Raw genomic sequence first — 53674 nt, forward strand, 5'->3', positions numbered from 1 at the left:
CGGCGGTGCGGCGCACCTGCCGGGCATGGTGGCGTCCATGACGCATCTGCCGGTGCTGGGCGTTCCGGTGCAATCGCGCGCCCTGTCGGGCCTGGATTCGCTTCTGTCCATCGTCCAGATGCCCGGCGGCGTGCCGGTGGGCACGTTGGCCATTGGCGAAGCGGGCGCCAAGAACGCCGCCATCATGGCCGCGTCCATTGTGGGATTGTCGGATGACGCGCTGATGGAGCGCCTGAAAGCCTATCGGGCGTCACTGACAGAGTCGGTGGCTGAAACGGTCGAGGACTGATCCATGACACATGCTCTGGCGCCGACCTCCCGGATCGGCATTCTGGGCGGTGGCCAGCTGGGCCGCATGCTGGCGCTGTCGGCGGCCCGGATGGGGCTCGACGTGGTGATCTTCGATCCCGAGCCTGATTGCCCGGCCAGCCGTGTCGCCGCCGAGACCGTGACCGCCGCCTATGAGGATCTCGACGCGGTGGCGAAGTTCGCCGCCAGCGTGGATGCGGTCACCTATGAGTTTGAAAACGTTCCGGCTGAAACCGCCGCCGCCGCGGCCAAACACGCCCCTTTGCGCCCGGGCGCGATGGCGCTGGACGTGGCGCAGGACCGCTTGACCGAGAAAACCTTCCTCAACGATCACGGCGCGACGACCGTGGCCTTCCGGCCTGTGAGCACCCTTCAAGAGCTCCATACGGCGATTTCCGAGCTGGGCCTGCCGGCCATCCTGAAGACCCGCCGTTTCGGCTATGACGGCAAGGGGCAGGCGGTGATCCGCGAGATGGCGGACGCCGAAGACGCGCTCGCCGCCATGAACGGTCAGCCTGCAATCCTCGAGGCCTTTGCAGACTTCACCCATGAGCTGTCCATTGTGGCCGCGCGCGGGCTGGACGGTGCGGTCAGGGCTTATCCCCTGTCGGAGAACCGGCATTCGGACGGCATTCTGCGTGAAAGCCTCGCTCCGGCCAAAGTGAGCGACGACACCGCGGAGACCGCGCTCGGCATGGCCACGCGGGTGCTCGATGCGCTCGACTATGTGGGCGTGATGGGGATGGAGCTGTTCGCGCTGAAGGATGGCTCACTGCTCGTGAACGAGATCGCGCCGCGGGTGCACAACACCGGTCACTGGACGCAGGACGCCTGCACCGTGTGCCAGTTCGAGCAGCATATTCGCGCTGTCGCCGGATGGCCGCTGGGCGATCCCGCCCCGCATGCCTCGGCCCGCATGGTCAATCTGATCGGTTCTGATGCAGACGCTTGGGAAGACTGGCTGAAGACCCCGAATGCGGTGCTGCATCTTTATGGCAAACGCGAGACCCGCGATGGCCGCAAGATGGGCCATGTCAATGTGCTGGGGCCGCTCTTGAGGCGCTAGCGCGCCCGGCGGAAGCCATAGCGCAGATCGCCCATCATGCCGGGCAGATCCGGCAGGGCCTTGGTGATTTTCTGGACCTGGCCCTTCACCTTCTCGAACTGCATCACATTGTCGATGCGGCGGTCGAGGAATTCGGTGGTCTTGGTGCGGCCTTCAGAGTCATCTTCCAGCCAGATCGCGAAGGTCGAAGCGTAAACGCCCGACAGAATCGCCCGCTTGGAATAGAAGTTCGCATCGGTGCTTGTGTCCCCGATCGCGCTCCAGATCATGTGCGAGGTCGCCCAGACCAGACGCGCGCCGCGATCCAGCCCGTCGGGCAATAACAGTCGGGCGCGGGCGCGGGCGGCGGCTTCCTCATCCCCGTCATACTGGGCGAGGCGAAGGAGTACGCCCTGACTGACCTTGTCGCGAATCCGGTTGGCGGGATTGGCTTCGATCTCGGTGCGCGCCTGGGCGTCACAACGGCGCGTCCAAGTCTCGATGACGTCCAAAATCCCTGCAGGGCAATACAGTTGCACCTCGCCCTCGCTCAGACCGGCCTCCTCGGCGGCGCGGGAGAGGGTGGTCTCGCTCCAGCCGTCAAAGGCGGCGTTGGGCAGGGCCGCGTCCACCAGCGCTTCACGGGCGGACTGGGCGCGGGACGGGGCGGTGTTTTGTGCTTTTGCGGTCATGAGGGTATATCTAGTGTGCTCCCGGCCTGACGTCACGGGGCGTTTCGCCGCGCTCTACGCTGGACACGGGCTTTCAGACCCGGTATATCGCCCGCCTCTGTTGGAAGCGATCCGGCGCGGACGTGGAGCCACGCGGCTCTTGGGTTCGCGTGTGCTATACGGTCAGGGTCCGGAGCGGGCTTTGACCACCTACTCGAAGGGAGAGATTACCATCGTCCAGATCGTCGTGCGCGATAACAACGTTGAGCAAGCGCTCAAGGCGTTGAAAAAGAAGATGCAGCGGGAAGGCACTTTCCGCGAGATGAAGCGCCGCAACCATTACGAAAAGCCGTCTGAGAAAAAAGCGCGCCAGAAGGCCGAGGCGATCCGCCGGGCCCGTAAACTGGCTCGCAAGCGCGCTCAGCGCGAGGGCCTGCTGCCGAAGCGCGGCGGTGGCCGCCGCTAGAACGCTGCGCCGGGCTTAACCGCTCCAAAGCAGACACGAAAAACCCCGTACGCTCAGCGTACGGGGTTTTGCTGTATCCGCGTTCCTCTGAACCGGAAGGCTCAAGGCCTGAGGCGAGCGCCTCAGGCCTTTTTCTTGCCGCCCATCTTCAAAAGCTTGCGCACGGAGTCCGCATTGGCCTGGCGCAGGGCGCCCTGACGGAACACGGCGGCTGCGCCCCACAATACGATCAGGGTGGTCACCACCATCAGCGCACAGGCGCCCAGCAGCTCCCAGAGCGGCGGATCGGTGGGCAGGCGCGCCATCATCACGAACGGGGTCCATAACGGCACCCAGGAGCCGATCTGGATGACCATGGAGTCGAGCGCATCGATCGAGAACACGATGATCAGCATGGGCAGCATCAGGATCCAGATCACCGGCCCCATCAGCGTCTGGGCGTCCTGCAGGGTGTCGCACAGCGAACCCATGGCGAGGAAGATCGCGCCATACATCAGATAGCCGCAGGTGAAGAAGAACAGACCCGCCAGCAACAGCCCCGGATCGAAGACGGAGGTCAGAAGGTCCAGTAGGTCCGGGTCGATGGAAGCGATGGCGGAGCCGCCAATGGTGCTGAGCGCCACGCCGACGCCGCCCCAGATCGCAAACAGGGTCACCGAGACGCCGGCGACGCCGATCAGCTTGCCCAGAAGGATGTCTTCAAGCCGGGCCGTGGAGAGCAGGAGCTCGATGATCTTGCCGCCCTTTTCCTCGATCATGGAGGTGAGGAGCATGTTGGCGACCGAGAACACCGCCATCCACAGGATGAAGGCGAGGCCCAGCGCCACGAAGAAGGGGGCGCGATCGGCGAAGGTCACTTCCTCCTCCACGCCGGCCTCGGCTTCCGCATCCAGGCTGGTGACCACGGGCCGGATGTCGAGAATGGCGTCGATCTCGCTCGGCTCCAGCCCTTCGCTGACAAGAGCCTCTTCGCGCATGTGCGCGCGGATGATGTCACGCACATCCCGACGCAAGTCGGCATTGGTGAGGTTGGTTGAGAGGTAGACGATCTCCAGACCGTTCTCGGCGTGCTCGCGGATGAAGAAGGCGGCGAAAAGCGGTTTCTCGCCTTCAGGCGTGTTGATGGTCTGGTCGCCCGACAGATAAGGCCGCAGGGCGTCTGCGGACTGCGCCGGCGGCTCGACCTGGACAGCCTTGGTGCGGCCCGCTTCCAAAGCGCTGGCGGCGTCCGACAGGCCTACGGACTGCAAGGCCGCCTCGGCCTGGCTGACCCCGTCCGGGTCTTCATCAAAAATGGCGAGAGCGCGCTCGGCGGCGTCATCCCCGCCCACGCCCTCGGCCATCATCTCGATGGCCCGTCGGACCTGGGCGCGGCGATCTTCCAGGCGCGCCTGTTCGACCAGGCGATCAAGCCTCTGCCCGGTCTCGTCGATGACGGTGAAATAGCGCACCGGCTGGGAGGATTCGATCAGGGCCGGTGTGACCCCGCCAATGGTGGCGAAGATCGGTACGGCCAGAAGCGAAAGCCAGAAGCCCCAGGTGGCGACATAGGAGAGATATTCGCGGCGAGCGATCAGATAGGCGGCGCGCATGATCAGGCCTCTTGGCTGATTGTTTCGACCGCATCCTCGCCCACAAGGGCGACAAAGGCGTCGTGAAGATGGGGGCGGCGGGGTTCGAACCGGGTCAGGGGCACGCCGGCCTGCACGCAGGCGCGCAGCACGTCCTGAGCATCCACGCCCGGGGTGAGCGTCAGAAGCAGGTTGATGGAGCCGTCTTCGTCCGGGGCCAGGGTTTCAATCTCACCCATGGGCGAGATCACCTCGGCGAGGTTGGAGCCTGCCGAGGCGCCCAGCGTGACTTGCCGCGGAACCCGGGCGAGAGCTTCGTCCACGCGCCCGTCAAACACCTTCTGGCCGCGCGCCATCAGCACGATGCGATCGCACAGGCGCTCGGCATGCTCCATCACATGGGTGGAGAACAGGACGGTGCGCCCGGCCTGGGCCTGTTCGCGGATCACCTGCTCGAGCATGGCCTGGTTGACCGGGTCGAGGCCGGAGAAGGGCTCGTCGAGAATGATGAAATCGGGCTCGTGGATGATGGCGGAGATGATCTGGATCTTCTGGGCCATCCCCTTGGAGAGTTCCTTGATCTTCTTGCTCGCCGCATCCTTGAGGCCGAACCGTTCGAGATAGACCAGCGCCCGCTTGCGCGCTTCGCCGGCGGACAGGCCCTTCAGACGCGCAAAGAACACGATGACGGCCTCGGCAGTCATCTTGCGATAGACGCCGCGTTCTTCGGGCAGGAAGCCGACCCGATCCATGCTTCTGGTGTTCGGCTCCTTGCCAAACAGTTTCACGCTGCCGGCGTCGGGAACGATCACGCCCAGTGACATGCGCAGGGTGGTGGTCTTGCCCGCGCCGTTAGGGCCGAGAAAGCCCGTCAGCTCGCCCTTGCGGGCCTTGAAGGAGACGTCGCTGACGGCCGGTTTGCCGCCGAACGTCTTGCTCAGGCCTTCGACCTCAAGCGCGTATTCAGTCATCGGAATGGATGCTCCCCGAACTCTTTTGTTCATCTTTAGGGTGATGCGAGCGCGTAATCCAGTTACGAATGGGAGAAGGTGAATCGCGCGCGATGGGATCGCGCAGGATGGAGGCGAGCTTGGCTGACAGACCCTTTCCGCTGGATTTTGCAACCCTGAACCCGGACACGCGCCCGCGTCGCTGGCTGGTGCTGCCTGAGGGGTTCGAGGCTGTCGCTGATCCCGACCAGGCCAGTCCGGTCTTCGCCCTGGCGCCGGAGGCCTTGCTGGACGCCTTCAAGACAATGGCGCTTGAACAGCCGCGGGTGGCGCTGGTGCAGGAGGGGGACGGACAGGTCGAGCTTGTCGAGCGCTCGAAACTGTTTCGCTTTCCCGATTACATCACCGCTCAGGCGTTTGCGGTGGAAGGCGGGTCCGCGCTGGCGATCTATTCACGCGCCGTGATCGGGTATTCCGATATCGGGGTGAACCGCAAACGCATCATGGCCTGGCTCGACGCGCTGAAGACGCGCCTGTCCTAGGCCGTCGGCAGGGCGAAATACAGCAGGTCGAGCGAGGGCGGCTCGGCCACGCCCAGCTGACGCAGGATGTGGGTCGCCTGGCCGCGATGATGGGTCTGGTGATTGAACAGATGGGTCAGCACCACGCCCAGCGGCAGGGCTTTTTCCTCGCCGCGCGTATTCACGTATTCAAGGATCGTCTCAAGCTGGTCGGGCTGTACCGTCGCAGCATAGTCCATCAGCCGCTTGTCCTCGACCTCGCGTGCTTCACGCAGTTCGGAAAACTGCTCGAACAGGACGGTCCCCAGCTTGTCCGGGGCGTCGCCTTCCCCGGTCAGGCGCTTGAGCCAGATCCGGTCCGCCGTGAGCAGATGATTGAGCGTGCCGTGCAGGCTGGTGAAATAGGCTTTCACATCCCGCTTGCGCTCGAAATCGGTCAAGGCCGTCGCGGCGTCATACAGGCGTGCATTCGCCCAGGTGTTGTAAGCCGCCATGCGGGAAGGGTGGCTGTACAGCATCGCCATGTGTCATCACTCTTTCAGACGCCAGACCAATAGGGCGCATAATCTCTTTATATAGTCAGCCCGGCGCAGAACCAGCCCGACTGAGACGCCGTCAGGCGTATCTCTCTGTTATTGACCGAAGATACAGCTGTAAAGGCGGCTTTCGGCGCGATCAGGCGACGCCATAGCCTGCCTGATGCAGAACCGCTGTCAGCGCAGCGTCGGACGGAGACGCCAGCTTGAGCAGTTCTGCGAAGGGATCGTCGCCCAATCCCAGCGCTTTTGCGAAAGCCGGTTCGGTCTTGAGCCCCTGGGCCTTCAAACGGCGAATATCCTCCCGGAAACGCGGCTCGGCGAGTTGGATCAGGCGATGTTCGGCCAGCCAGTGCACATAGCTTTCATGCGTCTCCACAGGGCGGGCGCGTCCGTAAACCTCCACGGGCAAGGCGTCGATCCGGAACCGGGCGATCATGGAGCGTTCCCCGCAATGACGCGTCTCTGAAAGGCTGAAATCGGGACGGGTCTGGAACGCTGTGAGCGCTTGGGCGAATGCTTCAAATCCCAATCCGCCACAGGCGATGTCCGCGTCTGCGGCCGGGCCATGAACATCCAGCGGGATTGATCCCACGAAACGCGGGTCAAACGGCGTCAGGGCGGTGAAGACGCCGGCCGCATCCAGAAGGGCGCGCGCCTGGTCCGGGGTGAGGGCGTGGTCTGACATGGCGCTATCGTGTCCTCAGAACGCGCTGCCGGACAAGGCCGGGGGTCAGGCGATCCGCGCCGACCCGGCATAGTTGAAGCTGGCGAATTTCGGACTTTTGGGCAGATAGTCCGCGGTCATGTCATCAATCGCAAAACCAGCCGCCTTGATCAGGGCGTCCGGTTGACGCGTCAGGTGACAGCCCCCGCCAATGGGTTTCCACACCGGTTCTATGATCTTCTGCCATCGCTGCACGCCTGCATCCGGAGCCAGTCCATGCTCTGAAAACAACAGTCTGCCGCCCGGCTTCAGAACACGTCGCATCTGGGCCAGGGCGGCGTTCACATCGGGAATGGTGCAGGCGGTGTAGGTGAGCACCACCGTATCCACGCTGTCCGCCTCAAGCGGGATTTCCTCGCCGGGCAGGTCGATCAGCTCAACGTCCACCGGACAGTCGGCGATGGCGGCCGCCGCCTTGCGCCGCATGCCTTCGGAGGGCTCGAGCGCAAATACGCGGCTGACTTTGTCAGGATCGTAGAAGCCCAGATTGGGACCGGCGCCAAAGCCCACTTCCAGGACCCGCCCTTCCGCTCTGGGAACGAGCAGGGAGCGTTGCTTCATGATCTGGGGCGCACCGCAGGCGCAACCGATCAGATGGGGCAGGATGTGGGTTTCGTAAAAGGACATGACGGAACGCTAGCGCTGTTTCAGGTCCACGGGAACGCGGCGCTTTGACAATTCCGGTTTCGCGTCTTCCCGCGGCAGGACCGGATCTATCACGCTGACATTCCGGGTGGGGCGCTCCCGGGCATTCAGGCTGGCGCAGGCTTCAGCGAAAAAGCGGATATGCTGGTTGAAGACGGCTTGTGTGTAGATGCCGAAATGGTTCGCGCCCTTCACGAGCGCGGCGAATTTTGTCGACAGGGCGGCGTCATATAATCGGCGTCCCCGGCCCTGGGGGATCAGCCGGTCCTTGTCGCCGTGAATCCATAACAGGGGCGCTTTGACCTGACCGATCTGGCGGATGGAGTCATAGCGCTCGCGGAACAGCGCCCGAGGCAGGAGCCAGGCTGTGCGCGAGCGGACAATGTCGCGAAAACTGTCATAGGGCGCATGCAGGATCAGTCCGCCCACCGGGCGCGCGGCGGCCAGTTGCACGGCAGTGCCCGACCCCAGGCTCTCGCCATAGACCACGATGCGGCCTGGCCGGACCCCGTCGGCGACCAGTGCGTCAAACACATTGATAGCGTCCGCCACATTGGCGGTTTCGCTGGGCCGTCCCGTAGAGCCGTTAAACCCGCGATGAGCCAGCGCGCTCAACCCCCAGTCCGAAGCGATGAACAGGCGGAAAAAGCGCGCTCGCCGCCAGAGCGCGCGTCGATTGCCATGCAGGTACAGAATATGGGGCAGATCCGGATCCAGCGCCTCCGCGCGCCAGATCACCAGTGTCTGCCCGTCCGGCGTCGCAAGCTCGGTTTCCTGCGTGCGCTCAACGCCGCAGTCGGACGGGTGGATGCGGGTCGGGTCGGTGAAATACAGGATCCGGCGCTGGGTGAAGAACAGCACCAGCCAGAGCGCATAGATCGCCAACAGGATCAGCGCGCCATAGCGCACCGCGTCCGGCGCGCTTTGCCAGGCGCGCCAGGCGGCTTCGCACCCGCGCGCGAAGCGATCCATCCCCGTTTCCATCCCCATCACGCCTTGTCCCCCTTGGCGTTTGAGACAGGAAGGCGGACAGGGGCTGTGAAGTCCAGCCCGAAGCCCGATGCCGGAGCGGAAAAGCAGTCAGAGTGCGGCGCGGAAGCCTCACCCGTTGCTGTCGGGGTTTTCAAAGCGGGCCAGCCAGGCGCGCAAGGCGTCCTCAAAGGCGGGGCGCAGCGCAGCAGGCAACTGAGAGATCAGCCGATGCTGATTGGCGACATGCTCCTCTATCACTCTGTCGATCAGGGCGAAGCCTTCATCGGTTAGCGCGACCACCGTGCTGCGCCGGTCTTCGGGATTGGGCCGGCGTTCGATCAGGCTCTGTCTTTCCAGCCGGTCGATCCGGTTGGTCATGGTGCCTGATGTGACCATCGTCCAGTTGATGAGGTCTGACGGGCTGAGCGCGTAGGGCGGACCCGAGCGGCGCAGGGTCGCCAGAACATCGAAGGCGGCGAAGCTGAGCCCGTGCTTGCGATAGACCGCATCAATCTCGGCCTGCACATGGTCGCTCAAACGCTTGAGCCGCCCGAACAGCCCCATCGGACCCACATCCAGGTCCGGGCGCTCTGAGGCCCATTGGGCGAGAATTCGATCCACATGATCCATAGGTTAAAAGCTAGCGTCAGTTATCTTGACGTCAAGAGATTGTCTCACTATCTCGACGTCAAGATAAATAGGAGGCGGCCATGTCCCGCACGCTTGATATCGCCCTGACCGCCAGCGCGCCGGTCATCTGGGGTACGACCTATCTGGTCACCACCAATCTGTTGCCCGACGGGTATCCGCTGACAGCAGCCGTGTTGCGCGCCCTGCCGGCCGGTCTGGTCCTGATGCTGGTCACACGCACCTTGCCGCCTGTGGCGTGGCTGGCGCGTCTTCTGGTGCTGGGCGGGTTGAATTTCTCGGTATTCTGGTCGGCCCTGTTCATCGCGGCCTATCGCCTGCCGGGCGGCGTTGCGGCGACGCTGGGCGCGGTTCAGCCCCTGATCGTGCTGTTCCTGTCGAGCCTGCTCCTGGGCACGGCGCTCACCCCGCGCAAGCTCACGGCCGCCTTTGCCGGGATTGGCGGGGTCGCGCTTCTGGTGCTGGGGCCCCAAGCTCAGCTTGATGGCGTGGGGATCATCGCCGCGCTCACCGGCGCTGGCGCCATGGGGCTGGGCAGCGTGCTGACGCGGCGCTGGCAGCCGCCGGTTTCACCGCTCGTTTTCACGGGCTGGCAGCTGACGGCCGGCGGTCTGCTGCTCCTGCCGGTCGCCCTCTATCTGGAACCGGCCCTGCCGCCGCTCAGCCTGGCGAACACGGCGGGCTTTGTCTGGCTGGGCCTGTTCGGGGCCGCCTACACCTATTTCGTCTGGTTTCGCGGCATAGCCCGACTGGGGCCGGCCTCGGTGACGGCCTTCGGCTTTTTGAGCCCGCTGACCGCCGTGCTCTTGGGCTGGCTCGTGCTGGGCCAGGCGCTCAGCCCGCTGCAGATGCTGGGGGCCGCCATCGTCATGACCTGTGTCTGGCTGGGCGGCGCCTCGGGCAAGCCGGCCCAGGCGCCCGCCCCGGTGAAGGTCTGATGCAAAACGCCCCGCCGCGGAAATCCGGGCGGGGCGTGAGGCCTAGTCGAGCGCCTTGACGATGCTTTCGCTCATCTTCTTGGCGTCGCCGAGCAACATCATGGTGTTGTCCCGGAAGAAGAGCGGGTTCTCGATCCCGGCATAGCCCGAACCCAGCGAGCGTTTGACGAAGAAGACGGTCTTCGACTTCCACACCTGCAGAACCGGCATGCCGTAGATCGGGCTGGCCGGATCTTCCTCCGCCGCCGGGTTGGTGACGTCATTGGCCCCGATCACGAAGACCACGTCGGCGGTCGAGAATTCGGAGTTGATGTCCTCAAGCTCGAACACTTCGTCATAAGGGACTTGGGCTTCGGCCAGCAGCACGTTCATGTGCCCCGGCATCCGGCCCGCCACCGGGTGAATGGCGTAGGAGACGTCCACGCCCTCTTCCTTGAGGATATCGGCCATTTCCTTGAGCGCGTGCTGGGCCTGGGCCACCGCCATGCCGTAACCGGGCACGATGATGACCTTGCCGGCGTTCTTCATGATGAAGGCGGCGTCATCGGCCGAGCCCTGCTTGACGCTGCGATCCACATCCGCAGCGGCGGCCGCCGCCGTGGTGTCTGCGCCAAAGCCGCCGAGGATCACCGAGATGAAGGAGCGGTTCATGCCCTTGCACATGATGTAGGACAGGATCGCACCCGAGCTGCCCACCAGTGCGCCGGTGATCAGCAGCGCCGTGTTCTCCAGCGTGAAGCCGAGCGCCGCGGCGGCCCATCCCGAATAGGAGTTGAGCATGGAGACGACCACCGGCATGTCCGCGCCGCCGATCGGGATGATCAGCAGCACGCCCAGCACCAGCGCCAGCAGCGTGATGATCCAGAAGGCGATCTTGGCATCCCCGCCCGAGGCGGTCAGGAAGGTGATGAAGACGAAGATCGCAACGCCGATGGCGAGGTTCAGCCAGTGCTGGCCCTTGAACACGATCGGCGCGCCGCTCATCAGCCCCTGAAGCTTCATGAAGGCGATGACCGAGCCCGAGAAGGTGATCGCGCCAATGGCGACGCCCAGCGCCAGCTCGACCAGGGACAGGCCCTTGAGCTTGCCGGTGGCGGTGGCGATGCCGAAGGCGTGCGGTTCATAAAGCGCGGCGGCTGCGACCAGCACGGCGCACAGGCCCACAAGCGAGTGAAAGCCCGCGACCAGCTGGGGCATGTCCGTCATGGGAATGCGCCGGGCGATCACCGCCCCGATGCCGCCGCCAATGGCGACGGCGCCCAGGATCAGGAACAGGCCCAGCCCGTCGAGCTCGACATAGAACAGGGTCGTGCCCACGGCGATGGCCATGCCGGCCATGCCCAGATAATTGCCCTGACGCGAGGTTTCCGGGCTCGACAGGCCCCGAAGGGCCATGATGAACAAGATGCCCGAGACCATGTACAGGATTGCGGCGAGATTGGCTGACATGGTTTAGCCCTCCGCCTTCGGCTTGGCCGCCGGCTTTTCTTTTTTCTTGTACATCGCCAGCATGCGCTGGGTGACCATGAAGCCGCCGAAGATGTTGATGCTGGCCAGGATCACCGCCAGCACGCCGACCCCCTTGGAGAACTGACCGGCCTGGTCGAGCGCGGTCGCGCCCGCGGCGATCAGCGCGCCGACAATGATCACCGAGGAAATGGCGTTGGTCACGCTCATCAGCGGCGTGTGAAGGGCAGGGGTCACCGACCAGACGACGTAATAGCCCACGAAACAGGCGAGCACGAAAATCGCCAGGCGAAAGATAATCGGATCAACGGCTTCCATTAGAGGCTCCGTATGCGGGGGCGGTCAGAAAGAGGTGAGTGCAGCGAGCGAGGCGAGCCATTACGCGTCGCCTGTCAGGCTGGGATGGATGATCGCGCCATCCTTGGTCAGGGCCATGCCCTTGATGACCTCGTCATCCCAGTGCGGGGCGAACGCCGCATCCTCGCCCACCAGAAGCGGGAAGAGATTGACGAGGTTCTTGGCCAGCAGCTGGCTTGAATCCGCAGCGAGGCGGGCGGGCAGGTTGGTGAAGCCGGCGATCTTCACGCCATTATGGTCCACGACCTTGTCCGGTTCGGTCAGCTCGCAATTGCCGCCATTGGCCGCCGCGATGTCGATGATCACCGAGCCCGGACGCATGCTTTCAACCATGGTCTTGTCGATCAGGCGCGGCGCCGGGCGACCGGGAATGAGGGCCGTGGTGACCACGATGTCCTGCTTGGCGATATGGCTGGCGACCAGTTCGGCCTGCTTGGCCTTGTACGCATCGCTCATTTCCCTGGCGTAGCCGCCGGCGGTCTCGGCTTCCTTGAACTCGTCATCCTCGACGGCGACGAATTTCGCGCCCAGCGATCCCACCTGTTCCTTGGCGGCGGGGCGCACATCGGTGGCGGAGACCACCGCGCCGAGACGGCGTGCGGTGGCGATGGCCTGAAGGCCCGCCACGCCCGCGCCCATGACGAACGCCTTCGCCGGGGCGATCGTGCCCGCAGCGGTCATCATCATGGGAAAGGCGCGGCCATAAAGCTCGGCCGCCTCGATCACGGCGCGATAGCCAGAGAGGTTGGACTGGCTGGACAGGGCGTCCATGGCCTGGGCGCGGGTGATGCGTGGCGTGTATTCCATCGCCAGCGCATCGACCTTGGCGTCCGCGCAGGCCTGGGCGAAGTCAGTCGCGCCATGCGGTTCGAGAAGACCGATGACCATCGCGCCGTTTTTCAGGCGTTTCAGGGTCTCATCATCGGGTCGACGCACGCAGAACAGGGCGTCTGCGCCTTTGACGGCGGCGGCGCGGGTGGCGAGTTTCGCCCCGGCGGCCTCATAGGCGGCGTCGGGATAGGCGGCGCGCTCGCCGGCGCCTTTCTGGACCGTGATCTCCGCTCCGGCCTTGATCAGCGCCTTGACGCTGTCCGGCGTGGCGGCGACCCGGGATTCTCCATCCCGGGTTTCGGCGAGTACGGCGATATGCATTCAGAAACCCCGTCTTCCGGTCGTTAACGTTGTGCGCAGTCTGCGACAAACGTCTAAGCCCGGAAAGGGGTAATCTGACTTGTACGGACACATTCGGGCTCAACAGGCAGTGAGTGCGCCGTGAGCCCGCTGTTTTAAGGGGTTAGGCCAGCAGCGAGACGAGGCCGCCAATGATGAAGCCGATGATGGCCAGCACCACCAGGGTGGCCCAGTAGCCCGCGCCCTGCTTCAGGAAATAGCCGCCCAGACCGCCGACGATGGCAGAGACGAACATGGCGGTCAGCCAGTGAAAATGGGCGCCGAAAACCAGGATCACGCACAGCAGCGTGACGGTCACGACCAGGGTGGAATACACGGACACGCCGATAAAGCCGTCGAACGTGGCTTTATGCTCAGAGATGTTCATGTCTCCGCGGGTGTATTCTTCAGCCATGATCGTCCTCATCTGAAAAAGAAGTCTTCTGAACGCGGCACATATCACGCTCCTTGCGATCCGCCAAGATGGTGTGCTGGCCTAGACTCGCGGCCGCGCCCACCCCTCGATCAGGGCGTCCAGCGCCGCCGTCACCGCCATGGGATCATCCAGGATCAAATGGTGCTGGGTGTTCGGTATGCTGACAAAGGGCGACTGGCGAAACACCGATTTCATGAAATCCCAGGTTTCCGCGCCCATCAGCACCGAGTTTTCGCCGCGGATAAACGCCAGCGGGCATTTGAGATTGGCCGCGGCCGCTTCGGGATCACGGCGCTGATAGGTCAGCTTCGCCCACAGATCCGGATCAAACAGCCAAGTGTAGCCGTCCTCGACCTGTTTCAGGCTGCCGCGCGCAATGTGATCGATGATCCACAGATTGTCGCACGCCTGCTCGGGCAGGAGACGGAAGCGCTCCAGCGCTGCGGCGAGGTCCTTGTAGGTGCGGCCGCCACGGCGCGGCGGGCTGCCTTCGCGTTGCTTTTCGGGTTTGCGAATCGGGCTGTCCAGAATGATCGCCGCCTGCAGCTGATCGCCCAGCACGGTGCTGGCCTGCAGGGTGACGAAGCCGCCAAAGGAATGGCCGATCATGATCGGCTTGCCCGTGTCGCACGCGCCGCCCGCCTCGGCGGCGACCAGCATGTCCCGGGCATGGTCGTCCATCGTATAGACGTCGCGCCAGCCGCTCTCGCCCATGCCGGACAGATCGGCGGCGACGACCCGGCGTCCCCCGCCTTCACGCGCCAGATACGGACCCAGCGCGTCCCACCAGCCTTTATGCGCGGTGCCGCCATGGACCAGCAGCAGGCCCGGCTGGCCGCGCTCGCCCCAGGCCTTCCATGCGAGCTGTGTCCCGTCCCGATCGGCGATGCCGGTATCGACGGTTTCAGACTGGGCCTTGAGGAACCAGTCCGGAGCGGAAACACGTTCGCCCTTGTAGGGCGCGAGCGGGGGCGGCATGCGGTCGGCTTTGGTCATGGTCGGACCTTGGGACTCTTTTAGTTAGGGGCTTCAGGGGTAGACCGGGCAGGGCTGACCCGTCAAACGCGGGAGTCTCACCAGACCTTTAAGGACAGGCTAACTCTCTATTTACCCTAACACTTTCTGAGTCGCTTCTACACCTCATCTTTACGCCGGGTGTCCCATAAAGGGTCACACAACAGGTGGGAGGGCGGTTCGGACCGGCACGGAGAAAACTCCGGCCGGCCCGCAAAAGGATCGCCCCGAAAAGATAAAGCGACCGAAAAGGCGTGGGTGTGATGGCCAAGACCGTATTGATCGTCGATGACGACCCGACTCAGCGTCGCCTGATGCAGGCGGTTCTGGAAAAACAAGGACATCTGGCGGAGACCGCCGAAGATGGGGAGGCTGGCCTCGAGCGCGTCAAGCGCGGCGGGGTGGACGTGGTCATGCTCGACATGGTCATGCCCGGCATGGATGGCATTGAGACGCTGGAAGCGATCAAGGCCCGCAATCCCGATCTGCCGGTGATCGTGCTGACCGCTCATGGCGGTATTGAAACCGTCGTGAAAGCGATGCGCGCCGGCGCTGTGGACTTCTTCGTGAAGCCCGCCAGCCCCGAACGCATCGCGGTGTCGATCCGCAATGCCCTGAAGGTGAAAGACCTTTCTGGCGAAGTGACGCGCCTGAAGAAGAAAACTACGGGTGCTCTGGGCTTTTCCGACATGATCGCCGGGGCTCCGGCCATGCGTCAGGTGGTTCGCCTTGGCGAGCGGGCGGCCAAATCCAACATTCCGATCCTCATCACCGGGGAAAGCGGCGTGGGCAAGGAGCTGGTCGCGCGCGCCATTGCGGCGGGCTCTGACCGGGCGGGCCGTCCCTTCGTGGCGGTGAACTGCGGCGCGATCCCTGAGAACCTGGTGGAATCCACCCTGTTCGGTCACGAAAAGGGCTCGTTCACGGGCGCTGTGGCCAAGCATCTGGGTAAATTCCAGGAGGCCGATGGCGGCACCCTGTTCCTTGATGAGATTGGCGAACTGCCGCTCGACATGCAGGTGAAACTGCTGCGCGCCTTGCAGGAGGGTGAAGTCGATCCGGTCGGGTCCAAGCGCCCGGTGAAGGTGGATGTGCGCATTGTCTCCGCGACCAACCGCGATCTCGCCGAACAGGTGAAGACCGGCGCGTTCCGCGAAGACCTGTTCTATCGCCTGAATGTGTTCCCGATCGAGGTGCCGTCCTTGCGCGAACGCACCGAAGACATTCCGGCGCTGGTGCGCCACTTCATTGCGCGTTTCAACGCCCAGGAGGGCAAGTCGGTCCTCGACGCCACGGCCGAGACCATGCACATGCTCTCCAGCCATGACTGGAAGGGCAATGTGCGTCAGCTTGAAAACTCGGTCTTCCGGGCGGTGGTGCTGTCAGACAGCGACTATCTGACCGAAGAGGATTTCCCGCAGATTTCCGGGCTCGCCCCGACCTTGCGGGATGCGCCGATCCAGCCGGTCGCCCCGGCGGCGCCGGCCGCGAATGCCGTGTCGGCCCTGCCGCCCGAGCAGTTCGAGGGCGCAGCGCCGAACGGCGCCGAGGAAGAGCATTTTCCGGTGGATATCCTGGACGAGGGCGGTCATCTGCGGTCGCTGGAGAATATCGAGCGCGACCTGATTGCGTTCGCCATCGAGACCTATTCGGGTCGCATGGCCGAGGTGGCCCGGCGTCTGGGCGTGGGTCGCTCCACGCTTTACCGCAAGGTGCGCGAATACGATCTCGACGTGGACAATTTCCGCGAAGCGGGCTGATCCCCGCATACGGTCTTGAACTCAAACCCCGGCGAGCCTCCAGCTCGTCGGGGTTTTCTTATGGCGCCCAGACGAGCTTGAAGCGCTCGCAGACCACATCAAGATGGTCGGAGTAGTCAAAGCCTTCACGCGCGGCTTCCCGGCCCCAGAATTTGCGATGCTCGGTGATCCAGTAGTCGTAAGACCGGTCGCCTTCGCCTTCGTCCCACGCAAATTGCGCATCCACCTCACGCACCGGCATGACATCGACCCGGGTGGTCCGTGTGACGCAAGCTGGCGCACCGCGCCCATCCGTGATCAGCCACAGATCGCCGGGTTTGGGTAGCCCCAGCGGATCGTCTTGGAACCAGAGCGCAAGGCTGGCCGTCGCCTGCTTGGTCCCGCTCAGCACCAGAGCCAAAAGCTCATCCATCATCTCCGGGCTGTCACCGAACGCGTCCACGCCACGCGGCTGGGCCGTCTCGCCAGTGGCGTCCTGAAAGCGGGCCCAGAAGGCGCGATGCGGGTCAGACAAGGGTTGGGGCACGCGGTTAGTCCTTGCCGCCCTCGATGACCCGAAAGCCACGCCGGGGGGCGGTCTCTTGCGGCGACTCATCCGCCTCGTTCGTCTCATCCGACGAAGGCGCTTCATCAGATTCGTCCGGCGTCTCTATCACTTCCGGCGTGAAGCCCTTGCGCACCAGCCCCGCCTTGTGCAGCTCGGACACCGGGTCGGGTGCGGTCTCTTCAACCGGGGCGATGACATCCTCGTTGATGTCGCGATCATTGGAGCGGCGTGCGGGCCCCTTGCGCTTGAAGCCCGAGCTCTTGTTCTTGAAGCTCGATCCGCCGCCGCGCGAGAAGCCCTTGGGCGCTTTGCCCTTGGCCTTCTTCTCGATTTCCTTGAGCTTGGCGAGCTGGAGCGTGGAGAGCGCTTCGCCGTCCGCGCCGAGGGACGGGTCGGCATAGGCGGAGCCAAATGTGTTCAAGCGCTCCTCGATGGAGCTCATGAACTCGTCCTCCCAGTCGGTCAGCTCGATCCGGGCCGCCTCGGCGGCGTCAGGATTGTCATCTTCGGCCTTGGCGATGGCGCGCTCGACGGCGGCCTTGGCCCGACGAATGCGGGCCAGAGCCTTGCGGGTCGACTTGTCATCAACCTCACGCGCCATAATCGGTCCTAGTTCTCGCCGACCGCGCCCAGATACAGCTCCAGCAGCGCTTCCATTTCCTGGCGCTCATGGGCGTCCTGTTTGCGCAGGGAGATCACCTTGCGCAGCACCTTGGTGTCATAGCCCATGGATTTGGCTTCGGCGTAGACTTCCTTGATGTCGGCGGCGACACCAGCCTTGTCTTCTTCCAGGCGCTCGATGCGGGCCACCAGGGCGCGCAGCTGATCACGGGCGGCGGCGCCGATGGCGTCGGATTCGTCTTTCTCGGGGGTCGAGGCGGCAAAGTCGGCCATGAGGGTCTCCTGGCGAGGATTTACGATCTTGCCCTCATCGATAGGCGAGGGGGGCGGGGCGGGGCAAGCCGGTCGTGACGCCCGAACGCGTTCTGATGCAGACGCGTTGCATGCTTTCTTTCCGTCTGAAGAGTCTTTAGAGCCCTTCCAGGACTGTACAGGAGACGAGCATGACCACCCTCTGGCGTCTTGAAGCGCGCGGCCCGATGGACCTCATTCGCGCGGCGAACGACCATCTGGACGCGGCGCTGGAACCGCTTCCGGTCAGTTGGTCCCTGTTCGAGGACGGCTCGCCGGAGGCCGGTCGCGTCGATGTCCTGTTTGATCACCAGCCGGACGCGGAAGCCTTTTGCCGTGACGTCGGACTCGAGCACGAGGCGGTGGAAGTCCTTTTCGCCCCTCTGCCCGATGAAGACTGGATCGCCCTGTCGCTGGAAGGCCTGCCCAGTGTCGAGGCCGGGCGATTCCTGGTGTATGGCGAGCACACCTCATCGGATTTGACCGAAGGACAGATCGGTCTGTGGATCGAGGCCGGTCCGGCTTTCGGCACGGGCCATCACGGCACCACCAAGGGCTGTCTGGAAGCGCTCGACAAGATCGACCAGTCCGGCTTTCGCCCCGAGACTGTGCTGGATCTGGGCACAGGGACGGGCCTGCTGGCCATCGCGGCGGCGAAGATCTGGTCAGACTGCGAGATCCTCGCCACCGATATTGATGAGGAATCCGTCATTGAAACCGTGGAGAATGCGGCCAAGAACGGGGTGAAAACCCGGATCGAGGCGGTGACCGCAGATGGCTTCCATCACCCGGTTTTTGATGACGCCTCTTACGATCTGATCTTCGCGAACATTCTGGCTGGTCCGCTGATCACGCTCGCGCCGCAGATCGCGGCGCGGCTTCAGCCGGGCGGTCGGATCATCCTGTCAGGCTTGCTGGAAGAGCAATCGGACAAGGTGGAGGCGGCCTATGACGCTGAAGGCCTCGCGCGCATTGACAAGGCCGTTCTCGGCGAATGGGTCACGCTGGTTTACGCCAGTCGGTCCTGAGCCTCGCAAAGAAAAAGCGCGCCAGCTGTGAGGCCTGGCGCGCTTTTAAATAAGCCGGAGAGAGAACGGCTTAGAGTTTGCGGACGCGATCGGCGAGGCCGATTTTCTCGAACAGCGAGTTGGCGTCGGTGTTGCGCGGACGGGCGCGCACGCCCGCCGTTTCCGCGCGGCGCACAGAGCGCAGGCCGTCGCAGGCGTTCAGGCGAAGATGAGCGTCGTGATGGAACATGGCGGGGCTCCCAAAGGGCGTGAATTTCGTAAGACCGGATATGAGCTTGTAAGGTTTGTTTAGCCATATCCAATTGCGCAGGTCCGTCTTGCGTTTCTGCAAGGCGGATCGGCTCGCTGCGAACTGTCGCACAGTTGAGATTGATAAGGTCGGGGCGCGGGCCTAGCTTGTGCGCATGACCCATCAGATCCAGCAATTTTACGTGAAGGGCGGGCCTCAGTACGGGCGCGAAAACCTTCCCAAGCTCCGCGCCAGCCTGGCTCAAGCCGGCCTGGACGGGTTCCTGATCCCGCACGAGGACGAGTACAATAACGAGTACTTGCCCGCGAACGCCGAGCGCCTGGCCTGGGCGACCGGCTTCACCGGCTCCGCCGGCGCGGCCGCCGTGCTGGGCGACACCGCAGCAGTCTTTGTCGACGGGCGTTACACCGAACAGGTCAAATCCCAGGTCGACAATGACCTGTTTGACTATGAGGACCTGGTGAAGACCGGCATGGCGGGCTGGATTCGCAAGACCGCCAAGCCGGGCCAGACCATCGGTTATGATCCGCGCCTGCATTCGCCGGACGCCTTGGTCAAGCTTCAGGACGCCGCCGACAAAACCGGCGCCAAGCTCGTTGCGGTCGACATCAACCCCATCGATACGGCCTGGGACGACCGTCCCGCCGCCCCGATGGCGAGTGTGCATCCCCAGCCGCTCGACGTCGCCGGTGAAGCGCATGGCGACAAGCGCAAGCGCATCGGCGCGGATGTGTCTGAAGACGGCGCGGACGCGGCGGTGATTACCGATCCGGCCTCCATCGCCTGGCTGTTCAATATCCGCGGCGGGGATGTGGCGTGCACGCCGCTGCCACTGTCTTCGGCCATCATCGAACCGTCCGGTCAGGCGACGCTGTTCATCAATGAAGCCAAGCTGACGGATGCGACCCGCAGCCATCTGGGCAATGAAGTCGCGATCCGACCCGAAACCGAATTCGCCGACGGGCTGAAAGCCCTGACAGGCAAGACGGTGCGCGTGGACCCGGCGACGGCTTCCGTCTGGGTGGTCCAGCAGCTTGAAGGCGCGGACGCCAAGGTGCAGCGCAAGCCCGACCCGGTCGCCTTGCCCAAGGCGTGCAAGAACCCGGTCGAGGTGGAAGGCAGCCGTCAGGCGCATATCCGCGACGGCGCGGCCATTGTGCGCTTCCTGCACTGGCTCGACACCGAAGCGCAGTCGGGCGAGATGGACGAGATCCGCGCGGCGATGAAGCTGGAAGAGTTCCGGCACATGTCGCCCCAGCTCAAGGACATCTCCTTCGAGACGATTTCGGCGGCCGGCCCCAACGGCGCCTTCCCGCATTATCGCGTGAATACGGATTCCAATCGGACGCTGGAGCTGGGCTCGCTCTTCCTGGTGGATTCGGGCGGCCAGTATCCCGATGGCACCACGGACATTACGCGCACCGTGCCGATCGGTCAGCCAAGCGCCCAGATGCGCCGCCATTTCACGCTGGTGCTGAAAGGGCATATCGCCCTTTCGCGCATCCGCTTCCCCGAGGGCACCTCCGGTCATGCGCTGGATGCGCTGGCGCGGCAGCCGCTCTGGATGGCGGGTCTGGATTATGACCATGGCACCGGCCATGGCGTGGGCAGTTATCTGGGCGTTCACGAAGGCCCGCAGCGTATTTCCAAGGCGCCGAACGCCATCGCGCTTGAAACCGGCATGATCGTGTCCAACGAGCCGGGCTATTACCAAGTCGGTGATTACGGCATCCGGATCGAGAACCTGCAGGTGGTCACCGAGGCCGAGCCGGTTCCGGGCGGCAATCGCTCCATGCACGGGTTTGAAACCCTGACCATGGCGCCGATGCACCGCGCGCTTGTGGACACCACGCTTCTGACCAATGACGAGCTGGTCTGGCTCGACGCCTATCACGCCCAGGTGCGTGAGAAGGTGCTGCCCCTGCTCGATGGCGAGGCCGCCACCTGGCTGACCAAGGCGTGCGAACCCTTCATCGGCGCCAAACCCTGATGAGAGCTGCGGCTCTGAATGTTTTGAAAGCGAGCCTGCGCCTTGGCGCCGGGCTCGCTCTTGCATTGGGGTTGACAGCCTGCTTCGCCAGCGAAGAGGAGCTGGTGGGCTATTGGGGCGCGGATCGGCCCATGGCGGCTGGGGTCTACGCCCATACGCCCACCCATCCTGATGGTGTGGAATGGGACCGGCCGACCTGGACCGGGGCGATCACCCTGTCTCAGCGGCGCTATGTTTCTGACATTGCCAACTTCCCGCACCAGAACGCCCGGTTTCACGAACTGTTCGAGGATGTCTTCATCGTTCAGTCCCCGCGCGAGGATGGCGTGGGATACGGGCTGGCCTTTGTCTATGAAGACGGTCGCGTGCTGAGCTATCACCAGCCGTCCTGCAGTGATGTGGCGGATGCCGTGCTGGAGACGGCGGGCGTGGAGCGCGATGCTGAGGGCTATTGCCCGATCCATGATCTCGATCAGCTGGAAACGGTGATGCGGGGGCTGTACGAGGCCGCCGAGGGCCAGCTCCGGGTCGATGGCGTCTATCGCCGGGTTGAAGGCTAGCGCTTGCGCGCCAGGACGTCCTCGACCGCTTTCGTCACTTCATGAGAATAGCCGTGGTGCAGATTGTGCCCGGCCTTGGCGAACAGCCTGAGCTCGCCATGGGGCAGGGTTTTCGCGACCGGTTCGGCGTGCCGGCTGGTGCGGACCACCGTATCCTTGGGGCCGGCCAGCAGGATCACCGGCTGGGTGATCTCGCCATAGCGGGTCTCCTGAGCGGCGAGGTGCGTGTTGACCTGCGCCATGTCCGCAGCGTTGGCTTTCCAAACGGAGGGCGTGAACAGGCGGTCAAGCCGAGCGGTCTCGACATAGCCGGTCGGCGCCTTTTCAGGATGGAAGGCGCTCGTGACGCCCGTCTTGAGCTGGCCCGGCCCCAGGACAGGCGCAATGACATGACTGATCAGGGGGCCGATGACCGGCCAATGGGTCAGCTTGTTATAGGCGGCGGCCTCCCCGACCCAGGCCCGCGCCGCCGGGCTGATCAGCACCCCGCCGCGGGCATGGCCCGGGCGATCCATCAACAGGCGAAGGGCGATGGCGGCGCCCCAGGAATGGCCCAGCACCACGACTTGCGGGATGCCGAGCGCGGTGAGGAAATGGGCGATCAGATCCGCTTCCCGCTCCGGCGACCAGGGGCCTTCAGGACGTTCGCTCCAGCCCAGCCCCGGACGGTCCAGCCAGATGACGCGATACGCCTCCAGCGCGTTTGAGAGCGCCATATAGGGTTCGTACAGCGATGTGGATGCGCCATGCAGCATCAACAGGGCGGGCGCATTGTCGGGGCCGGTGATGAGATAGTGAAGTCTGACACCGCCCAGCTCGATGAAATCGCCTGTCATGCGTCAGCCCTCGCGCCCACCCTAAAGCGCACGGCCTGCAAGCTCGCGCTCGAGCCGGGCCAGGGCGGGGCCGGCCGCCGGATGCAGCGGGTAGAGCAGAACCGCCTCACGATAGGCTTCCATGGCGGCTTCGCGAGCCTGCGCCTGCTCCAGGGCGCGGCCCAGCAGGGCCCAGGCGTCATAGCGACGCTCATCGAGTGTTACGGCCTGGTTCAGCGCCTGAAGCGCGAACTCCCAGTCAGACGCCTGTACAGCCAGTTCGGCGGAGACGATCCAGCCTTCCGCATAATCGGGTTCAAGCGCCCGCAAATGATCATAGGCGCGCCAGGCCGTGGCTTCGTCGCCGCGCTCACGCGCCTCTGCGCCGCGCTGAAGCAGCAGGTCTGCGGTGGCGCCGGCTTGCTGACGCCATAAGGAGCGCACTTCGTCGGCCAGACTGGCGGCGTGCTCTTCATCGGTGGCTGAAGCCAGGGCCTGAAGCTTCTCATCCAGGCGCTCTGAAATGGATTGGTGGACGCGCGCTTGCTCATCCTGCTGCGGCGCAAGATCAAGCGGCGTCGCCTGAAGGGCGGCCAATAGGCAGATCACCATCATGGGCGGAGAGGATAAGCGTCCTGACCCATGCGGCAAGCGGGCTATGCGGTTTTCCGAAGAAACAATCCGGAGTTCACGACGATGACGCCAATCGGCGCGCCAACCACGGCTCCGGCGATGAGGGCGCGAAGCGCGCCCGGCATGTCGGGAAAAGCGACCATCGCCAGCCATTGCGTGATGACAGCGAAGGCGATGAGCCCGATCGCGACCAATGTGACTGCCAGTGGGTTTCGCATACTCAAACTCGCTTCAGCGTCTGCTACATGCGTGTGCAACAGGCTAGCGTTTTGAGGTGAAAGTTTCAACCAGAGGCTTAAATCGACAGGCCGTGTTGGCGCAAGGCGGACGCAGCGCCCTCAGCGCCCCGAAAGACATGCCCCTTGAAACCGGCTTCAATCCCGGCGCGGACATTGTTTTCGCGATCGTCGATGAACAGCACGTCTTCCGGCGCGTGATCAATGCGCTCAATGGTCAGCTGGTAAAGCCGGGGATCGGGTTTGACCATCTTCTCCGCGCCCGAAACCACCACGGCGTCAAACGCGGCGATCTTGGGATAGGTCTCTTCGATATGAGACCATTTCTCGGCTGGAAGATTGGTCAGGGCGTATTGCGCCACGCCCATATCGGTCAGGCGATCGACGAGCGCTTCCATCCCGGTGATCCAGCCATCGAACATGTCATGCCAGCGCGCGTCCCACGCTTCGATCAGTTCGGCCTTGTCCGGATGGGCGTCGATCAGCGGCTTGCGGTTCTCCGCCATGGGCACGCCGCGGTCATGCTCGGTGTGCCAAGCCATCGTACAAACACCGCCGAGGAATTGCTCCACGGCGGCGTCGTCAGATAACAGAGATCTGTAGACCCGGCGCGGGTCCCAGTCGACCAGGGTATGACCCAGGTCCCAGAGAACCGCGCGCGACACGGCTGACTAGCCGGCGCGGGCTTTGAAGCGCGGGTCGGTTTTGTTGATCACGTAGACCTTGCCGCGACGGCGCACGACTTGGCAGTCGCGGTGGCGGTTTTTCAAGGACTTCAGGGAGCTGCGCACTTTCATGGTCGTCGCCCTAGCTAAATGCGGGTGGAGGACATAACGGCCCCCGGAAAATTCAAGAGGGCGCGATGTACTCAACCCTCAGCGCAGAGTCAACGCTTCTGGCGCCTCGCAAGTGCGTGCAAGCAGCGTTATCATCCGCTCAGGCGAGGGGCGAAACCGCGAATTCAGGATCATCATGATGATACGTACACTGTTCAAGGCCGCGGTTCTGGGCGCGGTGCTGCTGGCTTCAGGCGCAGCGGCCGCCCAGACCATGAGTTTTGAGGACTGGGCCAACAGCTTCCGGGAGCGACTGAGCGCGCACGGCGCGCAGCCCCAGACGATCGCGCTGATGATGGACGGTCTGGAGCCCGATCAGCGGATCATCGAGCGGGACCGGTCCCAACCTGAATTCGTGCGCCCGGTCTGGCAGTATCTCGACAGCGCGGCCTCCGATACCCGCACAAGCAACGGCCTCAGTGCAGCGGCGACCCATCGCGAGGCGCTTGATTCGGTGGAGGCCGAGTTCGGCGTGGACGCCAATATCCTGACCGCCATCTGGGGGCTCGAAAGCGCCTATGGCGTCATCCAGGGCGATAATGACGTCATCCGGTCGCTGGCGACCCTGGCCTGGGAAGGCCGCCGTCGCGAGTTCGCCGAACGCCAGCTTCTGGCGGTCGCAGACATGATCGAACGCGGCTATGCCGACCGCGACCAGCTCAAGGGTAGCTGGGCGGGCGCCATGGGGCAGACCCAATTCATCCCCACCACCTATCTCGAGCGCGCTGTGGACATGCATGGCGATGGCCATCGCGATATCTGGACGACCGAGGCCGACGCCCTGGGCTCGGCGGCGAACCTGCTGGCGCGCGCGGGCTGGCAGACCGACGCGCCTGTGGTGACCGAAGTCAGCCTGCCCGACGGGTTTGATTACGCAGGCTGGGAAGAGCGCGACCGCCGCGCCGTTTCGGCCTGGGCGATGGACGGGGTGCGTCCGGTCCACGGAGAGTGGAGCCCGGATGACCTGTATCGTCCGGCCCGGATCGTGCTGCCGGCCGGCGCTGACGGTCCGGCCTTCATGGCCTTCACCAATTTCGACGTCATCATGCGCTACAACAATTCCACCGCCTATGCGCTGGGGGTCAGCTATCTGGCCAAGCGCCTTGCAGGGCAGGAGGTCATGCCGGACGGCTGGCCGGAGGATAATCCGCCGATCAACCGCACCCAGTCGCGCGAGCTGCAGCAGACCCTGACCGATCTCGGGCATGACACGCGCGGGGTGGACGGGATTTTCGGGGCCAATAGTCGTGCGGCCCTGAAATCCTTCCAGGCCGCCAATGGCATGACGCCGGACGGTTATGCCGGGCTCCGGACCTATGAAGCGGTGATGGCGCGGGCCCAGTAGCGGCTCAGGCGGGCGGCGTGTCCTCGACCGTCGGGGTCAGCGCCGCCGTCGTCGCGCGCACGCGCGGATGCATCAGCGCCAGCGCGCAGCCGACCACGGCCAGCCCGGCATTGAGCTCGAACGGGGCGGCCGGCGCGACGCTTTGATACAGCCACAGCCCGGTGATGGGCGCGATCATGAACCCCACGCCCGCCGTGGCGGTGGTCAGCCCCGCCGCCCGGCCCTGTTCCTCCGGATCCACCGCCAAGGATGCGCCCGCCGTAAAGCCCGAACGCGCCAGGCCGAAGCCAAAGCTGTTGAACACATAGCCCAGCACGATGACCACGTAATTGGGCGCGAAGATCATCGTCACATTACCCAGAACCACCATCACCGCGCCGATCACCATCAAGACGCGCGGCGTGGTGTTGAGCACCGGGATCACCACCAGCTGGGCGAAGATCAGACCCGCCGCGCCCGCCGTCAGCGCGATGGAGCCCAGTTGCAATCCGCCCGCCGCATCCATGCCCAACCGGTCCATGATGTAAAAGCTCAGCGATTGCAGGCTCGCCGCCTGGGCCATCCACATGGCGCAGCCATAAATCATGAAGGCAGTGAGACGCGGATCTCCGGCGAAGCGGAACTGGACCAGCGGATTGATCGGGCGACCCTTTTTCTGCGGCGGGGTCTGTTCGGGCAGGAACAGGCGCACGCACACGGCGGCGATCCCCACCATGATCGCCACCAGCACCATGAAGGTGGAAATGCCGATCCGGTGGGAGAAAAAGCCCGCCAGCGCCGGCCCGATCACAGTCCCCAGGCCGAAAGCCGCCGTCAGCGCCGACAGGGCGCGGGTGCGCTGGGACGGCTCGGTGCGGTCGGCCACATAGGCCTGCGCCGCCGGATTGGTGGCCGAGCCCAGTCCTCCGAAGATCGAGCGCGCCATCGCCATGGCGATGATCGCCGCCATGGGGGGCAACAGCCCCACCTGGCCTGCCCAGGCGCCCGCCGCAAAGACGAGGCAGGAGCCTGCAAAGGCGGACAATCCGAAGACGATCAATGGGCGGCGTCCATGCCGGTCTGACAGGGCGCCCCAGACCGGGCTCATGACCAAGAACAGAAGTGCCGAAACCGTGTAGATCGCCCCGACGAAGACCTCGTCCACCTGAAGGTCCCGCGCCAGCGGCGGCAGGATCGCGAACAGCATGGAATTGCCGATGGACGTTGCGATCAGGCACAGGAACAGAAGCCGAAAGGCGCGCCGGCGCACTTCGGGACTGGATGGATTGGCGGGATCATAGGGCGGGTTCATAGGGTTACAGACATAGGCCCGCCCGTGAGCGGCGTCCATGCCCATGCGAGCAGGGCCGCTATGCGTGGGGCTCGTGCAGCTGGCCCGCACATTAAGGGGCAAGACGAAGGGGTAACTAACTCAGCAGCGTCACGGGCTGCCTATCTGCGACGCAAAGCCAATTGGAAGTTTCTCGACTTCCGGTTCGGCTTCCGGTTTCAAGAACAGAGATGGCCGAGCTTGGTCTGCGGGGGCATATGGCACATCGTAAGCCGTGGAAAAGATTTATAGGAAGATATGTATATCGGTGGGAAATTTAAGTAACCCATGCTCCAACAACACCTGAAAATACATGCGTGACACTGGCGGATATTCAATGATGGCATCCATGAAATCTTGCGCAGCGACTGTCGCAATGAGCTTGCATATCGTTGGGTGTGTCGAAGTGCCTGCAACATACCCAGCGCAAGGCCTGATCGTTGTAAGCGATGAGGGTGCTAGTCCGTGTGCTGCAATTCTTGATTTGCGACCCTTGAGAAATGAAGAGCGCGTGATTGCATTTGAAACGGCAAGTGAAGCGGTCGGAGCGCGGATTTACCGAAGTGACTTTCCTGCTCTCTTCGAAGTGGGTGTGTTCCGCGCGCATCCCTGTTCACAGGTAGAGCTGGAAGTCGATATCGATGTGTTTGCGCGTAACTTACTTGATATCGAGGACCCCATAATTACTGCTTCCCCCGATGGTCATGTTATATTTGTGGATAACTACGAGAATCTAACTTCTGAACAAAAATTATTGGCGCTTGTTGAGCAGGGAAACACGGGTGGCTACTGCGAAGTTCGAAAGGAATACGACCTTTCTGCCAATTACCTGTATCTAGGGCTTGGAGCTACCGCAGTTATGCATGATCAGGCATTCCCATTGATAGACTTTTATCAGTCAAACAACATAATTGATTATACATTCTACATTCCCTGCGGATCGCAGGTCGATTCATATGTGTCTTATGCAGAGTCTAAGACGTTCGGATCCGATTCAAAATAAGGTGAGTGCTTTATAGCTGTAGAGATGCGGCTGCCTTGGGGCGAAGAGGGCATTGAGGTTTAGCGTAGGTGCGGAGTCTGTGCTTTGGGCTTCTTGCGCAGTACTTCTAATCTGTACGGATGCGCTAAAGCGGCTCGGTGTGGTCGGCCACATAGGGTTACAGATATAGGCCCGCCCGTGAGCGGCGTCCTTGCCTATGCGAGTAGGGCGGCTATGCGTGGGACTCGTGCGGCTGGCCTGAGATTATTCATTTCAGTCCGAAACTGCGTCGCTAAATGGGCTGGTGTTCCCTATGGTGTGTTCAACGCTGCTAGTTCCGGCCCAGAAGGTGCAGAATGCAGGTAGATGAGACATGAAAAAATATTCGATCGCACACAAAGTTTTTGGTGTTTCTGTTGCTGCAATAATGGTGGCTAGCGCTATAAACGCATACTTCAATTACTTCTCGTTCGGCGGCTATGCGAAGCATGTGGCCGTCTTTGTGTTTATTGCAGGTTTTTCTTTGTCGATGTGGATTGTGGGTATCCCATTGCGCGATTGGTTCAATGTTGAAAGACATTAAGCGGTGGTGCGTCGCGAACGGCCATGCTGGCCAGAGGATGACAGGGGCTATCTCGTTCATGTTGTTGCGATGGGCCCTGTAAAGGTTGGTTGGCCCTCATTTGGTGTGGAGCGTTGATGTGAATAAATACCTTAAAGAGTTTACCTTATTGAGTGCTCTTTTCGCGGTTGGTTGGGTTTCGTTTGCGATACTTTACATACTGGGCACCAACCATGTGCTGCTTGGGGTCAGCTCTTTATTTTCTCACTTCGTTGCTATGATTTTATTTACGATAATTATTGGGCTGATGCGCCCTGTTGATATTAAAGATTGATGTTTTTCGTGTTGTCTCGTTGTGACTAACTAGATGCACACGGAGGCGCACCCCGCTCTCAGCGATAGCGTAGGCCATCGATGCCGCTGCCGCTGCACCATACGAATATCGGCCGAGATTTTATTGCTCACCCAATGCCGCGAGAACTTGGGTCGCTTTCGCCTTTGTACTGCTTCGATGGGCCATAAATTGATCCCGATATTGCGATATGGAGTTGCATGGCTGCGCATCGTATCGTGAGCCTCGAGAGACGCGGCGGAAAATGGCATTATGGTTGGCCCTTGCAGATTATCGCCAACAGCAAGTTCCTCATAAAATGAAGTGGTGGGATTTAATTGTGATTAGGTCAGTTGATTTCATACCTATATTTTGGGCTGTTGTTACAATAATTCTAAACATTTTGGGGGTTAGTCTTGTAATATGGGTGCCTTACCTAATAGCAGTTTTGATGCCATTTTTATATTTCAGAGATACTGGTTCTAAAAATTTTAGAGCTGTGATGATGTTAGTGATTTGTGTAATGTACTCTTTTGCGTGTAGTATGTTTATGCCAATTAATTTTTAAGATCGTGGTTCATATATTTATAGCTTGCTAGTTGATCGCAGCCTTTTTCTGTAGTGATCTTGCATGCTTGATAATCTCCATATTTGCGGGTCGTCTGAGTCTATCCTGCGCGGCAATGCCGTGCAGACCGATTTAATTAGGACGCCGCCTCACGCCTTGATGAACTCGAGACCGAAATGGTGAGAGCAGAGGAGTGCCAGCATCATGAAAATAAATGGATCGCGATTGGTTGGCGCCACTCGGTTTGGCATCTTTTCGGCGGTTGGATTCTTTTTCGTCGGTTTCATTTATTCTTATCTTCGGGAAAGTTATGCTTCATTTTCGTCCATGCTGCTGATGGCCGCAGTGTTCGGGCTTGTGCTTGGTGCTGGGGCTTATGTTCGAGCATCAAACACGGACGGGCGAAATGAGTAGCGCCCGAGCCAAATCCAGAGTCTTTCCCACCTCCTAACGCGTCGAAAACCGGGCCTTAAGCATCAGCGCGTATAACCGTCCCGAAATCGGACGCTGAAGGGCAGACAGAGCGGCAGGAGCCGCCGGGCCTTCGGACGTCGCCTAGAACGGGTGGTGGGAATGTTTCAGATTATCGGGATTGTGGTCCTGTTTGCGATGGTGTTCGGCGGCTTCACGCTCGCCGGCGGCAAGTTCGACATTATCATCGCGGCATTGCCGTTCGAGCTGATGATGATCATGGGCGCGGCGATCGGCGCCTTCCTGATCAGTAACTCGCTGGGGACGATCACCAAGACGGCGGGCGACTTCGCCAAGCTGGTGGCCGGGCCCAAATGGGGCAAGCAGGACTACATGGACCTGCTCACGCTGCTGTTCCAGCTGACCAAGACCATGAAGACCAAGGGCGTGATCGCGCTGGAATCCCATATCGAGAACCCGCACGACAGCTCGATCTTCTCGGCCTATCCGAAAATCATGAAGGACCATTTCGCCATCGACTTCATCTGCGACACGCTGCGGATGATGACGATGAACCTGGAAGACCCCCACCAGGTTGAAGACGCGATGGAAAAGCAGATCGAAAAGCACCACCACGAGGCCGCCACCCCGGCCCACGCCCTGCAAAGCATGGCGGACGCCCTGCCGGCGCTGGGGATCGTGGCCGCGGTGCTGGGGATCATCAAGACCATGGGCGCGATCGACTCTCCCCCGACCGTGCTCGGCGCCAAGATCGGTTCGGCCCTGGTGGGCACCTTCCTCGGGGTGTTCCTGGCCTATGGCCTGGTCGGTCCGTTCGCGGCGCGCCTGAACGAGATCTATGAAGAAGAGGGCGCCTTCTACAAGATCATCCAGTCCGTCCTTGTGGCGCATCTGCACGGCAACGCCGCCCAGATCTCCGTCGAGATCGGCCGCGGCAATGTGCCAAGCAGCTTCCAGCCGAGCTTTGCAGAGCTTGAGGAAGCCAGCTCCAACGCGCCGACGATCTGACGCCCCGCCGTAATTAGGACTTGCGCCCGCCCGGCTCTTTGGCCAAGGCGGGCGCTGTCATGTCTGAACGCCTTGATCCTCACGCCCTCAAGCGCCCCCATGCCCGCATTGACTGGACCGAGACCGGCCCGGTCGCCGTGGATGCGGGCGATGTCTATTTCTCGGCCGAGGATGGTTTGGCCGAAACCCGCTCGGTGTTTCTGAAGGCTGCAAACTTTCCGGAACGCTTCGCCAGGGGCCGCCCGACCGTGGTCGCCGAGCTGGGCTTCGGCACCGGGCTGAATTTCCTGGCGCTGTGGGATCTGTTTGTGAAGACGGCTCCGTCCGACGCCCGGCTCCATTTTGTCAGCGTCGAGGGCTTCCCGTTGCACCGTGACGACGCGAAGCGCGCGCTATCGGCGTTCCCGGAGCTGGCGGAATTGAGCGCCCAACTGACCGAGGTCTGGCCCAGCCCCCATAAAGGCCCGCACCGGCGCGTCTTTGAGAACGGTCGGGTCATGCTGACGGTGTTCCATGATCTGGCCGAAACCGCCTTGCCCGAGATGGCCTTCAAGGCGGACGCCTGGTTCCTGGACGGGTTCGCCCCGGCCAAGAACCCGGACATGTGGGACACTGATGTGTTTGCCGAACTGGCGCGTTTGAGCGCGCCGGGCGCGCCGGCGGTCACCTTCACGGTGGCCGGCGCGGTGCGACGGGGCCTCGCCGCCGCCGGGTTCAGTGTTGAGAAAAAGCCGGGGTTTGGACGCAAGCGGGAGCGCCTGGAGGCGATCTTTGCGGGCGAGAGCCCTGATGAGGCGCCAACGCCCTTTCCCGCCGCGCAAGCGGTCGACGGACCCATCGCTGTCATCGGCGGCGGCATCGCCGCGGCGAGCCTGGTGCACGCCTTTGCCTTGAGGGGGCGAGGCGTGGAAGTGTTTGCGCAAGGCGGCTGGGCGTCCGGGGCGTCCAGCGCGCCGCGCGGCCTGCTGACCCCCAGGCTGGAAGTGGCCGATCGCCCCCATAACCGGGCTTTGCTGGCGGCGTTTGATTATGCCCGCATCGCTTATCAAGACTGTCAGGGCTTTGAGCCGACGGGCGTGGCCCGGCTGGCCTCTGACGCCAGGGCGGCGGAGCGGCTGGCCCAGCTGGCCGATGCGCTGGATGAGGGTTTTGGCTTTCTTGATCCGGAACAGGCGCAAGCGCGATGCGGGCTAGGCGCAGAGGCGGGGGCGCTCTGGATGGCGTCTGCGGCGCAGATCCGGCCGGCCATGCTGGTCTCAGAGCTGGCGAAGGATGCGCCCTGCCGGGATGTTGCCATTGAGCATCTTGAGCAACGCAGTGATGGCTGGTGGCTCTCCACCGGGCAGGCAGAGACGTTCGGCCCCTATGCGGCCGTGATCTGTGCGGGGGGCTGGGCGCAGCATCGTTTGTTAGGCGCTCAAGGGTTCGCGCTTGAACCCACAGCCGGGCAGGTGGCCCTGTTCGAGAGCGGGTTTGATCTGCGCGCTCCAGCGGCGTGGGGCGGGTATGCCGCCCGCCTGGGGGATCGGATGCTGATCGGCGCGACCCATGTCAAAAGCGAAGACGCGGGCGACGTTCAGGAGGCTGAAGCCGAACTGAGAAGCCAGGCCCGCTCCGCGCCGGGCGGTCCAATCCCGCTGGGTGCGCGTCATGAAAGCTGGTCGGGTGTGCGGGCGGCTGTTGCGGATCGTCTGCCGCTGGTGGGCGGTTTGCCGCCCACAGGCTTTGACGAAGCCTGGCGTTCGCACGCCAAGGGCGGCCCGGTCCCGCAGGACATGACACTGGCGCCGTCTTTCGTGTTTGTCCTAGGCGGTTTCGGCGCGCGCGGCTTTGCACACGCGCCCTTGCTCGCCGAAGCCCTCGTCAGCGCGCTCTGCAATGAACCAGGCCCGTTGGAACGCTCCGGTCTCGCACGTCTTCACCCGGCGCGTTTCGCTTGGCGCCGTTTGCGGCGCGGCTGAGCGGTCGATCGCGACGTTCAATATCGGACAGCCCTGCTGCAGGCAGTCCGTTCGAGCGCCCAGGCTGATCCACTCCGGCCCGCCCAGATTCAGGGCCAGGGGCCCAATCTGCACTTCCAGATGTTGTCCGCGCGCCGGGGCGCCGGCCTGTGCGGGGGAGAAGGCCAGCACCAGGGCGGCGGCAGTCGAGCCGAGCGTCAGGGCCAGAATATGATCGGAAGGGGACATGGCGTGTCATCCGTTGCAGATACGCCATAGGGATGCGCGCAAGTCCGAGATTGGATGCGGCGCGGTTCTTGCTCGTTTCAGCCTGAAGTCTTTCAGACTGGAGCAAAACGGCACGATGACTGCGCATCTCGACTCAGAAAAGCTCAATGCCCTGTCCACGGATGTGGTCTGGAAGAGCCAGGACCGACGCCAGGGCGCGCGTCATATCTGGTTCCTCAATGCGGCGTTCGACCGGATTTCAGCCGATATCGCGCTCAAGCGGATTGCCGAGCGTCCCGCCAAGCAGGACTTCGCCTTTGTCGTCACGCCCAATGTGGACCATCTGGTCCGTCTGCAGGGCGAAACGGTTCTGGCCCGTCTGTATGCCCAGGCCTGGCTGACCGTATGCGATAGTCGCGTTCTGGAGCTGATAGCTGAGCTGTCGGGCGAGGATGTTGATGTCACAACGGGCTCGGACCTGACAGAAGCGCTGTTTGATCAAGTGATCGAGCCGGACGAGCCGGTGGTCGTCATTGGCGGGGATGACGGCGTGATTGACGGCCTCAAGCAACGGTACGGCCTGTCCGACATTCGCTGGCATCAGCCGCCCATGGGGCTGAAGTCCAATCCTGAAGCCATTGCCGAGTGCGCCGCTTTCGTGGCCGCCAACCCCAGCCGGTTCAGCTTCATCTGCGTCGGGTCTCCCCAGCAGGAGCTGGTGGCGGAAGCGTGCCTTGAGCGCGGTGATTGCACGGGGGTGGGGCTGTGTGTCGGCGCATCGCTGGACTTCCTGTCCGGCAAGGCGCGCCGGGCGCCTCAATGGATGCAGCAGGCGCGTCTGGAATGGCTGTTCCGTCTGGCGGAGGAGCCGGGGCGCATGTGGAAGCGCTACCTCGTGGACGGGCTGAAAGTACTGGCCTTGTGGTGGCGCTGGCGGCAGGCCCGCACGCGCCTGCATCATCTCGAGCAGGATTTGCTCGATAGACTCGGTTAGGCGCCGGACACATTGCCAATGACAAAAGACCGCGCATTGCGCGGTCTTTTGTTTGCATCCGAAAGAGCGCCTTGAAAGCGTTCCGAGTGGCAAATTCATCATGGAGTAGGGAATGGTGGGCGCGACAAGATTCGAACTTGTGACCCCTACGATGTCAACGTAGTGCTCTGACCAACTGAGCTACGCGCCCGCTATGGCATGCCATAGACATCGCGGCGGTGGGCCGCGAGAGGACGCGTAATAAGTCGGGGGGCTTGTCTGTGTCAATCGCCCTTGCTGTGGCGGATGCAGTGTTTTGCAGCTGCTGGATGCTGAGGGCTGAGAGTGACAGCTGGTCGCCGTGGTTATTGCAAAAAAGCAACATTGTTGACGAAACAGGTTCTGGAATGTGTCAAATCTGTGATCAGCATCTAGGACGCCTGTCCTTCCTGATCTAGAAAACCTCACAAGCGTGTAAAAGATATGCGCGTGCTAGCTCCACACGCAGAGGTGGAGTTCCAATCCGAAGGGGAACGATCGTGAGCAATACCAACAAAGAGCGCCTGCTGCGCTCGACCGTTCTGGCAGGCGTTGCGGCGCTGACCATGGGCGGTGCACCTGTCTTCGCTCAGGAAGCGGACGAACCGGTGCAAACCAACGAAGAAGAGGAAGCCGCGCCTGCGCCGGCAGCCTCTGGCGACCGCATTGTTGTGACCGGTTCGCGCATCGCGCGCGACGAGTTCAGCTCTGCTTCGCCGATCCAGGTCATCGATGGCGAAATCGCCCGTGACCTCGGTCTTGTGGACGCGGCAGACCTGCTGGCGCAAACCACTGTTGTGACCGGCCAGCAGATCACCACCGGCCTGTCCACGTCTGGCGGCATCCTGTCTGACAACGGTCCGGGTTCGGCGACCGCCAACCTGCGCGGCCAAGGCGCTGGCCGTACCCTGGTTCTGGTCAATGGTCGTCGTCTGGCTCCGGCCGGCGTGCGCGGCGCACCGAGCGCGCCTGACCTGAACCTCATCCCGGGTTCGCTGATCGAGCGCGTTGAAGTGCTCGTTGACGGCGCGTCCTCGGTCTACGGTTCCGACGCCGTGGCCGGCGTGGTGAACTACATCCTCAAGGATGACTTTGACGGTCTGACCCTCGACGCCTTCATGACCGACCCGGAAATGTCCGGCGACGGTGGCCGTCAGCAGGTCTATTCGGGCACCCTGGGCGTGACCTCGGACCGTGGCTTCATCGGCTTCGCCGCTGAATATTCCGAAACCGACGGCTACACCAACCGCCAGTTCGGTTCCTTCTGGGAACCCTTCGCAGGTGACTGTATCTCTTCTTACGCAGTCGGCGCTTCCGGCCAGCGTTACGAGAGCTGCGGCGGTTCCTTCGGCGCGGGCTCCGGCTCCGTGGCCGGCATCGGCTTTGTCGCTTACGATCCGACCCGCAACGAAGCCGGTCTTCCGAATGGCTTCTTCCGCGTTCCGATCACATCAGACCTGCTGACCTCGGGCTCCGAGAACGGCCGGGCCCTGCTGCTGTGGCCGGAAGAGCTGGACGCGGTCCGCGCTCCGGATTTCGAACGTCTGACCCTGTACACCACGGGTGAGTACGAGCTGGGCGGCTATGGCAACATCACCGCTTACTTCGAAGCCTCCTTCAGCGAGCGTGACACCTCCACCCGTACTTCGGGTCAGGGCCGCGTTCGTCTGCCGGCATCCTATGCTCTGAACCAGTTCGGCCGTGACGCGACGCTGTACTACAGCTCTCAGATCGAGACCGACACGGTCGTGTCCCAGACCCGCTTCATCGGCGGTCTGCGCGGTGAGCTGCCGTTCCTGAACGGTCTTGGCACGCTCAACAACTGGACCTGGGACGCATATGTCAGCCACTCGCGTTCGTCGGGCTTCGACCGCGTTGAGGGCGTCTACCACTACCCGCGTTTCGAGCAGACCATCGCCAACACCGAAATCGTCGGCGGCGAAGCAGTCTGTAATCCGCGCGGCGTGCCGAACGAAGGCCAGCAGGTCGTCTGTCGTCCGCTTGACTTCTTCAGCGAAACCTTCCTGACCACGGGTCGTTTCGAAAATGAAGAAGACAACGACTACTTCTTCCCGAACCGCATCTCCAACACCGCCGTTGAGCAGAACATCTACACCGGTTACGTCGCTGGTGATCTGGTGAACCTGCCGGCCGGTCCGATGAGCCTGGTTCTGGGTTACGAGTACCGTGAAGACTCCATCACCACCGATACCGATGCTCTGGCGGCTGCCGGCGACTTCTTCGGCTTCTTTGGTGACCCGGGCTCCAACGGTCAGCGCAACCTGATGGAAGCCTTCGCCGAAACCGAGATCCCGGTTCTGTCCGGTCTGGACTTCGCTGAAGAGCTGTCCTTCAACCTGGCCGCTCGCTGGACTCAGGAATCCGAGTTCGGTTCGTACATCACCTACCGTATCCAGGGTCTGTACGCTCCGAATGACTGGCTGCGTTTCCGCTCCACCTTCGGCACCTCCTTCCGTGCGCCGAACCTGAACGAACAGTTCGGTGGTCGCGTGCAAGGCTTCGGCAACCCGAATGACCCGTGCCGCGTGCCGGGCACCGCGCTGCCGTTCGTCGATCACGACAACGATCCGTCTACCCCGGATCAGCGTCAGTACGACCCGAGCCTGGACACCCGCGAAGCGTCCGTGATCCAGAACTGCATCAACGGCGGTGGCCCGTTCAACCTGCCGGGCACCGATCCGTTCACCCTGGGCACCTCTGGTCTGGGCACCCCGACCGTGACCTTCCTGGGTTCTCCGACCCAAGTGGCTTCGGGCTCCAACCCGAACCTCGACGCGGAAACCTCTGAAGCGTTCACCGGCGGTTTCGTGCTTGAACAGCCCTGGTTCGATCGGTTCGATCTGCGTCTGACCTCCACCTACTTCCACATTGCTGTGGATGGTGAGGTTGACCAGCTTTCCGCCACCACGATCGTGAGCCGTTGCTACAACGACAACAACCTCGCCGATCCGCAGTGCGCCTTCATCACGCGTTCGCCTGACTCTGGTGAGATCACCTTCGTGGAAGCTCTGAACCAGAACCTGGGTGAGCAAGTCTCCGAAGGTGTCGACCTGAACGTCGAGTTTGGTCTGGACTTCAATGTCCCTTGGGTCGAATCCGGCCTGCGTTACGACGCCATCTTCCGCGGCACTCAGATGCTGACCCAAACGGAAGAAGAATTCCTGGCCGACGGTGTTGAGATCGACGACGATCTGACCGAGTACGGCAACCCGGAATTCCGTGCGAGCCTGACCCACGTGCTGGGTTACAAAGACTGGCGCGTGCTGTGGCAGACCCGTTACATCTCCGAGTTCATCGAAGACAATGATGATCCGGAAGATACGACGACTTCGTCCTTCAACCCGTGTATCCAGGCTGGCGACGGTCCTTGCGTGATCCTTGAAGACTCTCCGGAGTACTTCGTGCACGACATGTCCGTGTCCTACCTGTACGACACCTGGGCGTTCCGCGCCGGTGTGAACAACGTCTTCGATGAAGCACCGTTCGTTCAGACCAATGTGAACTCTGTTCGCGGCACGGGCTATGACCTGAACGGTCGTACGTTCTTCGTGAACGTGTCCAAGCAGTTCTAAGACTGCGATCCTTCACGGGATTAGGAAACGCCCCGCGTCTCAGACGCGGGGCGTTTTTTTTCCGTGTTTTACCAGCAGTAACGTTTGACAGTTTTCCGCTGCTCCGGGACACTTTGGAAAAATCTTACCGAGGATGAAAATGATGGGGAGCCTTGTGATTAGGAAGCTTCTGGTCTTGCTCGCATTCGCCATGAGCTGCGGTGCAAGCTGGGCCCAGCCGCAAGAAATTGAGGTTGAGGTCTGGGCGGATACCGACCAGGTGACCGCCGTCGACATGTCGCCGAACGCAGAGCGGATCGCCATGCTGATGCGCCGTTCGCAAGCTGGCGATCCTGAACTTTTGCTTTTTGACGCCGATGATCTGGGGGGCAGCCTTCAGGCGATTGCGGTGGAAGAGGGTCTGACGCCGACCAGCCTGTTCTGGGCGAATGACCGCTATCTCATCGTGTCGATGATCGTCGAGCTGTCTCAAGCGGGACGGCCGGTGTTTCTGCCTCGCGTGCTGTCCTTTGACGTTGAGGAGCAAAGCTGGCGCAGCATGGTCCGTATCGGCGGCCGTGACATTCGCAGCAATGCATCCAACATGATGGCCCAATTGGGCGTTGGTCGTGTGCAAAGCCGCCTGATCGATGACCCTGACCACATTCTCGTCGCGCACACTGAAGAACGCGGCCAGAGCCCGAACCTGTATCGCACGAACGTTGCTACGGGCGCGCGGGAACTGGTGTTCCGGGGCAATAGCCGGTTTGACGGCCTGATTGTGGACCGTCAGGGCGAAGTGCGCGGCGCCACCGAATACGACGTGTCCGCGAACCGGGTGATCACCCTGGCGCGGACGGGACCGGAAGATGACTGGCGTGAGATTGGCGCGCTTGATGCATCGAACCGGGACCGTTTTGACCTGCTGGGCTTTTATGACCCCGAACGGCCCAACACGGCGCTGATCTCGGCAGACGAGCCGGGTGAGAACACCATCGGGATCTACGAACAGGACATCACGACCGGAGAGCGTGAGCTGCTGTTCCGCACGCCCGACTATGACGCAGTCAACGCGATCCTGTCGCCGCGTGCATCTGATGGCTCTCGTGTTGTGGGCTATCGCTATGCCGACCTTGAAGGCATCCAGCAATATTACATCGACGAAGAGTTCGGCGGGCTTCATGCGGGCCTGACCCAGGCTTTCCCGGGCCGTTCAGTGCAGATTCTCCGGTATTCGGAAGATGGCGGCACGGTGTTGCTTTACACCTCCGGTCCGCAGGATCCGGGCACCTGGTATCTGCTGCGGGATGGGCGCGTGGCGCGTCTGATCGGTCGTAACGCTGATCTGCCGCCCGAAGCGCTGTCTCCGAGCTATCTCGTGGAATACGAGGCGCGCGACGGCATGCCGATGAGCGGTTATGTGACGGTGCCTGAAGGTGAAGGGCCGCATCCCCTGATCGCCATGCCGCATGGCGGTCCCTGGGTTCGTGATTATCTGGGTTATGATGAATGGGCCCAGATGCTGGCCAACCGCGGTTGGGCGGTGTTCCAGCCGAACTATCGCGGCTCGCGGATGCTGGGCAAGGCGCACTGGATCGCAGGCGATCGCCAGTGGGGCCTGAGCATGCAGGATGATGTCGAGGATGGCGTTCAAGCTCTGATCCAGGAAGGCATCGCCGACCCGGACAAGCTTGGCTTCTTCGGCTGGTCCTATGGCGGTTACAGCGCGTTTGCGGCTGCAACCCGTCCCAATTCGCAATTCAACTGCATTGCATCCGGCGCTGGCGTGGCCGATATCCGTCGCATCCGCGGCGGTCTGTCGGGCAGCCGTTTCCTGCGGGAGTTCCAGCAGCCCACGATTGACGGTGTGAACCCGATCGAACTCGTGGATCAGGTGGAGCGTCCGATGTTCATCGTCCATGGCGATTACGACACCACTGTTCCCGTCGAGCATAGCCGTCGCTGGGTCAGCGGCGCAGAGGCCGCGGGTGTCGACATCAGTTATGTCGAAATCGAAGACATGGGCCACAGTCCGCGTACCTTCGAGGACAACATGCAGTGGCTGCCAGGCCTGTTCGAGTTCTTTGAAACCAAGTGCGGTTTCTAAGCGAACAAAGAAAGGGGTAAGGCCTGGGCCTTACCCCTTTTTTCTTGCCGGTTTGAGTATGATCACTCCCGGCGCACTACGCGATAGGCGGCGCCGCTTCCGTTCACGCGCAGCAAGTAGCTGCCCATGCTGGCGCGCCGGATCTCCACATAGACCGGGCCGCGATTGAAATTCGGTGACCGGCGAAGGTCCGGGCCCCCCACATGCTCCCAGACCTGACCGTTGACCATGACGAAGAAGACGTCGTCATAGCCGCGGCGCTCGATCTCGGCGAGCTGAAGGCGGATTTCATCAATCTGTCCGCCATTCGTGCGGGACAAGACTTCCGACTGTCGAGGCGCTTCGGCGGTGTTCCCGGGCGCAGCGGCCTCGTCCTCGGCTGGTTCTTCCAGACTGCTCTCAGATCTACCGCCGAACAGGGAGAAGGACAGGTTGGGGAGGCTGGGAAGCTCCAATCCGAAGCCGTCCTGTTCAACCGCTTCGACTTCGCTGCGGTTCACAACGACAAGATCGTCCGAGATGTCCGTCAGCGGCGCGACCGCCTCATCATAGCAAGCCAGTCGTGCTGCATCCTCAGTGATATTGCTGCAGGCGATCACAGCCTGCAGGTCAGGGCTTTGCGCACTGGCGGCTGTCGGGAAAAAAAGTGCAAGGCTGCTAGCAGTGCAGACAAGCCAACTGTGCTGGCGCATGTGAGGCTCCTAACTTCAGCGGTTCCGCAAACTTTCTTGCAGACACGGCTAATGAAGTCAGCTTTGTACCATCAATCAAGCGGGATTTGCTTCACTTAAGCGGCCTCGACCACTTTCGCGACTTCGTCGACCAGGTCGCGCAGGTGGAAGGGCTTGGACAGGACCTTGGCCTGGTTGGGCGCCTGGGAGCCGGCGTTCAGTGCGACGGCGGCGAAGCCGGTGATGAACATGATCTTCAAGCCCGGGTCGATCTGGGCCGCGCGGCGGGCCAGCTCGATCCCGTCCACGCCCGGCATGACGATGTCAGTCAGCAGCAGCTCGTATGCGCCAGGCGTTTCGCCCAGAGAATCGAGCCCTTCCTCGCCATCAGCCACAGCGTCCACGTCATGGCCCGCGCGATTGAGCGCCTTGGCCAGGAAGTCACGCATGGAGTCATCGTCTTCTGCCAGAAGAATGCGGGCCATTGCCGCCCCCTTGTCTGTTTCCACCAATCGATAGGCTAACCCAAACTCGTAAAAGTCAACTGAACGCATAGGCGCCGCGCAACCGCTTTATCAGTGAGGCTTATGCCGCATTGACCTTCTGCGCTTTGCGATCACAATCAACCCATGCAACCGGCATCAGAATCCATGATTGGCGTGATTCATGAACCCGTGATCGTTCATGAGCCTGATCTGCGCACCTCGCCCTTCATCTTCGCCTCGCCGCATTCGGGACGATGTTATGAAGAGGGCTTTCTGCGTCAGGTCAGCGCGCCCTTGTCTGTGCTGCGCCGGTCAGAAGATGCGTATGTGGACCAGTTTTTCACTTCGGTGACCGAGATGGGGGCGAGCTTCGTCGAGGCGCTGTTTCCGCGGGCCTTTGTGGATCCCAATCGTGGACCGGACGAGCTGGACGCACGTCTGTTTGAGGATGCGGCGTCGATCGGGCTGGCGCCCCCCAATGCGCGTACGTCGGCCGGGCTAGGCGTTGTGCCGCGTCTTGCGGCGGATGGACGGAGCATTCATCCGGGCAAGATCTCTTACGCGGAAGGCCGCCGCAGGATTGATGCGTATTACCGTCCCTATCACGATGCTTTGAAGTCCCAGATCGACCGGGCCGTGGATCAGTTCGGTCATGCGGTTCTGATTGATTGCCATTCCATGCCGTCATCGAGCGGGCGAGGCGCAGACATTGTTCTGGGCGATCGCTTCGGCGCCTCCTGCGGGCGAAATTTGATCAACCATGCAGAAGCGTATTTCAAATCGATGGGCTTTGCGGTAACCCGGAACCGTCCATATGCCGGGGGGTACACAACGGAGCATTACGGTCAGCCTTTGGCCGCAGTGCATGTCATGCAAGTGGAAATCAATCGCGGATTGTATCTGCGTGAGGCTGACGTGCAACCTTCGTCGAGTATGGACAAATTGACTGAACGCCTGAAAACATGGGCCAAGTCTATGATTTGTACGGAACACACAGGTAGACTTGCCGCGGAGTAAAGTTTTTTGGAAAGCATATTCTAAGAGTCTTTCCTCAGAAGCGATGTGTGCTGCTGTGTTCACTTGCGAGGCGAACAGGGCTGTGCCATATCTCAGGTGTCATTGAAGTGTCGTGTTGCGATGATGACGGGGGAGTCGCAACTGGAAAAATTGATCGAGGGTTTTCACAATGACCAATGCAATTGACCATCACGTGGGTAAACGGATCCGTCGCCGTCGCCGTCTGCTGGGCCTGACCCAGCAACAGCTTGCGCAATCGGTCGGCATTCGCTTCCAGCAAATCCAGAAATACGAGAGCGGCGCAAACCGCGTCAGCGCGTCTCGCTTGTTCGAGCTGGCTGAAGCGCTCGATGTCCCCGTTCAATACTTCTACGAAGGTCTTCAGGGCTCTGGTGAATCCGCCGCGCCAGAGGGCGAGAACGTCGCCGCCGACGTGCTTTCGCAAAAAGAGACGCTTGATCTGGTCCGCGCCTATTACAAGCTCAACGAACGGCCGCGTCGTCGCCTGCTTGAGCTGGCTCGGTCGCTCGATCCCGATTCCCGCGGGGAAAACGTCGCTTAAGCCTTGTCGTTCGACATCGAGTTGATGATGCCCGATCTGGATGTGTCTGCAGAGTTGGCGCTGGCCGCTCAGCTCGCGGACGCGGCGCGTCCCATAGCCCTGCAACACTTCCGGACCGGACTTCATGTGGACGCCAAACCGGCGCACGAATTCGATCCTGTGACTGAAGCAGACCGCGCCATCGAGGCCCGCATTCGCGCCATTCTGGCCGAGGCGCGCCCTGAGGATGGCGTTCTGGGTGAGGAACAGGCCGAAACGCTGGGGCAGTCTGGTCGGACCTGGGTCGTTGATCCGATTGACGGCACGCGCGCTTTTATTGCGGGACTGCCAACCTGGTGCGTTCTCATCGCACTTTATGGCCCGGACGGTCCTCTTCTGTCCGTCATCGATCAGCCCTTTACCGGCGAACGCTTCAGCGGCGTAACCGGGCAGGGCGCCTGGCTGGATCATGGCGGAAGCCGCCAATCCCTGCGCACGCGCCCGGCTGTGACACGTGTTGAAGACGCGATCCTCTCTACGACAGATCCGGGATTGTTCGAGGGCGCCGAGGCGGACTGCTTTTCCCGCCTGGCCCAGGCCGCAAAGGTCCGCCGATACGGGCTGGACGCCTATGCCTATGCCGCACTGGCGGCTGGCGGTGTGGACCTTGTGATCGAAAGCGGTCTTAAGCCCTGGGATGTGGGCGCGTTGATCCCGGTCGTCACCGGCGCCGGCGGCGTGATCACGAACTGGCGGGGCGGGCCCGCCCATGAAGGCGGGCAGATGCTCGCCGCCGCGACCCCGCAATTGCATGCCCAAGCGCTTGAACAGCTCGCCGCCGCCGCGCTGTGAGCCGTCAGAAAAACGCCGGCCTGGCGAACCAGGCCGGCGTCAGTCTGTATGACGACTATGCGTCTTCGGGTTTTCTGAACAACAGGGTCATCCGGTCGGACTCACCGATTGCGTCATAAGGCGCGCGGTCGAAGTCCGGATCAGCCGGTTCGCCGAAGGCCGAGGTGCGCGACACGGGCGGCAGGGTCCAGACGCCGAACGGGTGATCGGCGGTATCCGCCGGGTTGGCGTTGATCTCGCTGGCTTCCACCAACTCGAAACCTGCTTCTTCCGCCATGGAGACGACCAGGTCTTGCTGCACATAACCCGTGCTCGCGCGCGGATCCTGAACGCGATCAGCCGGCAAACGGTGCTGGACGAGGCCCAGGACGCCGCCCGGCGCCAGGACGTCATAGAAATCGCTGAAGGCTTTTTCCGCCGCACCGCGGCCCATAAAGGAATGGGTGTTGCGGAAAGTCACGATGGCGTCCACCGATCCCGGCTCGGCAATGGGGCCGGTCTCGCTGTCGAAGGTGGCCATTGTGACGTCGCCATAGATCGGGCCGCCGAACTTGTCTTCGAAGCTCTGACGAAAGTCCAGGGCGCGCTGATTGTCCGGTGCAATGTCAGACCAGACGGCGATGTATTCACCGCCATTGGCGTTGACCCAAGGCGCCAGGATATCGGTGTACCAGCCGCCGCCGGGCCAGATTTCCATGACACGTCCAGACGGGTCGATGCCAAAGAAATCCAAGGTTTCCCGAGGGTTGCGGTAGGCGTCCCGGGCTTTGGCGTCTTCGCTGCGCCATTCGCCGTCAACGGCCCAGCTCAGGCTGCCGGTCTCGGCGCCGTCGTCATCGGCCATCATGGCGTCACCATCGTCCTGGTAACCATCCATATTGGCGGAGTCGTCGGCCATGTCGGCAGCCGGGGCGGTGGTCTCCATCTCCTCGTCAGAGGACGGGGCGCCGCAAGCCGCCAGAACGGCGCAAGCCGAGGCGGCGGAAAGAAGAGCTGTCAGGCGTTGCATATACTCACTCCGATTAGCCGTGATGGCGGGGATCATAGAGCCGGAACGCCCGAGCTCACAATGGCGCGAGCCCGATGAATGACGAGAAGTTGAAAAAAATCGCGTTGCCCTCTTGCGCCCTCTGATCCGCTTACCCAATTCCAGATGTGCAAGGCCGCCAGATGGGGCTTTGCGGATTGCCGGACGGACCACGCTGCACGCTGCGGGTGGTCGGAATGGCGGACCATTAGAAACCCATAGCCCGCATTGCGGGTCCGATCGCTTCCAAGGAGGATCGATACGATGCGTACCACTGATTTCTCACCGCTTTACCGCACGATTGTCGGATTTGACCGTCTGGCCAACATGATCGACAACGCGGCCAAGCTGGAGCCGACCGGCGGCTATCCCCCCTACAATATCGAGCAGCTCTCTGAACACGAGTATCAGATCGAGCTCGCTGTCGCCGGATTTGGCGAAGATGATCTCGACATTGAAGTGCAGGAAAACGTTCTGACCATTGCGGGCAAGCGCACGCAATCTGAGGACGCCGATCAGCGCAACTATCTGCATCGCGGCATTGCGGAACGCTCGTTCGAGCGCCGCTTCCATCTCGCCGATCATGTCCAGGTGCGTGAGGCCAGCCTCGAAAATGGCTTGCTGCGCATTCAGCTGGAGCGGGAAATTCCCGAAGCGAAGAAACCACGCCGCATTGCCGTGAACGGCAAATCTGAAACCAAGCTGATCTCGGCTGACAAGGCGTCCGCCGCCTAGCCGGGATCATGGCCCGATCAGTCGGACGCACGTCGTCCCTCCCCCCGATTGTCGGCGTCTACCTGATCGGGCCGAACTTTTCTGACTGACTTCCCCTTTTTCGACTTCGCGGCGCGTCTCCCAAAATGAGATGCGCCGCTTTTTCGTGTCAGAGCAACTCGTCCTTGAGCGCCTGAATCGCATCTCGCCAGAGCCGGGCGCTGGAATCCGACGGCATGCGCCAGTCGCCACGCGGGCTCAAGGCGCCCGCAGAGGTCAGCTTTGGCCCATTGGGAACGGCTGAACGCTTGAATTGTGAACTGCCAAAGAAGCGTCTGGCGAACTCGCCCAGCCAGTGAAGAATGGTCGCGCGGTCAAAGGCGCGCTGGTCGGCATCGGCCACATGAGGCGGCCAGTCGCCAGCGCTGGCGTCACCCCAGGCCTGTTCGGCGAGGAAGGCGATCTTGGCGGGCGAGAAGCCGTGGCGGACCACATAATGCAGGAAGAAGTCGTTGAGCGGGTAGGGCCCGATCGCGGCTTCGGTGCTCTGGATCGCTCCATCCGCACTGGCCGGCACGAGCTCGGGGGAGATTTCGGTGTTGAGTACGGCCATGAGCGCGCGAGACACCTCCGGGCCATATTCTTCCCGGCGCGCGGCCCAGCCGATCAGATGCTGGATCAGGGTCTTCGCGACCCCGGCGTTCACATTGTAATGGCTCATGTGATCGCCGACGCCATAGGTACACCAGCCCAGGGCCAGTTCGGACAGATCGCCCGTGCCGATGACCAGCCCACCTTCATGGTTGGCCATGCGGAAGAGATAATCGGTTCTCAGCCCGGCCTGCACATTTTCGAAGGTGACATCATACTGGTCTGCGCCATCTGAATAGGGATGGTCGAGATCGGCCAGCATGCGCTCGGCGGCGGGGCGGATATCGATTTCGCGATGGGTTGCACCCAGACCCTTGATGAGCGCCAGCGCATTCTGGCGCGTGCCGGTTGAGGTGGCGAAACCGGGCAGGGTGACCGCCAGAATGTCGGAGCGATCGAGCCCGAGCCGGTCAAAGGCGCGAGCGGTGATGATCAGCGCCTGGGTGGAATCCAGTCCGCCCGACACCCCGATCACAGCGGTCTTCAGACCGGTCGCCTTGAGGCGCTGGACTAGGCCCTGCACCTGGATGTTGTATGCCTCGTAGCAGTCCTCATCGAGCCGATCCGCGTCATTGGGGACGAAGGGGAAGCGGGCCACGGGCCGTTCCAGGGCGATCTCGGCGTCCGTATCCATCTCCAGCGTAAATCCGATGCGCGTATAACCCTTCAGGGCGTCGGCGTGCCGGGCGCAGGCGTCTCTCCATGTGGACAGCCGTGCCCGCTCACCCGTGATCTGCTCCAGATCCATATCGGCGTAAAGCACCGCCGGAGCGTCATTGAGGAAACGCTCGCCTTCCGCGATCAACACGCCTTGCTGGTAGGCCAGAAGCTGACCGTCCCAGGCCAGATCGGTCGTGGACTCGCCTGCGCCAGCGGCGGAAAAGACGTAAGCGCCATGGGTGCGGCGGGACTGGGCGTCACACAGTGCGGCGCGCTCGCGCGCCTTGCCGATGGTCGCGTTCGAGGCGGAGAGGTTCACCATCACGGTTGCGCCGGCCAGCGCGCCATACAGGCTGGGCGGGATCGGTGACCAGAAATCCTCGCAGATTTCGGCGTGGACAATGAGGCCGGGCAGGTCGAGCGCTTCAAACAGGAGGTCCGTCCCAAACGGCGCAATATGTCCGCCGACTTCGATCGTGTCCTCGATCACGCTTGAGGCGTCCGAGAACCAGCGCTTTTCATAGAATTCGCGATAATTCGGCAGATAGCTCTTGGGGATGACGCCCAGCAGCTGGCCGTTCTGGACCGCCAGCGCACAATTGAACAGCTGGCCGGCGCTGCGGAGCGCGCAGCCGAAAAGGATCAATGGTCTCAGACCTTTGCTGGCTTCGATGATCCGGGCGGCTGCCTGTTCCGCTGCATCCAGCATTGCGGTCTGGTGATGCAGGTCGTCGATGGAATAGCCGGTGATCCCCAGTTCGGGAAACAGGCAGACCGCGGCATGGCGCTCATGCGCCTGGCGCACCAGACCGATCAGGGTTTCCGCGTTCGCCAGGGGCTCCGCCAGATGGACCTCCGGTGCGAAGGCGGCGATGCGGGCGAAGCCGTGGCGGTAGATGTTTGTGAATGCGGACATGAAATCACCTGTCAGAGGGGCGGGGCCCCTTATGCTCAGAATGAGTATTTATCGGCTGGCGAGGCGGGTGTCGACTCAGGCGGCGCTGATATCCACCGCATCGGTCAGGTCTTCCACCATGGAGGTGAATTTCGCGCTCACCTTGGCGCCGGTGAAGAAAGCGCGGGTGAAGACGGCCTTGCGCGCATCCACGCCATGAAGACGGGCGAAGGACAGGTCTGCGGCTTCAGCTTGCAGATGGTGCAGGTCCGCGCCCGACAGATCGGCGTAGCGCAGGCAGGCATCCGCAATGGAGGCGGCCAGCAGGCGATCATTGGGCAGCACAAGCGGGCCGAGCTGGGCTTCGCGCAAGTCGGCGTTGTTCAGCTTCGCGCCCTTCAGATCCGCGCCCCGCAGATCGGCGCCGCGCAAGGAGGTCATGCGCAAATCCGCTCCCGCCAGTTTGGCGCCCTGCAGCTCCACGCCCTCCATATCGAGGCCGTAAAGGATGGCGTTGCGCGCCTGAAGTGCGGTGAGGTTGCGGCCTGCCAGTGATTTGAGGCCGCGCAAATCCTTGTCATTGAAGGTGGAAGGCTCGCCTTCCGCGCCGCCGGTTTCACACCAGCGCGCATGGCGGTCCAGCGCTTTTGCGGTCTCTCCGCCCGGATCGGCGATTTCGGGCGGCGGGGCATCACGCAGCGCGCCTTCAAGATTGGCGCGCTGGAACTGGCACATATCGGTCTTTGCGCCAATCAGCACGCAATCGCGCATATCAGCATCGCTCAGGTCCGCGCCATACAGATCGGCGTCCTGCAGATTGGCGCCGGGAAAGCGTGACCCGCGCAGATTGGCGCGGGTCAACCGCGCGCCGATCAGAACGGCGTCGGTGAAGTCCGACGATTGCGCCACGGCGCCGGTCATCTTGGTCTGTGACAGGTTCGCGCCCTTGAAGCGCGCTTCGCTGGCTTCACCGGGGCGTTGTTCATGGGTGATGACGGCGAGGCCCTTTTCCCGGTCCACCTGGGCGATGGCGCCTTCCCGCAAATCAGCCTGGCTGAGATCCGCGCCCGTCAGGTCCGCGCCGCGCAGGATCACGCCGCGCATATCCGCCCGGTGCAGCACGGCGCCGGAGAGGTTCGCCTGGCGCATGTCGGCCGCGAAGATCGTCGCGCGGGTCAGATTGGCGCCGGAAAAATTCGTCCCCTCGAGGATCGCGCCCGACAGGTCCGCGTCCGCGAGGTTGCGGCCTGACAGATTCAGTCCCTTCAGGATCTTGTAGGAAAAGTTCGCCCGCGCGCCGCCCATGCGCCCATTCATCAAGAACTCATGCTTGCGGCAGATTTCATCCACCTCAAGCTGGCTCAGCGGCTGATACTGGATAGGCTTTCCGATCATCTTTGATCCGTTACGGGCGTTGGGCGCTGTCGCCCGTTGAGGGCGAGTGTGGACCCGGCCCTGTTAACGCTATCTTGTCGGAGCGTGCACAAAGCGCGTTTTTAACGCTGCCGCACCCGTGTCAGCCCTTGTGCGCCTAGCCGCGCCAGCGCCGTATCAATGTCCTCGCCCGCTTCCAGTTCCAGATCGGCGTCATAGAGGCTGGCGCGGGTATCTTGAGCGAGCAGCGGACGCCCGGTTTTCAAGCGTTGGAAAAACCCGGCGTTCAGCGTCATCGCCTCTGCCTCTCGCACGCCTTCCACGACCACGATCCCGGCCTCTTTGAGCATGCTGACGCCGCGCCCGGCCACATGTTCGAACGGGTCGCGGCACGCGATCACGACCTCGGCCGGCTGGGCTGCGACCAGCGCTTCGGCGCAAGGGGGCGTCTTGCCGTAATGGGCGCAGGGCTCCAGCGTGACATAGACCGTTGCGCCCCGGGCCAATGCGCCGGCCTGTTCCAGCGCTTGGGGTTCGGCATGCGGGCGTCCGCCGGGGGCCGTGGCGGCTGCGCCGACAATCCGGTCGCCCCTGACGATCACACAGCCCACAGAAGGGTTGGGCGCGGTGGCGCCCAGCCGCGCATAAGCCAGCGCCAGCGCTGTATCCATGAGGCGCAGATCCTCGGCCGTGACCGGGCGTAAGCGCATGGGATCAGTTTGCGAAGTCGAGCGGCTGGGCGCGATCTTCGTCCAGATAACGCGCAGAGACCGGCTTAAGGCCATCAAGCTCGATCAGGAGCGGATTGCCCGTGGGTACTTCCACCTTGACGATATCGTCGGCGGAGACGTCGAACAGCATCTTGATGAGCGCGCGCAGCGAATTGCCATGGGCGGAGATCAGGATGTCTTCGCCCGCCTTGATCTTAGGTGCGATGGTGTCGTTGAAATAGGGCGCAACGCGATCAAGGGTCAGCTTCAGGCTTTCCGTTCCGGGCAGAAGCGCCGGATCGAGGCGGGCATAGCGCTCGTCATGGCTGGGGTGGCGCTCATCGCTGGTTTCCAGGGCCGGTGGCGGAATGTCATAGGAGCGGCGCCAGATCTTCACCTGTTCATCGCCATGCTTTTCAGCGGTCTCGGCCTTGTTCAGCCCCGTCAGCCCGCCGTAATGGCGCTCGTTCAGGAGCCAGGTTTTCTCCACCGGAACCCAGACCCGGTCTACGCCTTCAAGGGCGAACCAGAGCGTGCGGATGGCCCGCTTGAGCACGGAAGTGCAGGCGAAGTCGGGCTTGAACCCGGCCTCGGCCAGCAATTCGCCGCCGCGCTTGGCCTGTTTGACGCCTTCATCGGTCAGGTCCACATCGACCCAGCCCGTAAACCGGTTTTCAAGGTTCCAGACGCTCTGGCCGTGACGGGTGAGCACAAGACGGGTCATGTTGGGTTTCCTCTGGCGGGCAGACTGTGTTGGCGGGCGGTTTACCCCTTTTACCGCCTGCCCGTCGAGCCCATCTGCAGACGCATCCGCGTCTAGCCTGTTCTCGTCCGGCTTGGTACAGGGGGCGCCCCCGCGTGATCACCACGCATCAATTCAGGGACAGGACCATGTCGCCCGCCGCTACAGCGCTTGAACCCGCCGCCATTCTCAAGGCCATGCGCCGCACGTTGAGCCTTGAGCAGGATGGCCTCTCCCAGCTCAGCGATGGGTTGAACGAGGTCAGTGTCGAGGCTGTTCGACTGGTCGCCGGACTGAAGGGGCGACTGATCTGCGCCGGTGTCGGCAAGTCCGGGCATGTTGCGCGCAAGATCGCCGCGACCCTGGCTTCGACCGGGACGCCCGCCTCTTATGTGCATCCGGCAGAAGCCAGCCATGGCGATCTGGGCATGATCACGGCCGATGATGCGGTCCTGGCGCTGTCCAATTCCGGCGAGACCAAGGAGCTGGGCGATATGATCGCCTATTGCCGTCGCTTCGGCGTGCCCTTGATCGGCATGACGGCGGGGGCGGATTCGACCCTCGCGAAAGGCTCCGACATCCTTTTGCTGTGTCCCAAGGCGCCCGAAGCCTGCGGCGAAACCCGCGCGCCCACCACCTCGACCACCATGATGATGGCGTTTGGCGATGCGTTGGCGGTGGCGTTGATCGAGGCGCGCGGCTTCACCGCGACCGATTTTGCACGCTATCACCCCGGCGGCGCGCTGGGCTCGGCGCTGGCGCGGGTGGATGAGCTGATGCATGCGGGCGACGCCATGCCTCTGGCGCCGGAACTGGCCAGCATGGGCGACGCGCTGATCGTGATGAGCGAAAAAGGGTTTGGCTGTGTGGGCGTCACAGACGGCGAGGGCAAGCTGTCCGGCATCGTCACCGATGGCGATCTGCGCCGAAAAATGGGCCCGGATCTGATCGAGCAATCGGTGAAAAGCGTGATGACGCCCAGCCCCATCACCTCGACCCCGGGCGCGCTGGCGTCGGATGCGTTGCGGATCATGACGGCCGGAGATCGCAAGATAACCCAGCTCTTCGTGTGTGACGAAACCGGTAAGCCTGTAGGGCTGTTGCACATCCACGACCTTCTCCGCGCCGGGGTCAGCTAGGGCGCGGCGATTGGGCTCTTTGCCTCACTGACAAACGCGGTCTAAGACGAGCACACTCTCAAGCCTACAGACGGACGGGGCCTTTTCATGAGCAGCACGGCGACTTCTCCCTTGCGCGCAGGCGTGATCGGCGCGGGTGTTTTCGGCGGTTACCACGCTGGCAAATACGTGGAGAATCCCGACACCACGCTCACTGCGATCTTCGACCCGGACAAGGAGCGCGCCCAGGCGCTGGCGGACACGCATGGCGTGACGGCCTATTCAGAGGTCGGGCTGTTTCTGGAAGCGGTCGATATCGTCACCATCGCCAGTCCGGGCGTCACCCATGCCCAGATGGGCGCCCGCGTTCTGGAAGCCGGCAAACCGGTGCTGATCGAGAAACCCCTGGCGGTCACTGCACACGATGCGGACCAACTTGTCCGGCTGGCCTCCGAGCAGAATTTGCCGCTCGCCTGCGGACACCAGGAACGGCTGGTGTTCGACGTCATGGGGCTGACGGCGATTGATACGCCGCCCAAGCGCATTCAGGCTTGGCGGGAAGGGCCGTGGAGCGGGCGCAGCACGGATATTTCGGTCACCTTCGATCTGATGGTGCACGATCTGGATCTGGCGCTGACCCTGATTGCCCAGGCCGAAGCCCAGACCCTGTCTGTCGAGGGCAAGTCCGAACGTAGCGACAGCCTGGACGAGGTCCGGATGTCTGCACGTTTCGCCAATGGCGCCGAACTGGAGCTGAAAGCCAGCCGGATTGCCGATGAGCGCCGCCGCGGCATGGTCGTCGAGTATGAGGACGGGGTGATCGAAATCGATTTCGTGGCCCGCACCTTCAAGAACACCACAGGTTATGATCTCAACCCCGACTATGCCGATACGCCTGAAGGTCGCGATCCGCTGGGCGCGAATGTGGCGCGGTTCGTGGATGCCGTTTTGGGGCGCGTCAGCACACCGGCCGCTCCTGGCGAAGCGGGTGCGTCTGCGGTGCGGTTCGCCGAACGCATTGACGCCATGGCCGCCGACTAGTCGTCACACTTGTTTGCTAATTCCGTACGCGGCAGAGTTGAATCCACATGCGCGTTGCAGGGCGCGCCATTTTGAGGGGGACCCAAATGCGCACCGATCTTCAGCCCAATACCTGGGAATTTGAAACCGAGGCGTTCGTCACGCCGACCGGGTTCCGTGAATACGATGCGCGCTGGTGGTTCGGCCATCCGGGATCAGACAAGCCGCCGCAGATCAATCTTTATGGCGTTCAGACGCTGGGGCTGGGGCTCGGCACGCTCATTCATGAGCTGGGCAAGGAGCCCAAGATCGTCACCGGGCATGATTTCCGGGGCTATTCGCTCAGTGTGAAACAGGCGCTGGAAGTGGGGCTGATGCAGGCGGGCATCGAGGTGCACGATATTGGCCTTGCGCTCTCGCCCATGGCGTATTTCGCGCAATACCATCTTGATATTCCTTCGGTCGCCATGGTCACCGCCAGCCATAACGCCAATGGCTGGACCGGCGTGAAAATGGGGGTGGAGCGCCCGCTCACCTTTGGGCCGGATGAAATGAGCCGTCTCAAGGAGATTGTCCTGAACGATCAGGGCGTGGCGCGATCGGGCGGCGGATATGTACGCGAGACCGGCGTGGCGGCGGCCTACAAGGCGGATCTCGTCAAGGGCATGTCGCTGTCGCGCAAGATCAAGGCGGTTGTCGCCTGCGGTAATGGCACGGCGGGCGCGTTTGCACCCGAAGTCCTTGAGGCCATGGGGGTCGAGGTCATCGCGATGGATTGCGAGCTGGATCACACCTTCCCCAAATACAATCCGAACCCGGAAGACATGAAAATGCTTCATGCCCTGTCGGACCGGGTGAAGGAGACAGGCGCGGATATCGGTCTGGCCTTTGACGGCGACGGCGACCGGTGTGGCGTCGTGGACAATACCGGCGACGAGATCTTCGCGGACAAGGTGGGCCTGATGCTGGCGCGCGACCTGTCTGAGCGCCACAAGGGCGCCAGGTTCGTTGTCGATGTGAAATCCACGGGCCTGTTCGCCATCGATCCGGTGCTCAAGGCCAATGGCTGCGAAACGGAATACTGGAAGACCGGGCATTCCTACATCAAGCGTCGCGCTAATGAACTGGGCGCGTTGGCCGGGTTTGAGAAATCGGGCCATTTCTTCCTGCAACCGCCCGTTGGCCGCGGATATGATGACGGGATCGTCGCTGCGCGCTGCATTCTGGAAATGCTGGATCGCAACCCGGACAAGACCGTTGCGGACCTCAAAGCGGACCTGCCGGTCAGCTATGGCTCTCCGACCATGTCGCCGGCCTGCTCGGACGAAGAGAAGTACGCCGTGGTCGAGCGTATCGTTGAGACCTTCAAGGCGAAGCAAGCCCAAGGCGTCCAGATCGCCGGGCGCAAGATCATTGATGTGAACACCGTCAACGGGGTCCGCTTTACCCTTGAGGGCGGGGCCTGGGGGCTCGTGCGCGCCAGTTCGAATACGCCAAACCTCGTCATAGTGGTCGAAAGCCCGGACAGTGCGGATGATGTCAGGGCGATCTTCAAGGCCATCAAGGATGAACTGTCCGTTCACCCCGAAATCGGCGCCTTCGACCAAGAGCTGTAGCCGCACGCAGCTGTCTGTGATTTCTGGATGTCATATTCTGGCCGGAATGGCCTATCAAACACCCCGCCTTGATCCCGGCTCTAGGAAGGAGACCCCCCATGCGCGTAGCAATGATCGGCACTGGATATGTGGGTCTTGTGTCGGGGGCGTGTTTTGCCGATTTCGGCCATCACGT

At 62.5% G+C, this 53674-nt stretch carries 56 protein-coding genes and 1 tRNA gene (1 of these 57 cut by a window edge); 26 read left to right on the plus strand and 31 right to left on the minus strand.

The features are described 5' to 3' along the window. A protein-coding gene (purE, locus tag RBA95_RS02980; RefSeq protein WP_306015318.1) for a 5-(carboxyamino)imidazole ribonucleotide mutase crosses the window boundary here: on the plus strand, positions 1-289 show its 3' portion. Its footprint begins 221 nt before the window's first position; only the last 289 of its 510 coding nucleotides appear in the window; its start codon lies beyond the left edge, outside the window; the stop codon is at positions 287-289. Between the two features lie 3 nt (positions 290-292). Next, positions 293-1375, plus strand: a complete 1083-nt coding sequence (locus RBA95_RS02985; protein ID WP_306015319.1) for a 5-(carboxyamino)imidazole ribonucleotide synthase — start codon at positions 293-295, stop codon at positions 1373-1375. On the opposite strand, the gene RBA95_RS02990 is transcribed toward RBA95_RS02985, so the two are convergent. Beyond that, the gene (locus tag RBA95_RS02990; RefSeq protein ID WP_306015320.1) at positions 1372-2046 is read right to left on the minus strand and encodes a COQ9 family protein; all 675 of its coding nucleotides are present in this window, start codon (positions 2044-2046) and stop codon (positions 1372-1374) included. The two genes, RBA95_RS02985 and RBA95_RS02990, sit on opposite strands and share 4 nt — an antisense overlap. A gap of 181 nt (positions 2047-2227) precedes the next feature. Between RBA95_RS02990 and rpsU the strand changes: the two genes are divergently transcribed. Continuing rightward, positions 2228-2491: a 30S ribosomal protein S21 gene (gene rpsU, locus RBA95_RS02995; RefSeq protein ID WP_040613286.1), complete on the plus strand. Its 264-nt coding sequence runs from the start codon at positions 2228-2230 to the stop codon at positions 2489-2491. 122 nt (positions 2492-2613) lie between these two features. On the opposite strand, the gene RBA95_RS03000 is transcribed toward rpsU, so the two are convergent. Both RBA95_RS03000 and RBA95_RS03005 read right to left on the minus strand, forming a co-directional pair. Beyond that, a complete protein-coding gene (locus RBA95_RS03000; protein ID WP_306015321.1) occupies positions 2614-4083 on the minus strand; it encodes an ABC transporter permease in 1470 nt (489 codons plus the stop codon). A 2-nt stretch (positions 4084-4085) separates the two neighbouring features. Then, on the minus strand, positions 4086-5033 hold the full coding sequence (locus RBA95_RS03005; RefSeq protein ID WP_306015322.1) for an ABC transporter ATP-binding protein: 948 nt from the start codon (positions 5031-5033) through the stop codon (positions 4086-4088). Positions 5034-5152: 119 nt separating this feature from the next. On the opposite strand from RBA95_RS03005, the gene RBA95_RS03010 reads away from it, so the two are divergent. After that, on the plus strand, positions 5153-5554 hold the full coding sequence (locus RBA95_RS03010; RefSeq protein ID WP_306015323.1) for a DUF1499 domain-containing protein: 402 nt from the start codon (positions 5153-5155) through the stop codon (positions 5552-5554). Here RBA95_RS03010 and RBA95_RS03015 read toward each other — a convergent pair. The 5 genes from RBA95_RS03015 to RBA95_RS03035 all read right to left on the minus strand — a co-directional run bounded on the left by RBA95_RS03015 (position 5551) and on the right by RBA95_RS03035 (position 9043). Then, positions 5551-6057 (minus strand): DinB family protein, encoded by a 507-nt coding sequence (locus RBA95_RS03015; protein ID WP_306015324.1) that lies wholly within the window; start codon positions 6055-6057, stop codon positions 5551-5553. The two genes, RBA95_RS03010 and RBA95_RS03015, sit on opposite strands and share 4 nt — an antisense overlap. A 151-nt stretch (positions 6058-6208) precedes the next feature. Next, on the minus strand, positions 6209-6757 hold the full coding sequence (locus RBA95_RS03020; RefSeq protein WP_306015325.1) for a DUF4269 domain-containing protein: 549 nt from the start codon (positions 6755-6757) through the stop codon (positions 6209-6211). A 45-nt stretch (positions 6758-6802) separates the two neighbouring features. Continuing rightward, positions 6803-7423 (minus strand): class I SAM-dependent methyltransferase, encoded by a 621-nt coding sequence (locus RBA95_RS03025; protein WP_306015326.1) that lies wholly within the window; start codon positions 7421-7423, stop codon positions 6803-6805. 9 nt (positions 7424-7432) lie between these two features. Then, positions 7433-8413 (minus strand): alpha/beta fold hydrolase, encoded by a 981-nt coding sequence (locus RBA95_RS03030; protein ID WP_306015327.1) that lies wholly within the window; start codon positions 8411-8413, stop codon positions 7433-7435. A 129-nt stretch (positions 8414-8542) separates the two neighbouring features. Continuing rightward, positions 8543-9043, minus strand: a complete 501-nt coding sequence (locus RBA95_RS03035) for a MarR family winged helix-turn-helix transcriptional regulator (protein ID WP_306015328.1) — start codon at positions 9041-9043, stop codon at positions 8543-8545. An 80-nt stretch (positions 9044-9123) separates the two neighbouring features. Here RBA95_RS03035 and RBA95_RS03040 point away from each other — a divergent pair, with 80 nt between their 5' ends. Continuing rightward, a complete protein-coding gene (locus RBA95_RS03040) occupies positions 9124-9999 on the plus strand; it encodes an EamA family transporter (protein WP_306015329.1) in 876 nt (291 codons plus the stop codon). Positions 10000-10041: 42 nt separating this feature from the next. Here RBA95_RS03040 and RBA95_RS03045 read toward each other — a convergent pair whose 3' ends face one another. From RBA95_RS03045 to RBA95_RS03065, 5 genes are all read right to left on the minus strand, one after another. Continuing rightward, on the minus strand, positions 10042-11448 hold the full coding sequence (locus RBA95_RS03045) for an NAD(P)(+) transhydrogenase (Re/Si-specific) subunit beta (RefSeq protein ID WP_306015330.1): 1407 nt from the start codon (positions 11446-11448) through the stop codon (positions 10042-10044). 3 nt (positions 11449-11451) lie between these two features. Further along, positions 11452-11784, minus strand: coding sequence for a proton-translocating transhydrogenase family protein (locus RBA95_RS03050; protein WP_293011783.1), 333 nt, complete (start codon positions 11782-11784; stop codon positions 11452-11454). Positions 11785-11844: 60 nt separating this feature from the next. Further along, on the minus strand, positions 11845-12975 hold the full coding sequence (locus tag RBA95_RS03055; RefSeq protein WP_306015331.1) for a Re/Si-specific NAD(P)(+) transhydrogenase subunit alpha: 1131 nt from the start codon (positions 12973-12975) through the stop codon (positions 11845-11847). A 142-nt stretch (positions 12976-13117) separates the two neighbouring features. Continuing rightward, the gene (locus RBA95_RS03060; RefSeq protein ID WP_306015332.1) at positions 13118-13408 is read right to left on the minus strand and encodes an aa3-type cytochrome c oxidase subunit IV; all 291 of its coding nucleotides are present in this window, start codon (positions 13406-13408) and stop codon (positions 13118-13120) included. An 81-nt stretch (positions 13409-13489) separates the two neighbouring features. Continuing rightward, on the minus strand, positions 13490-14425 hold the full coding sequence (locus RBA95_RS03065; RefSeq protein ID WP_306015333.1) for an alpha/beta fold hydrolase: 936 nt from the start codon (positions 14423-14425) through the stop codon (positions 13490-13492). Between the two features lie 281 nt (positions 14426-14706). Between RBA95_RS03065 and RBA95_RS03070 the strand changes: the two genes are divergently transcribed. After that, complete coding sequence (locus RBA95_RS03070; protein WP_306015334.1) at positions 14707-16203, plus strand: sigma-54 dependent transcriptional regulator; 1497 nt, start codon at positions 14707-14709, stop codon at positions 16201-16203. Positions 16204-16261: 58 nt separating this feature from the next. Here the strand turns inward: RBA95_RS03070 and RBA95_RS03075 are convergent, their stop codons facing one another. Genes RBA95_RS03075 through RBA95_RS03085 form a run of 3 tightly spaced genes read right to left on the minus strand, consistent with a single transcriptional unit; the run spans position 16262 to position 17644 of the window. Beyond that, positions 16262-16729, minus strand: coding sequence for an ASCH domain-containing protein (locus RBA95_RS03075; RefSeq protein WP_306015335.1), 468 nt, complete (start codon positions 16727-16729; stop codon positions 16262-16264). 4 nt (positions 16730-16733) lie between these two features. Further along, positions 16734-17351 (minus strand): hypothetical protein, encoded by a 618-nt coding sequence (locus tag RBA95_RS03080; protein ID WP_306015336.1) that lies wholly within the window; start codon positions 17349-17351, stop codon positions 16734-16736. A gap of 8 nt (positions 17352-17359) precedes the next feature. Beyond that, positions 17360-17644 carry a DUF2312 domain-containing protein gene (locus RBA95_RS03085; protein WP_306015337.1) on the minus strand — a complete coding sequence of 95 codons (285 nt, stop codon included), beginning with the start codon at positions 17642-17644 and terminating at the stop codon, positions 17360-17362. A 170-nt stretch (positions 17645-17814) separates the two neighbouring features. On the opposite strand from RBA95_RS03085, the gene RBA95_RS03090 reads away from it, so the two are divergent. Then, positions 17815-18690 (plus strand): 50S ribosomal protein L11 methyltransferase, encoded by an 876-nt coding sequence (locus tag RBA95_RS03090; protein ID WP_306015338.1) that lies wholly within the window; start codon positions 17815-17817, stop codon positions 18688-18690. A gap of 70 nt (positions 18691-18760) precedes the next feature. On the opposite strand, the gene RBA95_RS03095 is transcribed toward RBA95_RS03090, so the two are convergent. Continuing rightward, positions 18761-18919: a hypothetical protein gene (locus tag RBA95_RS03095; RefSeq protein ID WP_306015339.1), complete on the minus strand. Its 159-nt coding sequence runs from the start codon at positions 18917-18919 to the stop codon at positions 18761-18763. A 175-nt stretch (positions 18920-19094) separates the two neighbouring features. On the opposite strand from RBA95_RS03095, the gene RBA95_RS03100 reads away from it, so the two are divergent. Together RBA95_RS03100 and RBA95_RS03105 are read left to right on the plus strand one after the other, a co-directional pair. Further along, positions 19095-20930: an aminopeptidase P family protein gene (locus RBA95_RS03100; protein ID WP_306015340.1), complete on the plus strand. Its 1836-nt coding sequence runs from the start codon at positions 19095-19097 to the stop codon at positions 20928-20930. After that, on the plus strand, positions 20930-21490 hold the full coding sequence (locus tag RBA95_RS03105) for a hypothetical protein (RefSeq protein WP_306015341.1): 561 nt from the start codon (positions 20930-20932) through the stop codon (positions 21488-21490). The genes RBA95_RS03100 and RBA95_RS03105 overlap by 1 nt, the downstream gene beginning before the upstream one ends. Here RBA95_RS03105 and RBA95_RS03110 read toward each other — a convergent pair. From RBA95_RS03110 to ykgO, 5 genes are all read right to left on the minus strand, one after another. Then, positions 21487-22326, minus strand: a complete 840-nt coding sequence (locus RBA95_RS03110; RefSeq protein ID WP_306015342.1) for an alpha/beta fold hydrolase — start codon at positions 22324-22326, stop codon at positions 21487-21489. The genes RBA95_RS03105 and RBA95_RS03110 overlap by 4 nt on opposite strands. A gap of 21 nt (positions 22327-22347) precedes the next feature. Next, the gene (locus tag RBA95_RS03115; protein ID WP_306015343.1) at positions 22348-22902 is read right to left on the minus strand and encodes a hypothetical protein; all 555 of its coding nucleotides are present in this window, start codon (positions 22900-22902) and stop codon (positions 22348-22350) included. Between the two features lie 59 nt (positions 22903-22961). Beyond that, positions 22962-23156 (minus strand): hypothetical protein, encoded by a 195-nt coding sequence (locus RBA95_RS03120; protein ID WP_306015344.1) that lies wholly within the window; start codon positions 23154-23156, stop codon positions 22962-22964. Between the two features lie 77 nt (positions 23157-23233). Next, a complete protein-coding gene (locus RBA95_RS03125) occupies positions 23234-23839 on the minus strand; it encodes an HAD family phosphatase (RefSeq protein WP_306015345.1) in 606 nt (201 codons plus the stop codon). 6 nt (positions 23840-23845) lie between these two features. After that, on the minus strand, positions 23846-23971 hold the full coding sequence (gene ykgO / locus RBA95_RS03130; RefSeq protein ID WP_009801967.1) for a type B 50S ribosomal protein L36: 126 nt from the start codon (positions 23969-23971) through the stop codon (positions 23846-23848). Positions 23972-24146: 175 nt separating this feature from the next. Between ykgO and RBA95_RS03135 the strand changes: the two genes are divergently transcribed. Beyond that, complete coding sequence (locus RBA95_RS03135; RefSeq protein WP_306015346.1) at positions 24147-25355, plus strand: lytic murein transglycosylase; 1209 nt, start codon at positions 24147-24149, stop codon at positions 25353-25355. A 4-nt stretch (positions 25356-25359) separates the two neighbouring features. On the opposite strand, the gene RBA95_RS03140 is transcribed toward RBA95_RS03135, so the two are convergent. Then, entirely contained in the window at positions 25360-26685 is a 1326-nt protein-coding gene (locus RBA95_RS03140) for an MFS transporter (RefSeq protein WP_306015347.1), read from the minus strand. 328 nt (positions 26686-27013) lie between these two features. Here RBA95_RS03140 and RBA95_RS03145 point away from each other — a divergent pair, with 328 nt between their 5' ends. The 6 genes from RBA95_RS03145 (at position 27014) to RBA95_RS03170 (ending at position 33709) form a co-directional block, all read left to right on the plus strand. After that, positions 27014-27667, plus strand: a complete 654-nt coding sequence (locus tag RBA95_RS03145; protein ID WP_306015348.1) for a hypothetical protein — start codon at positions 27014-27016, stop codon at positions 27665-27667. Positions 27668-28019: 352 nt separating this feature from the next. Beyond that, complete coding sequence (locus RBA95_RS03150) at positions 28020-28229, plus strand: hypothetical protein (protein WP_306015349.1); 210 nt, start codon at positions 28020-28022, stop codon at positions 28227-28229. A gap of 118 nt (positions 28230-28347) precedes the next feature. After that, complete coding sequence (locus RBA95_RS03155; RefSeq protein WP_306015350.1) at positions 28348-28542, plus strand: hypothetical protein; 195 nt, start codon at positions 28348-28350, stop codon at positions 28540-28542. 1138 nt (positions 28543-29680) lie between these two features. Beyond that, positions 29681-30547, plus strand: a complete 867-nt coding sequence (motA, locus tag RBA95_RS03160) for a flagellar motor stator protein MotA (protein WP_306015351.1) — start codon at positions 29681-29683, stop codon at positions 30545-30547. A 59-nt stretch (positions 30548-30606) separates the two neighbouring features. Continuing rightward, positions 30607-32508, plus strand: a complete 1902-nt coding sequence (gene mnmD / locus RBA95_RS03165; RefSeq protein ID WP_306015352.1) for a tRNA (5-methylaminomethyl-2-thiouridine)(34)-methyltransferase MnmD — start codon at positions 30607-30609, stop codon at positions 32506-32508. Positions 32509-32851: 343 nt separating this feature from the next. Continuing rightward, positions 32852-33709: a WecB/TagA/CpsF family glycosyltransferase gene (locus RBA95_RS03170; protein WP_306015353.1), complete on the plus strand. Its 858-nt coding sequence runs from the start codon at positions 32852-32854 to the stop codon at positions 33707-33709. Positions 33710-33822: 113 nt separating this feature from the next. Here RBA95_RS03170 and RBA95_RS03175 read toward each other — a convergent pair. Beyond that, positions 33823-33899, minus strand: a tRNA-Val gene (locus RBA95_RS03175). Positions 33900-34227: 328 nt separating this feature from the next. On the opposite strand from RBA95_RS03175, the gene RBA95_RS03180 reads away from it, so the two are divergent. Together RBA95_RS03180 and RBA95_RS03185 are read left to right on the plus strand one after the other, a co-directional pair. Next, positions 34228-37320, plus strand: coding sequence for a TonB-dependent receptor domain-containing protein (locus RBA95_RS03180; protein ID WP_306015354.1), 3093 nt, complete (start codon positions 34228-34230; stop codon positions 37318-37320). 154 nt (positions 37321-37474) lie between these two features. Continuing rightward, positions 37475-39406 carry a S9 family peptidase gene (locus RBA95_RS03185; RefSeq protein ID WP_306015355.1) on the plus strand — a complete coding sequence of 644 codons (1932 nt, stop codon included), beginning with the start codon at positions 37475-37477 and terminating at the stop codon, positions 39404-39406. Positions 39407-39468: 62 nt separating this feature from the next. Here the strand turns inward: RBA95_RS03185 and RBA95_RS03190 are convergent, their stop codons facing one another. Further along, positions 39469-40098: a hypothetical protein gene (locus RBA95_RS03190; protein ID WP_306015356.1), complete on the minus strand. Its 630-nt coding sequence runs from the start codon at positions 40096-40098 to the stop codon at positions 39469-39471. Between the two features lie 95 nt (positions 40099-40193). Then, positions 40194-40562 (minus strand): cell cycle two-component system response regulator CpdR, encoded by a 369-nt coding sequence (gene cpdR, locus RBA95_RS03195; RefSeq protein WP_306015357.1) that lies wholly within the window; start codon positions 40560-40562, stop codon positions 40194-40196. A gap of 144 nt (positions 40563-40706) precedes the next feature. Between cpdR and RBA95_RS03200 the strand changes: the two genes are divergently transcribed. The 3 genes from RBA95_RS03200 (at position 40707) to hisN (ending at position 42972) form a co-directional block, all read left to right on the plus strand. After that, a complete protein-coding gene (locus RBA95_RS03200; protein ID WP_306015358.1) occupies positions 40707-41579 on the plus strand; it encodes an N-formylglutamate amidohydrolase in 873 nt (290 codons plus the stop codon). A gap of 169 nt (positions 41580-41748) precedes the next feature. Further along, positions 41749-42141 (plus strand): helix-turn-helix domain-containing protein, encoded by a 393-nt coding sequence (locus RBA95_RS03205; protein ID WP_306015359.1) that lies wholly within the window; start codon positions 41749-41751, stop codon positions 42139-42141. Between the two features lie 27 nt (positions 42142-42168). After that, on the plus strand, positions 42169-42972 hold the full coding sequence (gene hisN, locus RBA95_RS03210; RefSeq protein WP_306015360.1) for a histidinol-phosphatase: 804 nt from the start codon (positions 42169-42171) through the stop codon (positions 42970-42972). Positions 42973-43027: 55 nt separating this feature from the next. On the opposite strand, the gene RBA95_RS03215 is transcribed toward hisN, so the two are convergent. Continuing rightward, a complete protein-coding gene (locus tag RBA95_RS03215) occupies positions 43028-43981 on the minus strand; it encodes a class I SAM-dependent methyltransferase (protein WP_306015361.1) in 954 nt (317 codons plus the stop codon). A 282-nt stretch (positions 43982-44263) separates the two neighbouring features. Here RBA95_RS03215 and RBA95_RS03220 point away from each other — a divergent pair, with 282 nt between their 5' ends. Continuing rightward, a complete protein-coding gene (locus tag RBA95_RS03220; protein WP_306015362.1) occupies positions 44264-44734 on the plus strand; it encodes an Hsp20 family protein in 471 nt (156 codons plus the stop codon). A 148-nt stretch (positions 44735-44882) separates the two neighbouring features. Here RBA95_RS03220 and RBA95_RS03225 read toward each other — a convergent pair whose 3' ends face one another. From RBA95_RS03225 to gpmA, 4 genes are all read right to left on the minus strand, one after another. Further along, on the minus strand, positions 44883-46940 hold the full coding sequence (locus tag RBA95_RS03225) for an NAD(+) synthase (protein ID WP_306015363.1): 2058 nt from the start codon (positions 46938-46940) through the stop codon (positions 44883-44885). Between the two features lie 75 nt (positions 46941-47015). After that, positions 47016-48314, minus strand: coding sequence for a pentapeptide repeat-containing protein (locus RBA95_RS03230; protein WP_306015364.1), 1299 nt, complete (start codon positions 48312-48314; stop codon positions 47016-47018). A gap of 101 nt (positions 48315-48415) precedes the next feature. Next, positions 48416-49003, minus strand: coding sequence for a bifunctional diaminohydroxyphosphoribosylaminopyrimidine deaminase/5-amino-6-(5-phosphoribosylamino)uracil reductase RibD (gene ribD, locus RBA95_RS03235; RefSeq protein ID WP_306015365.1), 588 nt, complete (start codon positions 49001-49003; stop codon positions 48416-48418). A 4-nt stretch (positions 49004-49007) separates the two neighbouring features. Next, a complete protein-coding gene (gene gpmA / locus RBA95_RS03240) occupies positions 49008-49727 on the minus strand; it encodes a 2,3-diphosphoglycerate-dependent phosphoglycerate mutase (protein WP_306015366.1) in 720 nt (239 codons plus the stop codon). 167 nt (positions 49728-49894) lie between these two features. Between gpmA and RBA95_RS03245 the strand changes: the two genes are divergently transcribed. From RBA95_RS03245 to RBA95_RS03260, 4 genes are all read left to right on the plus strand, one after another. Then, a complete protein-coding gene (locus tag RBA95_RS03245; protein WP_306015367.1) occupies positions 49895-50884 on the plus strand; it encodes an SIS domain-containing protein in 990 nt (329 codons plus the stop codon). 87 nt (positions 50885-50971) lie between these two features. Beyond that, on the plus strand, positions 50972-51904 hold the full coding sequence (locus RBA95_RS03250; RefSeq protein ID WP_306015368.1) for a Gfo/Idh/MocA family protein: 933 nt from the start codon (positions 50972-50974) through the stop codon (positions 51902-51904). An 86-nt stretch (positions 51905-51990) separates the two neighbouring features. Then, complete coding sequence (locus RBA95_RS03255; protein WP_306015369.1) at positions 51991-53499, plus strand: phosphomannomutase/phosphoglucomutase; 1509 nt, start codon at positions 51991-51993, stop codon at positions 53497-53499. A 98-nt stretch (positions 53500-53597) separates the two neighbouring features. Then, positions 53598-53674 (plus strand): hypothetical protein (locus RBA95_RS03260; protein WP_306015376.1); only part of this gene is annotated, 77 nt, incomplete at its 3' end.

The sequence above is a fragment of the Oceanicaulis sp. MMSF_3324 genome (assembly GCF_030733545.1).
Lineage (GTDB): Bacteria > Pseudomonadota > Alphaproteobacteria > Caulobacterales > Maricaulaceae > Oceanicaulis.

What these genes read in the sequence shown, in the direction of transcription:
- RBA95_RS02985 (WP_306015319.1), top strand. Translation starts at nt 293, where the DNA reads ATGACACATGCTCTGGCGCCGACCTCCCGGATCGGCATTCTGGGCGGT.
- RBA95_RS02990 (WP_306015320.1), bottom strand. Translation starts at nt 2,046, where the DNA reads ATGACCGCAAAAGCACAAAACACCGCCCCGTCCCGCGCCCAGTCCGCC.
- RBA95_RS03000 (WP_306015321.1), bottom strand. Translation starts at nt 4,083, where the DNA reads ATGCGCGCCGCCTATCTGATCGCTCGCCGCGAATATCTCTCCTATGTC.
- RBA95_RS03005 (WP_306015322.1), bottom strand. Translation starts at nt 5,033, where the DNA reads ATGACTGAATACGCGCTTGAGGTCGAAGGCCTGAGCAAGACGTTCGGC.
- RBA95_RS03015 (WP_306015324.1), bottom strand. Translation starts at nt 6,057, where the DNA reads ATGGCGATGCTGTACAGCCACCCTTCCCGCATGGCGGCTTACAACACC.
- RBA95_RS03020 (WP_306015325.1), bottom strand. Translation starts at nt 6,757, where the DNA reads ATGTCAGACCACGCCCTCACCCCGGACCAGGCGCGCGCCCTTCTGGAT.
- RBA95_RS03025 (WP_306015326.1), bottom strand. Translation starts at nt 7,423, where the DNA reads ATGTCCTTTTACGAAACCCACATCCTGCCCCATCTGATCGGTTGCGCC.
- RBA95_RS03030 (WP_306015327.1), bottom strand. Translation starts at nt 8,413, where the DNA reads ATGGATCGCTTCGCGCGCGGGTGCGAAGCCGCCTGGCGCGCCTGGCAA.
- RBA95_RS03035 (WP_306015328.1), bottom strand. Translation starts at nt 9,043, where the DNA reads ATGGATCATGTGGATCGAATTCTCGCCCAATGGGCCTCAGAGCGCCCG.
- RBA95_RS03040 (WP_306015329.1), top strand. Translation starts at nt 9,124, where the DNA reads ATGTCCCGCACGCTTGATATCGCCCTGACCGCCAGCGCGCCGGTCATC.
- RBA95_RS03045 (WP_306015330.1), bottom strand. Translation starts at nt 11,448, where the DNA reads ATGTCAGCCAATCTCGCCGCAATCCTGTACATGGTCTCGGGCATCTTG.
- RBA95_RS03050 (WP_293011783.1), bottom strand. Translation starts at nt 11,784, where the DNA reads ATGGAAGCCGTTGATCCGATTATCTTTCGCCTGGCGATTTTCGTGCTC.
- RBA95_RS03055 (WP_306015331.1), bottom strand. Translation starts at nt 12,975, where the DNA reads ATGCATATCGCCGTACTCGCCGAAACCCGGGATGGAGAATCCCGGGTC.
- RBA95_RS03060 (WP_306015332.1), bottom strand. Translation starts at nt 13,408, where the DNA reads ATGGCTGAAGAATACACCCGCGGAGACATGAACATCTCTGAGCATAAA.
- RBA95_RS03065 (WP_306015333.1), bottom strand. Translation starts at nt 14,425, where the DNA reads ATGACCAAAGCCGACCGCATGCCGCCCCCGCTCGCGCCCTACAAGGGC.
- RBA95_RS03070 (WP_306015334.1), top strand. Translation starts at nt 14,707, where the DNA reads ATGGCCAAGACCGTATTGATCGTCGATGACGACCCGACTCAGCGTCGC.
- RBA95_RS03080 (WP_306015336.1), bottom strand. Translation starts at nt 17,351, where the DNA reads ATGGCGCGTGAGGTTGATGACAAGTCGACCCGCAAGGCTCTGGCCCGC.
- RBA95_RS03085 (WP_306015337.1), bottom strand. Translation starts at nt 17,644, where the DNA reads ATGGCCGACTTTGCCGCCTCGACCCCCGAGAAAGACGAATCCGACGCC.
- RBA95_RS03090 (WP_306015338.1), top strand. Translation starts at nt 17,815, where the DNA reads ATGACCACCCTCTGGCGTCTTGAAGCGCGCGGCCCGATGGACCTCATT.
- RBA95_RS03095 (WP_306015339.1), bottom strand. Translation starts at nt 18,919, where the DNA reads ATGTTCCATCACGACGCTCATCTTCGCCTGAACGCCTGCGACGGCCTG.
- RBA95_RS03100 (WP_306015340.1), top strand. Translation starts at nt 19,095, where the DNA reads ATGACCCATCAGATCCAGCAATTTTACGTGAAGGGCGGGCCTCAGTAC.
- RBA95_RS03105 (WP_306015341.1), top strand. Translation starts at nt 20,930, where the DNA reads ATGAGAGCTGCGGCTCTGAATGTTTTGAAAGCGAGCCTGCGCCTTGGC.
- RBA95_RS03110 (WP_306015342.1), bottom strand. Translation starts at nt 22,326, where the DNA reads ATGACAGGCGATTTCATCGAGCTGGGCGGTGTCAGACTTCACTATCTC.
- RBA95_RS03120 (WP_306015344.1), bottom strand. Translation starts at nt 23,156, where the DNA reads ATGCGAAACCCACTGGCAGTCACATTGGTCGCGATCGGGCTCATCGCC.
- ykgO (WP_009801967.1), bottom strand. Translation starts at nt 23,971, where the DNA reads ATGAAAGTGCGCAGCTCCCTGAAGTCCTTGAAAAACCGCCACCGCGAC.
- RBA95_RS03135 (WP_306015346.1), top strand. Translation starts at nt 24,147, where the DNA reads ATGATGATACGTACACTGTTCAAGGCCGCGGTTCTGGGCGCGGTGCTG.
- RBA95_RS03140 (WP_306015347.1), bottom strand. Translation starts at nt 26,685, where the DNA reads ATGGACGCCGCTCACGGGCGGGCCTATGTCTGTAACCCTATGAACCCG.
- RBA95_RS03145 (WP_306015348.1), top strand. Translation starts at nt 27,014, where the DNA reads ATGAAATCTTGCGCAGCGACTGTCGCAATGAGCTTGCATATCGTTGGG.
- RBA95_RS03150 (WP_306015349.1), top strand. Translation starts at nt 28,020, where the DNA reads ATGAAAAAATATTCGATCGCACACAAAGTTTTTGGTGTTTCTGTTGCT.
- motA (WP_306015351.1), top strand. Translation starts at nt 29,681, where the DNA reads ATGTTTCAGATTATCGGGATTGTGGTCCTGTTTGCGATGGTGTTCGGC.
- mnmD (WP_306015352.1), top strand. Translation starts at nt 30,607, where the DNA reads ATGTCTGAACGCCTTGATCCTCACGCCCTCAAGCGCCCCCATGCCCGC.
- RBA95_RS03170 (WP_306015353.1), top strand. Translation starts at nt 32,852, where the DNA reads ATGACTGCGCATCTCGACTCAGAAAAGCTCAATGCCCTGTCCACGGAT.
- RBA95_RS03190 (WP_306015356.1), bottom strand. Translation starts at nt 40,098, where the DNA reads ATGCGCCAGCACAGTTGGCTTGTCTGCACTGCTAGCAGCCTTGCACTT.
- cpdR (WP_306015357.1), bottom strand. Translation starts at nt 40,562, where the DNA reads ATGGCCCGCATTCTTCTGGCAGAAGACGATGACTCCATGCGTGACTTC.
- RBA95_RS03200 (WP_306015358.1), top strand. Translation starts at nt 40,707, where the DNA reads ATGCAACCGGCATCAGAATCCATGATTGGCGTGATTCATGAACCCGTG.
- RBA95_RS03205 (WP_306015359.1), top strand. Translation starts at nt 41,749, where the DNA reads ATGACCAATGCAATTGACCATCACGTGGGTAAACGGATCCGTCGCCGT.
- hisN (WP_306015360.1), top strand. Translation starts at nt 42,169, where the DNA reads ATGCCCGATCTGGATGTGTCTGCAGAGTTGGCGCTGGCCGCTCAGCTC.
- RBA95_RS03215 (WP_306015361.1), bottom strand. Translation starts at nt 43,981, where the DNA reads ATGCAACGCCTGACAGCTCTTCTTTCCGCCGCCTCGGCTTGCGCCGTT.
- RBA95_RS03220 (WP_306015362.1), top strand. Translation starts at nt 44,264, where the DNA reads ATGCGTACCACTGATTTCTCACCGCTTTACCGCACGATTGTCGGATTT.
- RBA95_RS03225 (WP_306015363.1), bottom strand. Translation starts at nt 46,940, where the DNA reads ATGTCCGCATTCACAAACATCTACCGCCACGGCTTCGCCCGCATCGCC.
- RBA95_RS03230 (WP_306015364.1), bottom strand. Translation starts at nt 48,314, where the DNA reads ATGATCGGAAAGCCTATCCAGTATCAGCCGCTGAGCCAGCTTGAGGTG.
- ribD (WP_306015365.1), bottom strand. Translation starts at nt 49,003, where the DNA reads ATGCGCTTACGCCCGGTCACGGCCGAGGATCTGCGCCTCATGGATACA.
- gpmA (WP_306015366.1), bottom strand. Translation starts at nt 49,727, where the DNA reads ATGACCCGTCTTGTGCTCACCCGTCACGGCCAGAGCGTCTGGAACCTT.
- RBA95_RS03245 (WP_306015367.1), top strand. Translation starts at nt 49,895, where the DNA reads ATGTCGCCCGCCGCTACAGCGCTTGAACCCGCCGCCATTCTCAAGGCC.
- RBA95_RS03250 (WP_306015368.1), top strand. Translation starts at nt 50,972, where the DNA reads ATGAGCAGCACGGCGACTTCTCCCTTGCGCGCAGGCGTGATCGGCGCG.
- RBA95_RS03255 (WP_306015369.1), top strand. Translation starts at nt 51,991, where the DNA reads ATGCGCACCGATCTTCAGCCCAATACCTGGGAATTTGAAACCGAGGCG.